Consider the following 57,671-nt stretch of genomic DNA (forward strand, 5'->3'; position numbering starts at 1 on the left):
GCTCTACTCTGCCATCTCCATCCAGACCTATGAACGGGCGCGGGAAGAGCAGCAGAAGCTGGCCACCATTGCCCAGCGCCTCGGCGACGTGGCGCTGATGGACGAGGCCACCCGCGAACAGTGGGTGAGCCAGCAGGTGAGCCTCTCTACCACCCTCAAACATGAACAGCAGCAACAGCAGCTGATGCAGGACTTGCGCGACCTCAACAGCCGCATTGCCGCCCAGATGCAGGGCTGCGCCGAAGGGCAGGCGGCGCTCGAGGCCGCCCTGCAGGCCCACGGCGCCGCCGCCCCCGAGCGCGAGGAGTTTGCCCGCGCCGAACAGGCCCAAGTGGCCCGCGCCGATCACGACGAACTGGCCCGACTCACCATCGAGGTGCAGCAGCAGGAGAAGGTGATCGCCGAGCTGGGACCGGAGCTGGCCAAGCTCGAGGAGCAGACCCAGCAGAGCGCGCTGACCGAACAGCAACTGCTGGCGGAGAAGATCGCCGCCGAGCGGGAATGGGGTGCCCTGCAGCCCGAACTCAAGCGGGCACAGGAGCTCGATACCCGCATCAGGGAAAAAGTGCAGCAGTTGCAGAAGATCCAGCAGGAGGGGGCGCAGGAGCGGGAAGTCCAGCTCACTCTCGAGCAGGGCTGGCGCGCGCAGAGCAAACAGGTAGAGCAGCTCAAGCAACAGCATCAGCAGTGGGGGCTCTGGCTCGAAGAGCACAAGGGGCTGGCCCCGGTGGCCCGCCAGTGGCAACCCCTGCTCACCGCCATGCAGGATTGGGCCGACGATGCCGACAAGCTGCAACAACTGCTCACCCTGCGGGATCACAAGCAGCGGGCCCTGCAGCAGTTGCAACGCCAGCTGGAGCAAGGTCAGCAGGAGCGCGACTACTGGCAACAGGAGCAGGCGCGGCTACAACAGCAACAGCACGAGCTGCAGGAGCAGCAGTGGGAGAGCCGCCTCGCCAAGGCGCAGGAGCAGTGGCAACAGCAGACCGAACAGCTGGGCCAACTACGCCAGCTGCTGGAGCTGGCCGATTATGGCCGCAACCATGGCGAGCAGCATGGCCGCCTGCAGCAGGAGATTGCCCAGCTGGAGCAGGCACTCGGCAAGCTCGCTATCCTCGGCGAAGAGCTGGCACCAGCCCGCGAGCGGCTCGCCCTGCAGCGAGATGAGGCGCGCCACGCGCTGGAGCAGTCCCGCGCCATCGCCAGCTTCGAGCAGTATCGCCATATTCTGAGCAATGGCTCCCCCTGCCCGCTGTGCGGTGCCGAGGAGCATCCCTACAGCCAGAGCCAGCCGCAGGTGGCGGGGATTCTGGGTCAGCTGGCGGAACGGGCCAGAAGCCTCGAACTCGAATGGGAGCGGCTCAACCATCAATACATTCAGTGCGAGAGCGAGCGTCAGGAGCTGGCCCGCCAGCTGGCGGTGCGCCAGCAGCACCTGCCGGAGCTGGAGGCACGCGCCGAGCAACTGACCCAGCGCTGGCAACAGCTGGGGGGCGATACCCTGCTCGGTCATCCGCTACCGCTGCGCCAAAGTCCAATCGAGTGGAACGAGCTGATGAGCACCCTGCTCGGCCATGGCCAGGCGCTGGAGCTGGGGTTGGCCCAGAGCCAGCAGCAGCTGCGTCAGGCCCAGCTCGGTCAGCAACAGTTGCAAGGGGTGCGTCAGCAGCTGAGCCAGCTGGCGGCCCAACACCAGCAGTTTGACCAGCAGTGGCAGGAGGCCGACCGCCAGCGCATCGCGCTGGAAGGGGAAGTGAAGGGGATGAGCGAGCAGGAGGCGACCCTGCGCCAGCGCCTCGAACAGGGTGCCCACCGCCTCGACGAACAGATGGGCGGCCAACCGTGGCGCCAGTGGCTCGGCAGCCAGCAGTGGCACGAGTGGCAGCGGGCCTGCGAAGCCTGGCTGCACGGCCAGAGCGAGTGGGAGCGGCTGGCCAGCGAGATCGCCAGTCTAACCCCGGCCCTGAGCGCACAGGAGGCGCGCCTGCAGACCCAGCGCGAGCTGCTGCACAAGCTGGAGCGCGACTACAAGGAGCACGAACAGCAGCGGCAGGGGCTGCTCACCAGCCGCAGCGCTTGTCTCGGCGGTGAGGAGATCCCGCTGGTCGAGAGCCGCTGGCAGCAGCGGCTGCAACATCTCGCTAGCGAACTGGAGCTGATGCAGAGTGGCGCCCGCGCTCTGCGCGAGCGGCAGACCGAACTCAAAACCCGTCTAACCCATGTGGAGCAAGAAAAACAGATCAGCAGCCGCCGCAAACGGGAGGTGTTGGGGCGCTGGGCTGCCCATGCCAGCACCCTTGGCATTGCCGAGTATGACCTGCGCCGCCTGCTGGCCATCAGCCCCGATGAGCTCAAGGCTCGGCGCACTGCCCTGCAAGGGCTGGAAGATGCCCTTGGCGAGGTGCGTACCCGTCTTGCCGAGCGGCAACGGGCGCTGGCACTGGAAGAGAGCAAGCGGGATCGCTATCGGGAGCACCACCCCGAGCTGGCCGCCCTGCCGGATGCAGAGCTGAGCGAGCAGCTGGCGGCGCGGGGTGCCCGTTGTCGCGCCCTTGAAGAGCAGCTGTTCGAGTGCAAGAGCACGCTGGCGCAGGCCGAAGCCGCCGCCCTCAAGGCGGGCAGCCTGCAACAGGAGCTGGCCGCCCAACAGGCGGTGGCCGACCATTGGCAACAACTGTGCGATCTGATCGGGCAGGCCAACGGCGCCAAGTTCCGCACCTTCGCCCAGAGCCTCACCCTCGAGCGCCTGCTGCTGGAGGCCAACGCCCAGCTTGCCGAGCTATCGCCACGCTACCGACTGGAGCGGGTGCCCGGCACCGATCTGGCGCTGCAGGTGGTGGATCTCGATATGGGGGATGAGGTGCGTTCGGTGGACTCCCTCTCCGGTGGCGAGAGTTTTCTGGTGTCGCTGGCGCTGGCGCTGGCCCTCTCCAGCCTCTCGTCGCGCCAGACCCAGGTCGAGTCGCTGTTTATCGACGAAGGGTTCGGCACGCTCGATCCGGACAGTCTGGATCTGGCGCTCGCCAGCCTCGACTCCCTGCAGGCGGCGGGCCGCCAGATCGGGGTTATCTCCCACGTCCAGACCCTGGTGGAGCGGATTGGCGTGCAGATCAGGGTCGAAGCCCTCGGCGGTGGCGAGAGCCGGGTGGTGGTTCCCTGAGAGCCTTCGGCTCAATCACCAGTACCATCGGCCCCCCCACGCCGTAAATAACAAGAGCCCGCCAATTGGCGGGCTCTTGCTTGCACGGTGCTCGTTAATCGAAGCGGTAAGCCCCCATGTAGAGGCTGCCGCCATCCCAGCTCTCGTGCAGTCGGGTCGGAGCCACACCATCGGCCGCACCCAGCGCCACAAAGAGCGGGCGCAGATGGTCGTCGTGGGGATGAGACTCCACCGCACCGGGGGCCTGCTGGCGATAGTCGAGCAACGCCAGCCGATCCTCTGCGGCCATCTTCTGCTCCAGCCAATCGACAAACTGGCTGGCCCAACGTGGCACCGGCGAGCCTTCCGGCCCCAGCGCCCGCAAATTGTGGGTGATGGCGCCAGAGGCGAGGATGCCAATCCCCTGACTGCGCAGCGCCCCCAGCACCTCCCCCAGTTGCCACAGCTGAGTCGGGGTGCAACTCGCAGGGATCGAGATCTGCACCAGCGGGATCTCGCTGTCGGGGTCGATCAGGGAGAGCGGTGACCAGACCCCGTGGTCCAGCTCGCGCCGCACTGGTGTTGCAGCCAGCCCCGCCAATGCCAGCTGCTCACCCACAGCCTGTTGCAGCCACTCAGGGCTGCTGGCAGGCCAGCGCATCCGGTAAAGCGGCTCGGGAAAGCCGTAGAAGTCATACATCAGCGCCGGCTTGGACTCGACGTTGATCTGCAACTCGCGACTGAACCAGTGGGCGGAGACAACCACCAACCCTTTGAGCTCCCCCAGACGCAGGGTGCTCAGAAAACGGGTGGCAGGCTGATCACGCAGCACCAGATCCGGTGCGCCGTGGGAGATAAACCAGACGGGGGCGAGGGACATAACAATGACTCCAACAAAATATCAGGATGGCGATACCGACCGGAATATCGCTGTTGGCATTGATTATCGACCCACCTTTCAAGGTTAACAATCTGACTAAATGAATAAGAACTATCAACCAAGGGTGAATAATTTCACTGTTCAGAGGAACAAACTATCCGCCTTGGTTAACGGTGTGGAGCGGGTAGCCGAACGTCACCTTCCAAGAACAACAAGCTGCGTTGCGGCGCGATGAGCCTGCCATTCGTGCCACATCAGCCACTCGACGTCCACGCCGGTCACCATGGGGTAGGAGGGTAAGGATGAGGCTGCAAGCCTGCGCGGATTTTCCGGCCAGCAGTCGCCAGGCAACATCTGCAGCAACAGCAGAGTCGTGCCCAACAGGAACAGTATCCATCCGGTTACAAGGTGGTTTTTCATCCAGAACGCACTTCACAAGCTGGCTAATGAGCTAACATTTTTGCGCAAGCTGGTGACAAGACGATGACAGGTCGCGGGTGGTCATTTTACAACATCTGCACCTGATTCAGGCCAAACTGGCACAGATGGCAACATTTGTATCCCATCAACCCGACCCTTTGGAGGAATAGCCCAAAATGCGACTCACAGGAAAACGTTATCCCTGAAAAGAAAACGTTATCTGGTCAAAACGTTGTTTCTGGATCATAAAAAGTTTCCAAAAACTGGTGTATATTGCTCGGCGGAAATTCCTTAACCATGAAGATTGACATGAAAAAGACCAAAATTGTCTGCACCATCGGTCCGAAGACCGAATCCAAAGAAATGCTGGCCAAAATGCTGGACGCCGGCATGAACGTCATGCGCCTGAACTTCTCCCACGGTGACTATGCCGAGCACGGCAGCCGTATCAGCAACCTGCGCGCTGTCATGGCCGAAACCGGCAAGCACGCAGCCATCCTGCTGGACACCAAGGGTCCGGAAATTCGCACCATGAAGCTGGAAGGCGGCAACGACGTCGCGCTGGTCGCTGGCCAGACTTTCACCTTCACTACCGACCAGACCGTGGTTGGCAACAAAGACAAAGTGGCTGTGACCTATGCCGGTTTCGCCAACGACCTGCGCGTCGGCAACCGCATCCTGGTTGACGACGGCCTGATCGGTCTGGACGTTATCGAAATCACCGAGCGCGAAGTTGTTTGTAAAGTACTGAACAACGGCGATCTGGGCGAGAACAAAGGCGTTAACCTGCCGGGCGTTTCCATCAAGCTGCCGGCCCTGGCCGAGAAAGACAAACGCGACCTGATCTTCGGTTGCGAGCAAGGCGTTGATTTCGTTGCTGCTTCTTTCATCCGTAAGAAAGAAGACGTACTGGAAATCCGTGAGCACCTGAAAGCCCACGGTGGCGAGAACATCCAGATCATCTCCAAGATCGAAAACCAGGAAGGCCTGGACAACTTCGACGAGATCCTGGCTGTTTCCGACGGCATCATGGTTGCTCGTGGCGACATGGGTGTAGAAATTCCGGTTGAAGAAGTTATCTTCGCCCAGAAGATGATCATCACCAAGTGCAACAAAGCGCGCAAAGTGGTTATCACTGCTACCCAGATGCTGGATTCCATGATCAAGAACCCGCGTCCGACCCGCGCCGAAGCTGGCGACGTGGCCAACGCCATCCTGGACGGTACCGACGCAGTCATGCTGTCTGGTGAATCCGCCAAGGGTAAGTACCCGCTGGAAGCCGTGACCATCATGGCCACCATCTGCGAGCGTACCGATGCCGTTATGCCGTCCAACCTGTCTGCTGCCAACGACAGCAACAAGCTGCGCATCACCGAAGCGGTATGTAAAGGCGCGGTTGAGACCTCCGAGAAGCTGGATGCCCCGCTGATCGTGGTTGCTACCGAAGGCGGCAAGTCTGCCAAGGCCATTCGCAAGTACTTCCCGAAAGCTTGGATCCTGGCCATCACCACCAACAAGAAAACTGCAGCCCAACTGGTTCTGACCAAGGGTGTAGTTGCTCACGTGGTTGACAGCATCGCCTCTACCGACGATTTCTATCGCATCGGTAAAGAAGCCGCGCTGGAAATCGGCATGGGCCTGAAAGGTGACGTCGTTGTCATGGTCTCCGGTGCTCTGGTACCGAGCGGTACCACCAACACTGCTTCTGTCCACGTATTGTAATCAGTCCTGGAACAGTGAAAACGGCGCCTGCGGGCGCCGTTTTTTTTATCCCTCCCCCCTGCTTACCAACCGGGCCGGTGTTAGAATCCCCGCGGATTTAATCCAGGTGGGAAATCTCCCAATCACCGCGTAATAACCCGGAAGTTATATGCAATCAACACCCTTCAAGAGAGCCTCGGCCATCCTGTTGCCGCTGCTCTGTTTAATCGCCAGCCTCTGTGCCCCACCGGCCATGGCACAGGATGTCCCCTCCCGCGCTGCGGTTCAGCGCGCACTGGACAATCTGGGCAAGTCTGAGGCCCTGACCGTTAGCCAGCAGGCTGACCAGAAGTTGCTGACCGAAACCCTCTCCCTGCTCGACAACATCGACAAGGAAGAGGCAAAAGCCAAAGCCCAGGCCCTGCGGATCCGCAATCTGCCAAGCGAGCTGCGGGATATCAGTGCCAAGCTCGATGCCTTGACCCAGAGCAAGAGCCCGGAGCAGATCAAGAGCGAATACGCCAGCATGAGTCTGGCCGAGCTCGATAGCCGTCAGCCTGAAGTGCTGGCCAATATGCAGGCGGCCCAAGAGGCCCTCGGCACCATCGGCAGTCAGCTCACCAACCTGCAAACCCTGCCGGAGCGGGCCCAGACCAGCATGAGCCGCGCCTACCAGCGTAGCCAGGAGATCCGCAGTCGCCTCAACTCTGGCGAAGGGGTCAGCAGTGCCGAGAAGATGAAGCTCAACACCGAGCTGGCGTTGCTGGAACTGCAACTGGCACACCTGCAAAAGGAGCTGGATAACCGTACCAGCATGCAGGATCTGGCGGTCAAGCAGCGTGACTATCAGAGCGCCCGCCTCACCAGTGAAGAGCAGAAGCTGCAGTTGCTGCAAGCGCAAAGCAGCGCCAAGCGCCTCGGTGATACCGAGAAAACCGCCGAGCAGACCGGTGAACTGGTGGCGACCGAAGATAGCCCGCTGGTGCAGAAAGAGCAGGAGCTCAACCACCAGCTCAGCCAGCAGCTCATCAGCGCGACCACCAGCCTCAACTCGCTGGTACAGAAAAACCTGCAAGCCAAGAGCTGGCTGGAGCGCGGTACCCAGACCGAGCGCAACCTCAACGAACAGGTGCAGATGCTCAAGGGCAACCTGCTGTTGTCGCGCATTCTCTATCAGCTCTACCAACAGCTGGAAGCGGCACCGACCATCGCCGTCAAGAATCTGGAAGAGCAGATCGCCGATCTCCATCTGGCCCAGTTTGAACTGAGCCAGCAACGTGACCTGCTGTTCCAGAAGAACCTCTATCTGGACAACCTGATTGCCGGCAGCAAGGATCCGGTCAGCGAAGAGGACAAGGCCAACCTTGCCAAACTGCTCGACACCCGCATCAATCTGCTCGATCAGCTCAACCGTCAGCTCGACAGCCAGCTGACCAATGCCATCAGTCTGCAGCTGACCCAGCAGCAGCTGGCGCGGATCTACGCCTCCATCGAGTTCACCCTGCAACAACACATCTTCTGGGTCAGCAGCAACAAGCCGATCGACATGAAGTGGTTTATCAGCTGGCCAGCCCAGGCTTACAAGCAAGCCTCCGACTGGGTGCTGAAGCCGGACTGGAAACGCTGGCGTGAAGAGTTGCTGGGGATCTCCCTGCTCGCCTTCCCGCTGCTGCTGATCGGCGGCCTGCTGGTATGGAAACGCCCGACTCTGGTCGAGCGCGAGAAGAAGATCGCCAAGGACTTGGGGCGCTTTCGCCAGGACAGCCAGTGGCACACCCCGCGCGCCCTGCTCTATACCGTGCTGCAGCGCCTGCCGGGCAGTATGTTTATTCTGGCTGGCGGCCTGCTGCTCACCTACTGCGGTCTGCTCAGCCCCAAGCTGACCTTCCAGATCACCCTCAACCTTGCCCTCGGCTATCTGGTGTTCAGCGTCTACCTGAGCGTGATGCGCCCGGGCGGCATTGCCGAATCCCACTTCCGCATCCCGCGTGCCGAGCTGCAGGCCAAACGCAACAGCATGCGCTACCTGTGGCTGCCGTTGCTGCCGCTGATCATGCTCGCGACCAAGGCGGTGGTAGAGCCCTCCACCCTCGGCAACGACGTGATCGGGCAAGCCCTCACCCTGAGCATGCTGGGGCTGGCCGCTTATCTGGTGTTCCCCATCTCCCGCGCCCGCATCAAGGGCGAGGCGAGCATGCAGAAGTCGCTGATCGCCATCGCCCTGGCGCTGGCACCAATCGCACTGATCGTGCTGGCGGTGCTCGGCTACTACTACACCGCGCTCAAGCTGACCGGTCGCCTGATCGAATCCTTCTACCTCATCATCATCTGGAGCCTGGTCTATCGCACCGCCCTGCGTGGTCTGGAGCTGGCCGCCCGTCGTCTGGCTTACCGCCGCGCCGTCGCCAAGCGTGAACACAAGTCTCAAGAAGATGCGGAAGGGGGTGAATCCATCGAAGAGCAGCCCATGGATCTGGAAGATGTCAGCCAGCAATCCCTGCGTCTGACCCGCACCGTGCTGCTGCTGATCTTCGGTGTCGCCTTCTACTGGCTCTGGTCAGATCTGGTGGCGGTATTCTCCTACCTCGACAGCATGGTGCTGTGGCACCGCAGTGAAGGCACCGGCGCCAACGCCGTGCTGTTCCCGATCAGCCTGAGCGACGTGCTGATCGGCTTCCTGCTGCTCGGTGGCGCCTGGTCGCTGGCGCGCAACCTGCCGGGCTTGCTGGAGGTGCTGGTGCTCTCCAAGCTGAATCTGGCTCAGGGCACCGCCTACGCCATCACCACCATGCTCAACTACGTGCTGATCGGCGTGGGAACCCTGACCGCCCTCTCCATGATGGGCGTACAGTGGGACAAACTGCAGTGGGTTGCGGGTGGTCTGTCAGTCGGTATCGGTTTCGGTATGAAGGAGATCCTCTCCAACTTCGTCTCCGGTATCATCATCCTGTTCGAGCGTCCGGTGCGGATCGGTGACACCGTCACCATCGGCTCCTTCTCCGGTACCGTCTCGCGGATCCGCATTCGCGCCACCACCCTGACCGACTTCGATCGCAAAGAGGTGATCATCCCCAACCAGCAGTTGATGACCGAACGACTGATCAACTGGTCGCTCAGTGACACCGTGACCCGGGTGATCGTGCGGGTGGGGGTTGCTTACGGCTCCGATCTGGAGCTGACCCGCACCCTGCTCAAACAGGCTGCCGACGAAAACAGCCGGGTGCTGAAAGACCCGTCGCCCATCGTCTACTTCCTCACCTTTGGTGCCAGCACTCTGGATCACGAACTGCGCTTCTTCGTGAGCGAACTGGGGGATCGCAACCCGGCGGTGGACGAGTTGAACCGCAAGATCGATCAGCTGTTCCGCGAGAACGGTATCGAGATCGCCTTCAACCAGATGGATGTCTACATCAAAAACATGCAGGGCGAAGAGCAGAAGGTGGAGTCCAACTCCGCCTCGCTGCCGCCGCCCGCGGAAGATGGCAAGCAGTCGGTCTGATTGCCAACTGCAAATAGCCAGATGACAAAAGCCGCTCACCCAGGTGAGCGGCTTTTTTATATGCGTTTATGGCAACAGGTGCGGAGTTAAATAATCAGATTAACGATTCGAGGTCGTTGTTTCGGTATATTTACCCCATGACAACATCAAAGAGGTGACTCTTTCATATTTGATGTTCACCGGCTGACCGCGATTTCAGCTGCACTCAGTACCACCAGCAAGCAAGCGTGACGCCATCCAGGGAAAATATGCTGATTGGCTTGTTATTTTATAAACCAAACACTTTACATATTGAGTGGCATTCAAGCCGGATATTTACTATTCATTACGGCTGACAGGTTATTTTGCACCCTATCAGGCCTCTTCCGCCCAGAGAAGAGAGAGCCGCTGATGGGTCACTCTGTCAACCTGGCCACCACCATGGTTGGCCGCAGTGCTGCGTCTCCTCCTGAACGCCGATAAAATATAAATACAAATAAAAGTTTAAAAACAATAAGTTGAACACAAAAACCCGCCATCAGCCGGGTTAACCGTGGGCAGCGTTCATATCCTCCCCCTTACAACCCCACGACCGGCATGGCTCGTGGGCTTTTATAACTTTTTTTAATTTTATTTGAGTTCTCTCTTTCTCCAGACCATTGCAAAGTGGCGCCCTTCCGTCGTCTGACCCGTTATTCAGGCTGCCACATTTATGTTTGTACATTGTATAACTGCAAGGATCCGAGAAATGAAATATCCCTTGATGGTAATGGGATTGGCCAGCTGTCTGGCATTGACTGGCTGCCAGAATATGGACACCAAGAAGGTATTGATAGGTGCTGCCGCACTGGGGGCCATCGGTGCCACCGGATATTACGCAGGCAAAAAGCACAGCGATAATAAACATGAGCATGCGGGTGACGATAACAGTAACAACGCATCACATATTACCACCAGCAAAATGCCCCGTTACTGTACGGGTGAAGCGGCCAGGAAATTCCATGTCTCACCGCGCGATATCACCACCGAATCAACGGAAGAGAGCGGCAACAAGTACAAGGTTTATGGCCAGTACGAAACCGACGATGATGACTTCGCCTTTACCTGCACCTTCAACCACGATGGCCACTTCCTCTCGGTCGCTCGCATCTGATTAACCTGCTGGCCCTCACCCCAGATACAGGATCCACATGATGAAATCACAACGCTGCATCGTCGCTAGCCTCATCGCCTTGACACTCTCTGGCCTCGCCAGCGAGGCCGAAGCAACCGTCCGTCCGCACTCCGGAGTGGATCTGGCCAGCATGGATACCCGGGTCAATGTGGCAGATGATCTGTTTCGCCATGTTAACGGCACCTGGCTCGCCAAGACACCGATCCCGGGCGACATGCCCGAGCAAACCATCAGTAATCTGCTGGCAGAGAAGTCGCTGGCGGATCGTAAAACCTTGCTGGAGGTTCTGCTCAAGAGCCCGCAGCAAACCGGCACACCCGAGCAGCAGATCGCCGATCTCTATGCCAGTTTCCTTGACCAGGCAGGACGAGATGCCAAAGGGCTCACCCCCATCCAGCCGCTACGCGACGAGATCATGGCTATCCATGACCCTCGCTCACTGGCCAGCTACTTTGCCCGTGTCAGCCAGCTGGGCGGGGGCGCCCCTTTTGTCATCGAGATTGGGTCCGACAAAAAATTCCCCGATAGCTACGCCATCTATCTGCAACAGTCCGGTCTCGGTCTGCCGGATCGGGACTACTACCTGAAAAGCGATGCCGCCAGCCTGGCGCTGCGGGCCAAATACGAGCAGTTTATTGCCGCCCTGCTGAGCCATGCAGGCGTGCAGGGGGCGGCGGAACAGGCTCATCGCATTCTGGTGCTGGAGACCCGGCTTGCCAATGCCCAGTGGGACCGAGTCAAACTGCGGGATGACAACCTTACCTACAACAAGCTGCCGTTCGCTCGCCTAACCCGGTTGCTGCCGGCTCTGGATTGGCAAAGCTATCTGGCAGAGGCCGGTATCGCCGGCGAGACGAATATCATCGTCAACGAGCCGGACTATCTGGAAAAACTGGGCGCAATCATGCAGGAGACCAGCCTGGCCGATTGGCAATCCTACTGCCTGTTCCACCTGCTACAAGCCTATGCCCCCTATCTGGATAGCCAGAGCAGCGATCTGCACTTCGCCTTCTACGGCACCACACTCAGTGGCGTTCCCCAACAACGGGCAAGCTGGAAGCGCGCATTGGAGGTACTGGATAGCTATCTGGGGCAGGCGGTAGGCAAACTCTACGTGGAGCACTACTTCCCGGCAGCAGCCAAAACCCGTATGGCGAGCATGGTAAGCAATCTGATCGCGGCCTATCGCCTGGAGATCGGCGAACTCGACTGGATGTCATCACCCACCAAACAGCAGGCGCTGGAGAAACTGGCCAAAGTACGGGTCAAGATCGGCTATCCGGACAAGTGGCAGGATTACAGCGATATCGACATCCATCCCGATGATCTGGTCGGCAATGCCCAGCGGGCCGCCACCGTACGCTACAACGAGCACCTTGCCCGACTCCATCAACCGGTCGATCGGGAGGAGTGGTTCGACAATCCGCAGACGGTGAACGCCTACTACAACCCGAACAACAACGAGATCGTCTTCCCGGCGGCCATCCTGCAACCACCCTACTTCGATCTGCAGGCGGATGATGCGGTCAACTATGGTGCCATCGGTGCCGTCATCGGCCATGAGTTGAGCCATGGATTTGATGATCAAGGGGCCAAATTCGATGGCAACGGCGCCCTGCACAACTGGTGGGCTCCGGCAGATCTCAAGGAGTTCACCGCCAGAGCACAAAAACTGGTGCAGCAGTACAACCGTTTCGAGCCGCTCAAGGGGCAGCATGTCAATGGTCAACTGACCCTTGGCGAAAACATTGGCGACCTCGGCGGGCTGACCATTGCTCACAAGGCCTATCAGCTCGCCCTGGGCAACCGGCGGACATCGGTCCTGGACGGTTTTACCGCAGAGCAGCGCTTCTTTATCGGCTGGGCGCAGGTGTGGAAAGGGAAATACCGTCCCGAGCTGACCGCTATCCTGCTCAAGACCGATCCTCACTCACCACTGGAGTACCGGGTCAACGGTGTGGTTGCCAACATGCCAGCGTTCTATCAAGCCTTTGCCATCAAGCCAGGAGACAAACTCTACCTACCACCTTCCGAGCGTGTGAAGATTTGGTGAGCACCAGCAGGGGCCCTAGCCTGAAAAGCTCCAGCAGATGGATCTCCTCCACCTGAGCTGAAGATGACCGACACAGGGAGTGTCAGTTTTTTGCCCTGTCTGGATTTTCCCGACCCACATGTGCCTGACCATGTGGGTTTTTTTGATCCTTTTGCGCCGCCCGCTCCCCTACCCCGTGCTTTCATCCGCCACGATAGCAGCCCTCGGCACCGCTATTTCCCGCCCTGACCACTACCTGAAAAAGCGGCGTCTGAAGCGCTAACCCCGGCTTACCACCACACAGGTCTGCCCTATGATAAAACGTGCAAAAGAGGCAAGATTGAACCGATTTCCCCATAAACGTCCGAGAGCTGCAGCAGATCCGGTTTCGCTCCTTTGCCGCTCAACCGACGCAGAGCCCGGCAACAGTTGCAGGCTCTGTTGTTTCGGTGATGCAAGGGAATGTCGACCATTTCAAACAGGTTCACGACCGCTGCGGCCAACCTGCGGGGAATGTCCGTCGCCCACACCATGGCGGGGGATGAGAATCTGGATATGGCCATGCAGGCCCTCTATCAAGCCTGGGTGCTGGGGCGTCATCGGGTTGTCATCTCGTCAAAATAGCGTGATGAGCAGAAGGATAAGCCGACTCGCGACCATAAAAAAACCGAAGCGCAAGGCTTCGGTTTTTTACTGCAGCAGCTGGCGTGAGCCAGCCGGGCATTACTTCTTGATGCGGATAACCGGGGTCTCGCCCACAGTCACGGCACCAGTCATTTTGATCAACTCTTTGATCTCGTCCATGTTGGAGATGACAACCGGAGTCAGGGTAGACTTGGCTTTCGCTTCCAGAACGGCCAGATCGAACTCGATGATGGTGTCGCCGCGCTTGACCTGTTGACCTTCCTGAGCGATACGGGTGAAGCCTTCGCCTTTCAGTTCAACGGTGTCGATACCGAAGTGAACGAACAGCTCGATACCAGAGTCAGATTCCAGAGAGAACGCGTGGTTGGTCTCGAAAATCTTGCCGATGGTACCATCGCACGGAGCAACCATCTTGTTGCCAGCCGGCTTGATGGCAATACCGTCACCTACGATCTTCTCGGCGAAGACAACGTCAGGCACATCTTCGATCGGCACGATTTCGCCAGACAGCGGAGCAAAGATTTCGATGCCGCCGGTGTCAGAGCTATCGTCGGAAACCAGTTTCTTCAGTTTGTCGAACAGACCCATATAAAGCTCCTAGAGATGATTTGTCGCTGTTTGCAGCCGATCTTAGCAGACTGCTTTCTGCTTAATAAAGTTATCTACGCACGCTTCGATTTCAGCTGCAGTGGCAAAGCTCAGCGCTTGATCTGCCATTGCCTTCACATCTTCGAAGTTGGTGTTGCGGATAAGCTTCTTGATACGCGGTACAGAGATGGCGCTCATGGAGAACTCATCCAGACCCATACCCAGCAGCAGCAGGGTGGCACGCTCGTCACCAGCCAGTTCACCACACATACCGGTCCACTTGCCTTCGGCATGGGATGCATCGATAACCATCTTGATCAAGGTCAGGACGGAGGGTGACAGCGGGTTGTACATGGCGGAGATCATCTCGTTACCGCGATCGACTGCCAGGGTGTACTGGGTCAGGTCGTTGGTACCGATACTGAAGAAATCCACTTCCTTGGCCAGATGATGAGCCATCACGGCAGCGGCCGGGGTCTCGATCATGATACCCACTTCGATGGATTCATCAAAGGCTTTGCCTTCGGCACGCAGTTCGGCCTTCAGCGTCTCTACGGTAGCCTTCAGGCTACGGAACTCTTCGACGGAGATGATCATCGGGAACATGATGCGCAGTTTGCCAAAGGCAGAAGCGCGCAGAATGGCCCGCAGCTGAGCGTGCATGATGTCTTCGCGGTCGAAGAAAATACGCACGGCACGCCAGCCCAGGAAAGGGTTCATCTCTTTCGGGAAATTCATGTACGGCAGCTCTTTGTCGCCGCCAATGTCCATGGTCCGCACGATGATCGGCTGATCCGGCATCGCTTCGGCCACTTCTTTGTAGGCTTTGAACTGCTCGTCTTCGGTCGGCAGCGCGTCACGGTCCATAAACAGGAACTCGGTACGGTACAGACCCACGCCTTCGGCGCCATTGCGGATGGCACCTTCGGTATCCTTGACGGTACCGATGTTGGCGCACACTTCGACCTGATGACCATCCAGAGTGATGGCAGGCAGATCTTTCAGTTTGGCCAGCTCATCTTTCTCGGCCTGGAACTGAGCCTGGAACTTCTTGGCTTCGTTCAGCTGTTCGGCAGTCGGATTGATGATGATCTGGTTGTTGATCGCATCCAGAACCAGCACGTCACCGTTCTTGACGCGCTCGGTGATGTCATTGGTGCCCACGATGGCTGGCAGCTCCAAGGAGCGGGCCATGATGGAGGTGTGAGAGGTACGGCCACCGATATCGGTAACAAAACCCAGCACATATTTCAGGTTAATCTGGGCAGTTTCAGACGGAGTCAGGTCTTTGGCAACCAGAATAACTTCTTCGTCGATGGTGCTCAGGTTAACAACGGCAATGCCCAGCACGTTCTTCACCAGACGGGTTCCGATGTCACGGAAGTCGGTGGCGCGCTCACGCAGATACGGGTCATCCAGCTCGGCCATCATCTTGGCGTACTGTTCGATCACCTCATAAATGGCTTTGTCGGCGGAAGCCTTGTTATCTTTGATGAAGGATCTGATATCCCCTTCCAGCTCCTCATCTTCGAGCAGCATGATGTGGCCTTCGAAGATGGCCTCTTTTTCCTCACCGAAGGTGCGACCGGCCATCTCTTTGATGGCTTCCAGCTGAGCAGCTGACTTGGTGCGAGCTTCGAGGAAACGGTTGATCTCGGCATCAATCTGGTCAGCAGAGATTTTGCCCTGATTGATAACGATTTCATCTTCTTTAAGAAGAAGCGCCTTACCGAATGCGATACCGGGGGACGCAAGAATGCCAGATATCATAATCCTTCCTATTAAAACGACTGTGGGTGAGGAGTAAAGCTGGATTACTCCAGCTCGTCCATCAGGGCAACCAGCTTCTCAACAGCTTGCTGAGCATCCGGACCATCAGCTTGGATAGTCACATTGGTACCCTTGGTCAGACCCAGAGTTTGCAGCTTGAACAGGCTCTTGGCGCTGGCAGACTTGCCACCGGAGACCACAGTGATCTCGCTTTGGAATTCTTTGGCTTCTTTTACGAACTGAGCTGCCGGACGGGTGTGCAGGCCGTTTTCAGCAGTAATAACAACAGACTTCTCGTACATGGTTTCACCCCATATTATTGATATTTTTTGGTGGATTGGTCGGTTTTGAAGCGCCCTGACCCACCGTGTCAGTATGGATATGTTGTAAAGTAACGAAAGCAGACCCGCAATGGTTTAATCCAGGTCAAGTTTCTGTGCAGTAATCGGCGTGTTGGTTGGCAATTTTCAGTTATTGGGCTACAAGCCGCATCAGGACTGGCCTGAAATTATTTTATAACGAAAAATAACACTTTGTTACTTTATGATACCTAGCCAGCAAACACCGCGTGACGCCGCACAGGATATGAGATTTACAGCGGAATGTCTGCTTTTTTTCTCACTCCGGAACTTGTTATTTTACCCCAAAAAATAAGGAACAAGTGACTCTGGCAGGGGTTGAGTCTAGCCCATAAAGAAGCGGCGCTCCTGAGAGCGCCGCTGTTTTGACAGGATCCGATCACCTACTGCTGCAATTCCTGCTCGCTGAACACCCCGGCAAACAGAGCGCTGGAGAGGTAGCGCTCCGCCGCACTCGGCAGGATGACGACAATCGTTTTTCCTTCGAATTCGGGCAGTTCTGCCAGACGGCTGGCAGCCACCACGGCAGCACCGGAGCTGATACCGGCCAGGATCCCCTCCTCCTCCATCAGGCGGCGGGCCATCTCAATGGCTTCGTCACTGGTCACCTGCTCCACCCGATCGATCAGGGAGAGATCCAGGTTGCCCGGAATAAAGCCGGCACCGATGCCCTGGATCTTGTGGGGGCCCGGTTTGATCTCTTCACCAGCCAGCTTCTGGCTGATGACCGGCGACTCGGCAGGCTCGACCGCGACAGAGACCACCGCCTTGCCTTGAGTCTGCTTCAGATAACGGGAGACACCGGTAATGGTACCGCCGGTACCGACCCCGGCCACGAACACATCCACCTCACCGTCAGTGGCATCCCAGATCTCGGGGCCAGTGGTCTTTTCGTGGATCTCCGGGTTGGCCGGGTTTTCAAACTGTTGCAGCAACACATACTTGCCCGGCTCGGACTCGAGGATCTCGTTGGCCTTGGCAATCGCCCCCTTCATACCGAGCGGTCCTTCAGTCAACACCAGATTGGCGCCGAGCGCCTTGAGCAGCTTGCGGCGCTCCAGGCTCATGGTGGCGGGCATAGTGAGGGTAATGGGATAGCCGCGAGCAGCTGCGACAAACGCCAGAGCAATACCCGTGTTGCCGCTGGTGGGCTCAATGATCTCCTTGCCTTTGCCAAGAATGCCGCGCTTCTCGGCATCCCAGATCAGGTTGGCGCCGATCCGGCACTTGACGCTGAAGCTGGGGTTACGGCTCTCGATCTTGGCCAGCACACGGCCTTTGGTAACACGGTTGAGACGAACCAGCGGGGTGTGACCTATGGTCTGGCTGTTGTCCTCAAAAATTTTGCTCATGGTGCTATCCCTGTGTTTGTTACGACGATGAAACAAGATTACCCTGTGGTTTCTGAATGAGAAGTGACGATTCGTTATAACCATATGGTATTACAACATATAGAACTTATTCTTTCCGGCCCCAGATAGCGGGCGCCTCTCGTCAAAGGAACCGACGTTATGGGATTTTCAGGAAGTAGCCACTACCTCGCCTCCGATGCATTGAGGATGGCGGTCAATGCCGCCATCACCCTCGAAAAACCGCTGCTCATAAAAGGTGAACCCGGCACCGGCAAGACGGTGCTGGCGGAAGCGGTGGCCGAGCATCTCGGCACCGATCTCATCGCCTGGCATATTAAATCCACCACCAAAGCCCAGCAGGGACTCTACGAATATGATGCGGTAGCCCGGCTGCGCGACTCCCAGCTTGGCGACCCCAGAGTGGCCGATATCAACCACTACATTCGCCAGGGCAAGCTGTGGCAGGCTTTCAGCGCCGAACAGCGGCCGGTGCTGCTGATCGACGAGATCGACAAGGCCGACATCGAATTCCCCAACGATCTGCTGCTGGAGCTGGATCGGATGGAGTTCGACGTCTACGAGACCGGCGAGCGAGTCAAGGCGCGCCAACGGCCGGTGGTCATCATCACCTCCAACAACGAGAAAGAGCTGCCGGACGCCTTCCTGCGCCGCTGCTTCTTTCACTACATCCGCTTCCCCGATAAGGCCGAGATGCAGGCCATCGTCAAACTCCACTACCCCGACCTCAAGGAGAGCCTCCTTGGCGAGGCGATGGATCTCTTCTTCGAGCTGCGCGAAGTAGAAGGGCTGCGCAAGAAGCCCTCCACCTCGGAGCTGCTGGACTGGATCCGCCTGCTACTGGCCGACGATATCGCCCCCGAGGCGATGCGTGCCCGCGAGCCGGGCAAGCTGGTGCCCGCGTTATATGGCGCCCTGCTCAAGACCGAGCAGGATCTGCATCTCTTTGAGAAGCTCGCCTTTTTGGCCCGGCGCGGCAACTAACCCATGCTGATCGACTTTTTTACCCACCTGCGCCGCCACAAACTCCCGTGCAGCCTGCGCGAGCTGCTGGACTTGCATGCCGCGCTGGCCGCCCGGCTGGTCACTGTCGATATGGACGAGTTCTACCAGCTCTCCCGCTGCCTGCTGGTAAAAGACGAGGCCCACTACGATCGCTTCGATCGCGCCTTCGCCGAGTACTACGAGGGGCTGGAAGCTATACCCCTGCTGCCGGAAAGCCTGCCCGAGGAGTGGCTACGCAAAGAGTTCGAACGGCTGTTGAGCGCCGAGGAGAAGGCGTTGCTCAAATCCCTCGGCGGACTCGACAAGCTGCTGGAGACCCTCAACCAGCGGCTGAATGAGCAGAAAGAGCGCCACGCTGGCGGCAACAAGTGGGTGGGAACCGGTGGCAGCAGCCCGTTTGGCCACGGTGGTTTTCACCCCGATGGCGTCCGCATGGGTGGAGAGGGGCAGCACGGCAAGGCGGCCAAGGTGTGGGAGGCCAGACATTATCGCAACTTCAGCGACGACTCGCCGCTCGGCCAGCGCGCTATCCAGCTGGCACTGCGCAAGCTCAGACGCTGGGTGCGCAAAGGCAATCCCGACGAACTGGATCTCGACGACACCATAAAAAGCTCTGCCCGGCAGGGGTGGCTCGATGTGAAGCTGCGGCCCGAGCGCCACAACGGGGTGAAGCTATTGGTCTTTTTCGATGTGGGGGGCTCCATGGATGCCCACGTGGCCGAGGTGCAGCGTCTCTTCTCCGCTCTGCGCCATGAGTTCAAGCATCTGGAGTACTTCTATTTTCACAACTGCCTCTACGACTTCGTCTGGAAGGACAACAACCGCCGTGCCGAAGAGCGGTTCGATACTCTGCGCCTGCTGCGCACCTACGGCAGCGATTACCGGGTGATCCTGGTGGGGGATGCCACCATGGGGCCCTATGAGATCACCTGGCCGGGCGGCAGCGTCGAATATTGGAACGAGGAGTCTGGTCAGGTGTGGCTGACCCGCCTGCAGCAGCACTTTCCCAAACTGGTGTGGATCAACCCCACCCCGCGCAGGGAGTGGCTCTGGCACCCCTCCATCAAGCTGATGAATGACGTGGTTGGCGGGCGGATGCATCCGCTGACTCTGGCGGGTCTCGCTGCGGCGATCGACCAGCTGTAACCCTCTCTCCCCTATAAACCGACAAGCCGGGAACGCACCCGGCGAGGAGCAAAGATGACCTCTATCGTGATCAGTGGCTCAGGCCTCTATACCCCACCCTTTGCCGTCAGCAATGAAGCGCTGGTGGCCGCCTTCAACCAGTATGTGGATCTCTACAACGAGGAGAACGCCTCCGCCATCGACGCCGGTCAGCTCCCCGCCAAACAGCATTCGAGTTGCGACTTCATCAAGAAGGCCTCCGGCATCAAGAGCCGCTATCTGGTGAGCAAGGAGGGGGTACTCAACCCCGATATCATGCAGCCGCTGCTGGCAGAGCGACCCGATGACAAGCCCTCCATCATGGTGGAGATGGCGGTAGCTGCCGCCGAACAGGCGCTGATCGCCGCTGGCCGCGAGCCGGGGGAGATCGATTTGGTGATCGTCGCCGCGTCCAACATGCCGCGCCCCTACCCGGCGCTCGCCATCGAGCTGCAGCACTATCTGGGGGCGAGCGGCATGGCCTTTGACATGAACGTGGCCTGTTCCTCCGCCACCTTCGGCATCAAGACGGCAGCAGACATGCTGGCAGCAGGCACCGCCAGAGTGGCGCTGGTGGTCAACCCGGAGATCTGCTCGGGCCACCTCAATTTCCGCGATCGGGATAGCCACTTTATCTTCGGCGATGCCTGCACCGCGGTGCTGCTGGAGCGGGAGGCCGATTGCAAGGTGGCCAATCCGTGGCAACTGGTGGCCAGCAAGCTGGTGACCCAGTACTCCAACAATATCCGCAACAACTTCGGCTTTTTGAACAGGCTGAGCCCGCGTACCCGCTATAGCGACGACAAGCTGTTTCGCCAGCAAGGGCGCAAGGTGTTCAAGGAGGTGCTGCCGCTGGTGTGCGACCAGATCGCCAACCAGCTTGATGAACAGGGCTGGGCCGCCGAGAGTCTAAGCCGACTCTGGCTCCACCAGGCCAACCTCACCATGAACCAGTTCATCGGCCGCAAGCTGCTGGGCCACGATGCCAGCCAGCAGGAGGCGCCAGTCATTCTCGACAGCTATGGCAATACCAGCTCGGCGGGATCCATTATTGCGTTCCACCTCTACAATCGCGACCTTCCGGCAGGGGCCCGCGGCGTGCTCTGCTCGTTTGGTGCAGGCTACTCTATCGGTTCGCTACTGCTGCTTCGCCGATAGAAATGAGGGGGGGATTAACGCGTCATGACCACTGGGCTATCGTCGCTTGTGTCAGCATCTTGACAATCCTCCCTTTACTGCACATCACTCGCTGCACATCCGTGGAACGCCATGTTGCAACCCGGAAAAAGGGGCTCGTAAAGAACCGACAAAAAATCTGCGGATAGAGACAACGCTTGGTTTGCCCCCCTAAACAAGTCATTGATAAAAAACTTATTTTTTATCAATTGCAGTTTTTTTGACAAAAATACACTGCAAACAGAACCCAGATCACATCACGACCCTAAATTCGCGCCGTATTGCAGCCAAAACCAATGATAACTTCCAATGAAAGCGAGGTTTGCTATCATCCGGAGACATTTTTCATCTGTTGCCGGCTACAAAAGAATACCCTCATGTACACACAGTTCTTCGGCCTCTCGGAACACCCGTTTTCCATCTCGCCCAATCCCAAATATCTCTATATGAGCGAGCGCCACGGCGAAGCCCTTGCTCACCTCAACTACGGATTACAGGATGGCGGTGGCTTTGTCTTGCTGACCGGCGAAGTGGGCACCGGTAAAACCACCGTCTCCCGTTGCCTGCTGCAACAACTGCCAGCCGAGACCGAGATAGCCTATATCCTTAATCCTTCTTTGACCGAGCGTGATCTGCTGGCAGCCATTTGCGACGAGTTTCAACTCCCCTACCCCGATGATGCAGGGCTCAAGCAGCTGTTCGACCTGATCCGCGATCACCTGCTGGCCAATCTGGCGGCAGGAAAACGCAGCGTGGTGCTGGTGGATGAGGCGCAGCACCTGCTGCCCGGGGTACTGGAGCAGCTGCGTCTGCTCACCAACCTGGAAACGGATGAAAGAAAATTGCTGCAAGTGGTGCTGATCGGCCAGCCCGAGCTGCAGCAGATGCTGCGCCAGCCCCTGCTGCGCCAACTGGCCCAACGCATTACCGCCCGCTACCACCTGCTGCCACTCTCCCACAGCGACGTGGATGCTTACGTCCGCTTCCGCCTGCAGGTCGCCGGATGCGTACAACCCATCTTCACCCCGAGCGCCATCAAGACGCTGCATCGCCTGAGCGGCGGCATCCCTCGCCTTATCAACCTCATCTGCGATCGCGCCCTGATCGCCGCCTTTGCCCGTGGCAGCTACAAGGTGGTCCACGGTGACATCAGCCAATCAGCGTTGGAAATCACTGGCGTGCGTGACGAGGGAAGCTGGCTCTCTGGCCTGACGGTCGCGCTGGCCGGCACATTGCTGGTCGCGGCGGGCTGGTGGGGCTGGCAACTCTTTGGGGTCTTCCCCACCCGCCCGGTGGTCAAAGTCGAGGTGCCAGTCACCGTCGATGAAACCACCGAGCAGCAGGAGCAGCTCACCGAAGCGATCAATCAGGCACTCGACCCCGATGGTGCGATGCAGAATCTCTACCGGGTCTGGGGCTACGAACCCGAGTTGTTCGATGCCACCTGCGACAATGCTCCCCGTGCCGGTCTGCGCTGTCAGGAGGGGGAAGCGAGCCTCGACGAGCTGCGCAATCTGCAGCACCCGGCCATGATCACCCTGAATGACGAGACCGGCGGCCTCTATTACGCCACGCTGGTCACCCTCGGCCCCAAGCAGGCGCGCCTGATGATTGGCAACCAGAGCTGGCAAGTGGATCGCCAGTGGCTCAGCGACAACTGGGGAGGGAGCTACACCCTGCTCTGGCGCATGCCCAAGGGAGGAGTCACTCTCATTGGCAGCAATGCGGGGCAGACCCAGGTGCAATGGCTTGATAACGCCCTGAGCCGGGCGCTGCAACAGCCGGAGCGCAAGGTGCGTCGCTTCGATGCCGAACTCAAAAACAAGCTGCAGCAGTTCCAGCGGGATCAGGGGCTCACCCCGGATGGCATCGCAGGCAGCAATACCCTGCTGCGTCTCAATGCCCTCTCCGGTGAACCCATGCCCAAACTGGAGGAGGCCTCCTGATGTCTACCCTGCTCAAGGCGCTGCGCCGCGCGCAGCAACCGCAACTCAGCGCACATATTCCCGCCATGGGGCTGCCCATCCCACGGGAGGAGGAGCGCAGCTCTCGCCGCATCGGCTGGCTGCTGGCCCCCCTTGCCCTGCTGCTGGGAGCTGGCGCCAACTATGGCTGGCATCTCATCCACTTGCGTCCCCTTGAAGAGAAGGTGGAAGTAAAGGAGGTGATCACTCCTCCTTTCGTACGAGTAGAGCCCAAAGCAATGGTGACTCGCCCGCTACCACCGCCGCTACCTGAGCCGGTGGTGCAACCCAAAGCGGTGGCCAGAAACGATGCGGCCAACCAGGGAAATACCTCGTCTCTGAGCCTGGCCGAACAGCTGATGAAAGCGCTCAATGAAACCCCGTTGCAGGAGACGCCAAATGCAACCAGCCAGAGCGTGCAACCGGCCCAGTTGATGGCACTGGAGGCGGCCCCGCAGTCAGTGCGTCAGCAAGTGCCGCAGCTCAGCTATGGCTCCCACGTATTCTCCTCCAATCCGGCCAAGCGGGCAGTGGTGCTCAATGGTCGCGAATACCGGGAGGGCAACGAAATTGCGCCGGGGGTACGCCTCGCCACCATTGATCAGCAGTACATAGTGCTGCAGGTCGGAGGCCAAAGCGTCACCCTCAAGGCGCTGCAAGATTGGCGTGGTTAAACATGGTATCTACCCGCAAACCGGCAGCCCCCCTTACCGGAGTGCCACTTTTATGAGCATTCAATGGCTTGCGGTGTGATGAAATATCCATTTTTGAGGATTGGCGGGCCCGGACCCGTTGTGTCACGGCAAACAGCCGTACACAATACGCAGCCGCCCCAGAGCCTGGAATTTGTTGATTAATATGACACTACGATTCAGGGATGACATTTTGACCATGCTGCTGGCCCAGTGCCGGCGGCTTCCCATGACCAGAGTCGCTCAGGTGGTCTTTCTGGTGCTGTTGCTGATGCTGGCACAGCAAAGTGCCTCTCTCACCTGGCGTCTGCTCACCCTGGCCACGCCGCAAACCAGTCAGCCGTGGCAACCCTCGGTGGTTGCGGGCATGGGCCAGAGTACCCCGCGTCTCGAACTGGGTGAGGTCAGTCGGCTGGCCCTGTTTGGCAAAGCGATCCCCAAGGCACAAGCCAAAGCCGCAGCTATCGCCGCCAATGCCCCACGCACCCAGCTCAATGCCCAGCTCAATGGGGTATTGGCCAGCTCAGATCCGGCCAAATCCATCGCCATCATCGCCATGTCGGGGATCCAGAACTCTTATGGCGTAGGGGATCTGATCGACGGTACTCAGGCGCGGATCCGTCAGGTCTATCCCGACCGGGTGATCATTGAGCGCGATGGTCGTGACGAAACCCTGATGCTGGACGGCGAGGAGTATGGCAAGCCGCTGCCACCAACTGGCAGCAGCGCCCCTCTCGGCGTCGGTGCACTGCGCACCGAGTTGATGAGCGATCCCGGCAAGATCACCGATTACCTCAATATTTCACCAGTTCAGGTTGATGGTCGCATAGCCGGTTATCGCCTCAATCCGGGCAGCAATCCGGCGTTTTTCAACCAGAGCGGGCTGCAGGCCAATGACCTGGCCCTCAGCATCAACGGGCTGGATTTACGAGATAGCGTGCAAGCCATGCAGGCGATGCAGCAGCTGGCGGGCGCAACGGAAATGACCGTGACCGTCGAGCGACAGGGCGAACAGTTCGACGTCTATGTGCGCTTGTCAGAATAATGATTTGGAGTCGTACCAATAATGACCACTAAAGGGAAAGGCTGGCGTCTGGCCACCATCGCTGCCGCACTGATGATGGCGGGTTCTGCCTGGGCCACCGAGTATTCGGCCAGTTTCAAGAACGCCGACATTGAAGAGTTCATCAACACGGTAGGCAAAAACCTCAATAAAACCATCATCATCGAGCCATCGGTGCGCGGCAAGATCAACGTCCGCAGTTACGATCTGCTCAACGAGGAGCAGTACTACCAGTTCTTCCTGAGTGTGCTCGACGTTTACGGCTTTGCCGTGGTGCCGATGGATAACGGGGTGCTCAAGGTGTTGCGCTCGCGGGATGCCAAAACCTCTGCCATTCCGGTGGTGGATGGCAGCAATCCGGGTTCAGGTGACGAGATGGTGACCCGGGTCGTACCGGTGCGCAACGTCTCGGTCCGCGAACTGGCGCCCCTGCTGCGTCAGCTCAACGACAACGCTGGCGGTGGCAACGTGGTCCACTACGAGCCTTCCAACGTGCTGCTGATCACCGGTCGTGCCGCCGTGGTCAATCGGCTTGTGGAAGTGGTCAATCGGGTCGACCGCGCTGGCGATCAGGATGTGGACATCATCAAACTCAAGTTTGCCTCCGCGGGTGAAATCGTGCGGCTGGTCACCAACCTCAACAAGGATGGCAACCAGCAGGGGGGCACCACCAGCCTGCTGTTGGCGCCCAAGGTCGTGGCCGACGAACGCACCAACTCGGTGGTGGTGAGTGGCGAGCCCAAAGCGCGCGCCCGCATTATCCAGATGGTACGCCAGCTCGATCGCGACCTGCAGAGCCAGGGCAACACCCGGGTCTTCTATCTGAAATATGGCAAAGCCAAGGACATGGTGGAGGTGCTCAAGGGGGTCAGCTCCAGCATCGAAGCCGACAAGAAGGGGGGCAGTAACGCCGCGGCCATGGGGGGTGGCGCCAGCATCGGCGGTGGCAAACTGGCCATCTCCGCCGACGAGACCACCAATGCCCTGGTTATCACCGCCCAGCCGGACGTGATGTCCGAACTGGAGCAGGTGATCGCCAAGCTCGATATTCGCCGCGCCCAGGTACTGGTAGAAGCGATCATCGTCGAAATGATGGACGGTGACGGCCTCGCCCTCGGCGTCCAGTGGGGCAATGCCAACGGCGGCGGCACCCAGTTCACCAACTCGGGCCTGCCACTCGGCGGTGCCATTGCCGCAGGCAAGGATTACCAGGATGGCAATTCCGATGGCGCCAAAGAGTTGCTCAAGGGCTTCAACGGCATGGCCGCCGGTTTCTATCACGGTAACTGGGCCATGCTGGCTACGGCACTCGCCTCCAACACCAAAAACGACATTCTCTCCACCCCGAGTATCGTCACCATGGATAACAAGGAGGCCTCCTTCAACGTCGGTCAGGAGGTGCCGGTTCAGAGCGGGTCACAGAGCTCCACCACCAGCGATCAGGTGTTCAACACCATCGAACGCAAGACGGTCGGTACCAAGCTGACCGTCACCCCCCAGATCAACGAAGGGGATTCGGTACTGCTTACGATCGAGCAGGAGGTCTCCAGCGTGGCGCAGACCCAGGCGACTGGCACCGCCAACCTTGGCCCCACTTTCGATACCCGCACCGTGAAAAACGCGGTGCTGGTCAAGAGCGGCGAGACCGTGGTGCTGGGCGGTTTGATGGATGATCAGACCAAGGAGCAGGTCTCCAAGGTACCGCTGCTCGGCGATATTCCGGTGCTGGGCTATCTGTTCCGCTCCACCTCCAACACCACCTCCAAGCGCAATCTGATGGTCTTTATCCGGCCCACCATTTTGCGTGATGCCGATGTTTATAGCGGCGTATCCAGCAACAAGTACTCCCTGTTCCGGGCAGAACAACTCAATGCCGCAGCGCAGGAGGGGTATGCCACCTCGCCCGCCCGTCAGGTATTACCCGCCTACGGTCAGGATGTAATGATGTCACCTGAGGTGCAACAGCAGATCCGCAAGATGCAGACCCAGCAGCAGAACGCCGTCAGTAGCACCACGCCGTTTGTGCAGAGTAAACCCTGATGAGTGCCTACCATCTCGATGGAAGCACCGGGCCAACCCCCCTGCCCGAGCTCCCCTTTGTCTTTGCTCGCAACTTCGGGGTGATCCTCACCGCGTGCGAGGGGGGGCCGGTGTTGCAGTGCCGCCCGGGTGTGACGCCACAAGCCTTGCTGGAAGTGCGGCGAGTAGCAGGTTGCAGCTTTACCGTCGAGCAGCTCGACAACGATGCCTTTGAAGAGCTGCTGATGGCCCACTACCAGCGCGACTCCTCCGAGGCGCGCCAGCTGATGGAAGATCTCGGCAACGAGATGGACTTCTTTGCGCTGGCCGAAGAGCTGCCGCAGAGCGAAGACCTGCTGGATGCCGATGACGATGCCCCCATCATCCGCCTTATCAACGCCATGCTGAGCGAGGCGATCAAGGAGGAGGCCTCCGATATCCATATCGAGACCTTCGAACGGGCGCTGGTGATCCGGTTTCGCATCGATGGGGTGCTGCGGGAGATCCTGCGTCCCCATCGCAAGCTTGCCTCGCTCTTGGTCTCGCGGATCAAGGTCATGTCGCGGATGGACATCGCCGAGAAGCGGGTGCCGCAAGATGGCCGTATCTCCCTACGTATCGGTGGCCGCGCCGTCGACGTGCGGGTCTCCACCATGCCGTCAAGCTACGGCGAACGGGTAGTATTGCGTCTGCTTGACAAGAACAACGTCCGTCTCGAGCTCAAGCAGCTCGGCATGACCAAAGCCAACCGCACCATCATCAGCGAGCTCATTCGCAAACCCCACGGCATTATTCTGGTCACCGGCCCGACCGGTTCCGGTAAATCCACCACCCTCTATGCGGCGCTCTCCGAGATCAACTCGCGGGATCGCAACATCCTGACGGTGGAAGATCCCATCGAATATGACCTCGAAGGGGTGGGTCAAACCCAGGTCAACAGCAAGGTGGACATGACCTTCGCCCGCGGCCTGCGTGCCATCCTGCGCCAAGACCCGGACGTGGTGATGGTGGGGGAAATTCGAGACCTGGAGACCGCCCAGATCGCGGTGCAAGCCTCGCTCACCGGTCACCTGGTGATGTCGACCCTGCACACCAACACCGCCATCGGCGCCATCACCCGGATGCGGGACATGGGGATCGAACCCTTCCTGCTCTCCTCCTCCCTGTTGGCGGTGCTGGCCCAGCGGCTGGTGCGCACCCTCTGCCCCGATTGCCGCGCGCCGCGCCCCATCACCGCACAAGAGCGGTTGGCAATGGGCATCGAACTGGCCCCCGACCAGCAGGTGTGGCGGCCGGTTGGTTGCGAACAGTGCAACCACACCGGCTACCGCGGTCGAACCGGTATTCACGAGCTGGTGGTGATCGACGAGGCTGTGCGTGAAGCCATTCACAGTGCCAGCGGTGAGCTCGCCATCGAGCGGCTGATCCGCAGCCATACCCCCAGCATCCGCCGTGACGGCATCGACAAGGTACTCAAGGGGCAGACCAGCCTCGAAGAGGTGCTACGCGTGACCCGGGAAGATTGAGATGGCGGCATTCGAATACAAGGCTCTCGACAGCAAGGGGCGCAACAAGAGCGGCGTGATGGAGGGCGACTCGGCCCGCCAGGTACGCCAGCTGCTGCGTGAACAGGGGCTCACCCCCCTCGAGGTGAACGAGACCACCGAGAAGGCGAAACGGGAAGCAACCCGCTTTGCCCTGTTTCGTCGCGGCGCCAGCACAGCCGAACTCGCCCTCATCACCCGCCAGCTGGCAACGTTGGTGGGCGCAGGTCTCACCATCGAAGAGGCGCTCAAGGCAGTAGCCGAGCAGTGCGAAAAAGCTCATCTGCGCAGTCTGGTGGCGACCGTGCGCAGCAAAGTGGTCGAGGGTTATTCACTGGCCGATTCGCTGGGGGCCTTTCCCCACGTGTTCGACCAGCTGTTTCGCTCCATGGTGGCGGCCGGTGAGAAATCGGGTCATCTGGAGAAGGTGCTCAACCGGCTCGCCGACTACACCGAACAGCGCCAGCATATGCGCACCAAGCTGCTGCAGGCGATGATCTACCCCATCGTGCTCACCTGTGTCGCTATCGGTGTCATCTCGATCCTGCTCACCGCCGTGGTGCCCAAGGTAGTGGCCCAGTTCGAACATATGGGCCAGCAACTGCCGGGCACCACCCGTTTTCTCATCGGTACCAGCGAGCTGATGCAGCACTACGGCCTCTGGTTCCTGCTGCTGATCTTTATCGGCAGCTTTGTCTGGCGCTGGTGGCTCACCGACGAAAAACGCCGCCGCCACTGGCATCAGGTGGTACTGGGACTGCCAGTGATTGGCCGGGTCAGCCGCGGCCTCAACACCGCCCGTTTTGCCCGTACCTTGAGCATTCTCAACGCCAGTGCGGTACCGCTGCTGGAGGGGATGAAGATCTCGGGCGAAGTGCTCTCCAACGACTTTGCCCGTACCCGGATCGGTGAAGCGACCGAACGGGTACGCGAGGGGACCAGCCTGCGCAAAGCGCTGGCCGAGACCAAAATCTTCCCGCCCATGATGCTGCACATGATCGCCTCTGGCGAGCAGAGCGGCGAGCTCGACAGCATGCTGGAGCGAGCGGCAGACAACCAGGATCGGGAATTTGAATCCCAGGTCAACATTGCTCTCGGGGTGTTCGAACCCATGCTGGTGGTCTCCATGGCCGGGGTGGTGCTGTTTATCGTGATGTCGATCCTGCAGCCGATCCTTGAACTGAACAATATGGTGAATCTGTAAGTTTCCGGTGTTCGGTGGCGCCGCTGGAGGCCCGTCGAACCCACCCAGTGATCACTCTCTGATGGGGCATCCCATCTCTTTCGTTACGGAGCAACTCATGAACAAACGTCGTCAATCCGGTTTTACCCTGCTGGAAGTCATGGTGGTCATCGTGATCCTCGGCATTCTGGCCAGTCTGGTGGTGCCCAACCTGATGGGCAACAAGGAGAAAGCTGACCAGCAGAAAGCGGTCTCCGATATCGTGGCGCTGGAAAATGCCCTCGACATGTACAAGCTGGACAACAACCGCTACCCGACCACCGAACAGGGTCTGGATGCGCTGGTGACCAAGCCGACCATCGATCCGGCACCACGCAACTATCGCGATGGCGGCTATATCAAGCGCCTGCCGCAAGACCCCTGGGGTAACCCGTATCAAATGCTGAGCCCGGGCCAGTTCGGCAAGATCGACATCTTCTCCATGGGGCTGGATGGTGAAGCAGGTACCGAGGATGACATCGGCAACTGGAACCTGAAGGATTTCCAATAAGCGATGCATTATCCTCGCACACTCCTTGAGCTGACTGCATGAAGCAGGCGTACTCCTCTCGTCGTCAATCCGGCTTTACCCTGCTGGAAGTATTGCTGGTCGCCATGCTGATGGGGCTGGTGGCCACCGCCGTCACCCTCAGCATGGGGGGCGCCAGGGGGGATCGGGAGCTGGACAAACAGGCGCGCCACCTGATGGCGACCCTGCAGCTGGCGCAGGAGTATGCGGTGATGGATGGTCGGCTGGTGGCCATTCGCATCGAGGATAACGGCTGGCAATTTATGCTGCGCCAGGCCAAGGATCGCAAATGGCAGGCGCTGGCCGGTGACAAGCAACTCGGTCCGGTGCAACTGCCCGACAATATGAAGCTTGCCCTTGAGCTGGAAGGCTTTGGCTGGCAGCCCGATCCTGATGAGAAAACCGAGCAAAATCGCGACGAGAAAGAGCGCACGCCGCAACTGCTCATCTTCCCCGGCGGCGAGCTGAGCCCGTTCGTGCTCACCTTTACCCAACAGGATGACGATGCCCGCTACACCCGCATCGTCAAGGGGGACGAGTTTGGCCGCCTGACCCTGCTCACCGGCGATGAAGATGAAGAGGTGTCCGAGTGAACGCCCGCGGTATGACCTTACTCGAAGTCATGGTGGCGCTGGCGGTCTTTGCCATTGCAGGCCTGGCGGTGATGAAAACCGCCAGCGAGCACCTCTCGGCTCTCAACTATCTGGAGCAAAAAACCCTGGCCACCTGGGTGGTGGAGAACCAGCTGGTGCAACAGAAGCTTGAACACAAGTGGCCCGGCGACAGCTGGGTGGAAGGGGACGAGCAGATGGCCGGGCAGACCTGGTACTGGCGCTATCGCGGTGTCGCCACCGCTGACAACAACTTCCGGGCGCTCGATATGGAAGTGCGCACCGAGGCCAAGGCCGAAAACTCGGTCGCCATGATGCGGACCTATATCAGCCGATGATCCCGAGCAACACCCGCGCCTCTCGTCACCGTGGCTTTACCCTGCTCGAAATGCTGGTCGCCATCGCCATCTTTGCCAGCCTCAGCATGGGCGCCTATCAGGTGTTGCAGGGGGTGCTCACCAGCGATGAGGTGGCCAAACGCAAAGAGGCGCGCCTCAACGAGTTGCAGCTCGCCTTCACCCTGCTGGAGCGGGATGTCACCCAGATGGTGCCGCGCAGTGGCCGCATCGAGGGGGAAAACAACAAGGTATTGTTGGCCGCCTCCCGCTTTGGCCAGCAGAGCGATGACTGGGGCATGGCTTTTATGCGCAGCGGCTGGCTCAACCCCGATGGCATGCTGCCTCGCTCCCATCTACAGCGGGTCGGCTGGCGGCTCAAGGATCAGAAGCTGGAGCGCTTGAGCTACCTCTATCCGGACCCGGTGATCGGTACCGAGCCGCGCATCCAGCCAGTGCTGGCTGGCGTCACGGCGTTTCGCCTCTACTTCTTCGACAAGGGCAGCTGGAAAGAGGAGTGGACCCAGCGCAGCGTACTGCCCTATGGGTTGGCGGTGGAGCTGGATCTGGAGGATTACGGCACTATTCGCCGTCAATTCCTGATCGGTGCCGGTGGCCAGAGGGCTGAAAATGGCAACTAGACACGGTCCCTCTCCCCATCGCCAGGGTGGCATGGCACTGCTGGTGGTACTGCTGATCCTGTCAGTGATGGTGATCATTGCCAGCAACATGAGCGGTCGTCTGCAGCTTGAGCTGCGCCGCACCGCCAACATTACCACGGGTAAACAGGCGTGGTGGTATGCCCTGTCGGCAGAGGCTCTGGTGAACAAGGTACTGGCGCAGGATTTCAAAGATGACCCCGAGGTGGTCAACCTCAGCCAGAACTGGGCCCGCAAAAATACGGTTTTTCCAGTGGACGATGGCTTGCTGCGAGGCGAGGTGATCGACCTGCAATCCTGCTTCAACCTCAACAGCTTGAGCGTCCCCTCCAAAGAGGGAAGCAACGGCGATGATCTGACGCAACAGCCTTATCCGGTACAGGTGTTTCGCGAACTGCTCAAACAGCTGGCGATGGATGATTACGAAGCGGCCCAGCTCACCGATGCCATCCGTGACTGGACCGACAAGGATACCGTGCTGGTCTCCAGCCTCGGCGCAGAGGACTCCTATTACGAAGGACTCAAGCCCCCCTATCTGACCGCCAATCAGTGGATGCTGGGCAAAGATGAGCTGCGCGCGGTGCGCGGGGTGACCGCCAGGGTCTATGCCAAACTGGCCCCCTACGTCTGCGCCCTGCCCAACGACAAGCTGAAGATCAATATCAACACGCTGATGCCCGAGCGCCCCGAACTGCTGGTCGCCCTCTATCTGGGCAAGATAGGGCTGGATGATGCCAAGCGGGTATTGAACGAGCGACCACAAAAGGGGTGGAAAGAGAGCAAGCTGATGACGGATCAGCTCGCCCCGCCCGATACGGTGAAAGGATTGAAAGAGGCGCTGGTGGTCAAAAGCGACTTCTTTGAAGCGCATATGGTGGCCGAAGTGGGCGATAACCGCGCCTGGCTCGAGACCCTGTTCCAGCGGGGCAAGGACAATAAACTGGTCATGCTGCGTCGCCTCAGTAGCGGCGCGGAATAAACAAGCGTTGGCGGGAGCACTTCCCGACAGGGCAAACTTTGGATGCAGCCTGCGGGCTGCGCACCGGTTGCAAGGGCACAAAGCTGACCTGCGCGAACCGGTATCGCAGGAGAGAGATGCGTGAGCGAAAGTCTGGTCATCCGACTGGGAACCAATCAACAACAACCGGTGGCCTGGCTGGTCTGGTCGAGTCAGGAGCAGGAGATCATCGCCTCCGGCACCCTGCCCTCGGCCACTGCGCTGACCGAGCTGCAGGAGCGGGCCGGTGGTCGCCCCGTGGTGACGCTGGTGCCGGGCAGCGATCTGATCTTCCGGCGCGTCACCCTGCCGGGGCGCTATAACCGCCAGTCGGCAGCCGCCCTCCCCTACCTGCTGGAGGAGCAGATCGCCTCCGACGTGGATGAACTCCACGTGGTGGTGTTGGCCCACGAAGGCCAGCAGGTGGATCTGATGGCGGTGGATCGGCAGAAGATGGGCGAGTGGCTCGGCTGGCTCGATGCCGCGGGCCTCAAAAGCCTGCAACTGCTGCCCGATGTGCTGGCGCTGCCTCAGGCAAGCGAAGGGTGGTCGGCCCTGCAGCTCGGCGAAGAGTGGCTGGTGCGCCAAAGCCCCTGTCAGGGGATCGTCGCCGATGAACCGCTGCTGGCCATGTTGCTGGCCACCGAAGCCGAACCGGTCACTATCCACAGCCATACCCCGCTGCCCGCCATCGCAACCGCCAACTGGCAGGCGGCAGACCCCGAATTGCCCATGCTGTTGCTGGCCAAGGGGGCGCTCAGCTGTCGCGCCAACCTGCTGACCGGCCCCTACCGGCCGCAGACCGAGTATGCCCGCTACTGGCTGCAGTGGCGCAAAGTGGTCATCACCGCAGGGCTGTTGCTGCTGGTGGCGCTTACCCAGCGCGGGGTGCAGCTCTATCAACTCACCGAGCAAGACAAGGTGCTCAAGGCGGAGATCCGTCAGGTCTACAGCCGCATCTTCCCGGGCGAGAGTCGCATCGTGAACGTGCGCAGCCAGATGACCCAGCACCTGCAACAGATGGGACAAGCCCCACAAAACGGTGTGCTGCTGATGCTGACCGAGCTGGCTCCGACCTTTGCCGAAGTACCCGGCCTCAAGCCGCAGGTGATGCGCTTTGACGCCAGCCGCCGCGAGCTGCGCTTGCAGGTCACCGCTCCCGGCTTTGCCGAGATCGAGCGGTTCCGCGAATTGGCAGGCAAGCGCTTTGAAGTGCAGCAGGGGGAGGTGCGCAGCACCGGGGGCAAGGTAGAAGGAGCACTGGTGCTCAAGGGTAAATCATCATGATGGAAAAATTGCAGAGCTGGTGGCATGGCATCACCGCACGGGAACAACGGTTGGTGGTGGCAGGGGGTGCCCTGCTGCTGATCGGCCTCTTCTACTGGAGTGTCTGGCAACCCATGACCAACCGTATCGCAGAGCGTGAGCGGCAGGTGCAGAACCAGCAACAGACCCTTGCCTGGCTCAAGGAAAAAGGTGAAGTGGTGTTGGCCATGCAAGGGGGGACGGGTCGTCAAATCGATACCAGCGGTACCCTTGAGGGGGTGGTCAACCGCACCGCCTTCAACCACAAGATCAAGATTGCCCGGCTGCAACCCCAGGCGCAGGAGCTGCAAGTGTGGATCGACACGGTCCAGTTTGATGATCTGCTGCTCTGGCTCTCCACCCTGGTGGAGCAGCACGGCATTCAAGTACAAATCGTCGAGATCGCCCGCGAGGATCTGGCCCCGGGTCTGGTCAAGGTCAGACGTTTGCAGCTGAGTCGCCCCCAATGAAACACCGCGTTGTAACTAGCCACTGGTTGCCGCGCTCTCATTTCCATGGAGCAGGGGTGCAGATCCGGGTCTGCCCTTTGCCGCTGAGTCGTTTCCTATGAAAAAAAATATCCTGATTGGCAGCCTGTTTCTGGCAGCCTATTTGATCTTTCTGCTGGCGACCCTGCCTGCGGCACTGGTAGCGCGCTATCTGCCACTGCCTGCCAACATCGCCAACCTGCTGAAACTGGAGGGTGTCAGTGGCACCCTCTGGAGTGGCCAGGTAGCCCGGCTGCAATATGCCAGCGAATCGGTGAGTCAGCTGCGCTGGGAGCTCAACGGCTGGTCGCTGCTGCGCCTCGCCCCCGAAGTGACCATTCGCTTTGGTGATCGCAACGGCCTCAACGGTCAGGGCACTGTCGGCTGGAATGGCACCGCCTTCGGCCGCGACCTGACTCTCAATGCTCCGGCACCCTGGTTGATGACGCGCATTCCGATGCCGCTCCCCTTCCCGGTCACCCTTACCGGTCAACTACAACTGAAAGTGGATCAGTTTGCCCAGGGCAACCCCTGGTGTGACAACCTCTACGGCAACCTCGACTGGTACAACGCCAGTGCCGATAGCCCAGCAGGCAAGCTGGATCTGGCCGACCCCGAGGTGAAACTCACCTGCCTCGACTCCAAACTGGTGGCCGAACTCAAGCAGAGCTCGGATGCCGTCCAGACCAGCGGTCGCCTCGAACTGCAACCCAATGGCCAGTACCTGTTCCAGGGTAATCTGAAGCCGGGGGCGGCACTGCCGGAACAGATGCAGCAAGGGCTCCCCTTCCTCGGTCAACCAGACAGTCAGGGGCGTTTCCCGCTGCGCTATCAAGGCCGGATCTAATTCACCATCCCACCGACCCCGGCGCTGCTCCGGGGTCGGCGCTTTCTTTCCTATCCCCTATCCATTGCAATCCTGTCCATTTCTCCCCTATTCGTTGCTATCTTGTCCGTGCCCTGTCCCGATATTGCTCGCCATGGCCCGCGTCGCTTGGCCATGGCACCACTTCCCTTATCACCATGACGATGCAATTCCCCCTCTTGTTCAACAGCCATTCAGGTCAATGAGATCTCACAGACTAAAAAACAAGCGCCATCATTTGGACGACTAAAACATCAATCAGGTTCTATTCAGTTTCAAATGCCTGGTGATGCCTGTTATTGATTCTCTATCTCACAGGAAAATAAAAACACATTACAAAAACCATAATCACCTGAAAAATAACAATAAAATTATGGAATAGATCTTGTAAAACCCCATTTATCACTCATTCCCCCGAAATCAACCATCAAGAAATGTGAACCACAACAAAACAGATGGTCAACCAAAGACGATCAATGTAACTCTCGAAATACCAGATGAAACCTATGAGTAGTTACAATGAGGTCAATTTCAGATGATTGATTTGTCTCGGCAGTGCGACAGACAACCATCTCGAACAATCCGTCTATCTGGTTTTCAAGCGTTGAGGGAATGGTTATGGAAAAGAAGCGTATCTACCTGTTTTGCTCTGCGGGCATGTCCACATCACTGCTGGTCTCAAAGATGAAGGCCCAAGCGGAAAAATATGATGTACCGGTGCTGATCGATGCCTACCCGGAGACCCTGGCCGGCGAGAAAGGGCAGGATGCCGACCTGGTGCTGCTGGGCCCGCAAATCGCCTACATGTTGCCGGAGATCCAGCAGCAGCTGCCGGGCAAGCCGGTCGAGGTGATTGACACCCTGCTCTACGGCAAGGTCGACGGGCTGGGCGTGCTGAAAGCAGCCGTCGCCTCCATCAAGAAGAGCCTCGCATAGGTAAGGAGATCCCTGTGAGCAACATCATCGCATCGTTGGAGAAGGTCATACTGCCCATTGCCGTCAAGCTGGGCAAACAGCCTCATGTCAACGCCATCAAGAACGGCTTTATCAAGATGATGCCCCTGACACTGGTCGGGGCCATGTTCGTACTGATCAACAACGTGTTCCTGAGCTTTGGCGAAGGATCCTTCTTCTACTCCATCGGTGTGCGGCTCGATCCTGCCACCATCGCCACTCTGGACGGCCTCAAGAGCATAGGCGGCAACGTCTATAACGGCACTCTGGGGATCATGTCCCTGATGTCCCCCTTCTTTATCGGTCTGGCGCTGGCCGAAGAGCGCAAGACCGATCCCCTGGCCTCCGGCCTGCTGGCGGTAGCTGCCTTTATGACGGTCACCCCATTCAGCGTGGGTGAATCCTATGCAATTGGCGCCAACTGGCTGGGCGGAGCCAACATCATCTCCGGTATGCTGATCGGTATCGTCGTGGCCGAGATGTTCGCCTTTATCGTCCGTCGCAACTGGGTGATCACCCTGCCTGACAGCGTTCCGGCCTCGGTCTCCCGCTCCTTCTCCGCGCTCATTCCGGGCTTCATCATCCTCTCCATCATGGGGGTCATCTCCTATCTGCTGAGCGATGCGGGCACCAACTTCCACCAGCTGATCATGGACAGCATCGCCAAGCCGCTGTCCAATATGAGCGGTCTGGTCGGCTGGGTCTACGTGGTCTTCTCCTCCTTCCTCTGGTTCTTCGGGGTACACGGCATGCTGGCGCTTACCGCGCTGGAATCCGGTATTCTGTTCCCGTTTGCCCTGGAAAACGTCGCCCTCTACAACCAGTACGGCTCGGTTGAAGCGGCCATCGCGGCAGGCAAAGAATTCCACTTCTGGGCCAAGCCGATCACCGACTCCTTCGTCTTCCTCGGCGGTACCGGTGCCACCCTTGGCCTTATCCTGGCCATCTTTATGGTCTCCCGTCGCGATGACTACCGTCAGGTGGCCAAACTGGGTCTGCCCTCCGGCCTGTTCCAGATCAACGAGCCCATCCTGTTCGGCTTGCCGGTCATCATGAACCCCATCTTGGTAGTGCCCTTCATTCTGGTGCACCCGGTACTGATGGGGATCACCATGGCGGCCTACTACGCCGGGATCATCCCGCCCATCACCAACATTGCGCCATGGACCATGCCAACCGGCCTGGGCGCCTTCTTCAACACCAACGGCAGCGTGGCAGCCTTCTGTCTGGCGATATTCAACCTGGGGGTAGCCACCATGATGTATATCCCCTTCGTGTTGATTGCCAACAAGGCGCAGAACGTCATCGATGAAGAAGAGGAGAGCGAAGAGGATATCGCTCTGGCCCTGAAGTTCTGATGACCCGTGTTCTGATAACCAACGTTTCGATGACAACAGGGGAGGAGCCAGACTCCTCCCCCACCAGCCTGGAGAAGTAACCCATGCAGTATCGTTTTCCGGATAACTTCTGGTGGGGCAGCGCCAGCTCGGCCCCGCAGATGGAAGGCGCCGCCAACCGCGGCGGAAAATCCGCCAACATCTTTGACTACTGGTTCGCCATCGAGCCCGAGCGTTTCCACAACGGGGTTGGCCCGACCAATGCTTCCACCTTCTATGACCACTTCGAGAGCGACATCAAGCTGCTCAAGCAGCTGGGGCACAACAGTTTTCGTACCTCCATCTCCTGGTCACGGCTGATCCCGGACGGCACTGGCGAGATCAATCAGGAGGCGGTCAGCTTCTACAATGCCGTCTTTGATCGGCTGCTGGCCGAGGGGATCACCCCGCTCGTCAACCTCTACCACTTCGACATGCCGATGTGCATGCAGGAGCGTGGCGGCTGGGAGAGCCGGGAAGTGGTGGCCGCCTATGTGCGCTACGCCACCCGCTGCTTCGACCTGTTTGGCGGCCGAGTCAAACACTGGTTCACCTTCAACGAGCCGATCGTGCCGGTCGAGTGTGGCTATCTTGGCCACTATCACTACCCCTGCGTGGTCGATTTCGGCCGGGCAGCGACGGTTGCCTACCACACCGCACTGGCCCATGCCGGTGCCGTGCAGGCTTATCGCGCCTGTCAGCATGATGGCGAGATCGGCATCATCCTCAACCTGAGCCCGACCTATCCCCGCTCACAGGATCCGGCAGACATCGCCGCCTCCCGCATCGCGGATCTGCTGCTCAACAAGAGCTTCCTCGATCCGGCCATGAAGGGAAGCTATGACCCGGAGCTGGTCGCCCTGCTGGCGCAGTATGACTTGCTGCCGCAGATCGAAGAGGGTGACAAGGCACTGCTCGCCGCCGGTAAAGTGGATATCCTCGGCATCAACTACTACCAGCCCCGTCGGGTCAAAGCCAAAGAGGTGGCGTGGCAGGGTGTGCCGCGCACGCCGGAAGATCTGTTCGACTACTACGAAATGCCGGGCCGCAAGATGAACCCTCACCGCGGCTGGGAGATCTACGAAAAAGGGATCTACGACATTCTCACCGACCTGCGGGTCAACTACGACAACCTGCCCTGCTATATCTCCGAAAACGGCATGGGGGTCGAGGGGGAAGAGCGCTTTATCGGTGCCGAGGGGCGGGTAGAGGATGACTACCGCATCCAGTTCATTCGCGAGCACCTCGAGTGGCTGCATCGCGCGCTGGAAGAGGGTAGCGCCTGCCGCGGCTATCACCTGTGGACCTTTATCGACAACTGGTCGTGGCTCAATGCCTACAAGAACCGTTACGGCCTGGTCCGCCTCGATCTGGAGAGCCAGCAGCGCACCATCAAGAAGAGTGGCTACTGGTTTGCCGAGGTCGCGCGCAACCATGGTTTCAATTAACGGCTTTCACTAACGGTTTCAATCAACGCATTCACGTAAGGAACGACACATGTTCGATCTGGACAACATCACTGAAGAGGCCGCCACCTGCAACGATCTGGAAGAGGTGGTAATGGGGCTCATCATCAACTCCGGGCAGGCCCGCAGTCTGGCCTACACCGCCCTGAAAAAAGCCAAGGAGGGGGATCTGGCCGCCGCTCATCAGCTGATGGCCCAATCCCGCGAGGCGCTCAATGCCGCCCATCTGGTGCAGACCCAGCTGATCGAGGACGATCAGGGCGAGGGCAAGATCCCGGTCACCCTGGTGCTGGTGCATGCCCAGGATCACCTGATGACCTCCATGCTGGCCCGTGAGCTGATCAGCGAACTGATCGAGCTGCACGAAAAGCTGCAGAGCAAGTAACCTCGGGACGGGGCGTCTGGCCCCGTCAGCGGCCAGCAGATCAGGAAGCGACTCATGAATGTCAAAACAATCCGGGAAGCCGAACTGTTTAACAACAAACCGTTCCACATATTCATCTACAACAAGCAGGTGAGTGGAACCGGTTTGCACCAGCACGACTACTACGAGTTCACCCTGGTACTGACCGGCCGTTACTATCAGGAGGTTAACGGCAAGCGGGTGCTGCTGGAGCGGGGCGATGTGGTGTTTATCCCGCTCGGCTCCCGCCATCAGAGCTTCTACGAGTTCGGCACCACCCGCATCTTCAACGTCGGGATTACCCGTACCTATTTCGACGAACACTTCAAATACCTGCTGCCGGAACACTTCGTCGCCTCGCAAGCCTATGCGCTCAAGAGCGAGTTCCTCAGCTACATCGAGTCGGTGCTGGTCTCCCCCGGTTTCCGGGAAGAGGCGCTGACCGAATTTCTCGAAGTGATGACCTATGCAGTGATGAACCGGTTGCGCCACTACAAAGAGAGCTCTGCCTGCGATGATCTCCCGCACTGGCTCCATGAAACCGTGGAGCGAATGCACGATCGCCCCCTCTTTGCCGAGGATGCGCTGGCCAACATGGTCTCGCTCTGTGGCAAGAGCCAGGAGTACCTGACCCGGGCCACCCGGCGCTACTACAACAAGACGCCGATGCAGATCATCAACGAGATCCGGATCAACTACGCCAAGATGCAGCTGGAAGTCACCAACAACTCGGTGGCCGATATCGCCTTCGAGACCGGCTACAACGACGTCAGCCTCTTTATCAAAAACTTCAAGAAGCTGACCTCGTTTACCCCGGGCAGTTACCGCAAATATCTCTACCCGAAATTTGAAAGCCCGGCCTGATGCCGGACCCGAATTCCATGTAAATAGAACCGATTGCACTACAGAGCACCGTACCTGATCAGCCCCTGCCACAGAGGGCTGCGGCCCCTCTCACCCTGATGACAGAGCGGCCACCGTTAAACCGATAAAGATCGATGAAGAGGGATTTATGAGCGAGAAGATCAAGGTAGTCACCATAGGCGGCGGCAGCAGCTACACCCCCGAGCTGGTCGATGGTTTCATCAAGCGCTACGCCGAGCTGCCCATCAGCGAACTGTGGCTGGTGGATATCCCCGCTGGCGAAGAGAAACTGAACATCATTTTCGATCTCTGCCAGCGGATGATCCGCCAGGCGGGCATCCCCATGACCCTGCACAAAACCCTGGATCGCCGCGAAGCGCTGCCTGGCGCCCACTTCGTTACCACCCAGTTGCGGGTCGGCCAGTTGCAGGCGCGGGAGAAGGATGAGCGCATCCCCTTGAGCCACGGCATGCTGGGGCAGGAGACCAATGGCGCGGGCGGCCTGTTCAAAGGGCTGCGCACCATTCCGGTCATCTTCGACATCATCCGCGATGTGGAAGCGCTCTGCCCGGATGCCTGGCTTATCAACTTCACCAATCCGGCTGGCATGGTGACCGAAGCGGTGCGCCGTCATACCAACTTCCGCCGCTTTATCGGGGTGTGTAACATTCCGGTCGGCATGCAGATGTTTGTGCGTGATGCCCTCAAACTGACCGAGCAGGATCACCTCTCGATGGACTTGTTTGGCCTCAACCATCTGGTCTTTATCGGTGACGTGCTGGTCAACGGCGAATCCCGCTTTGATGAGCTGCTGGAAGGGGTCGCCGATGGCAGTCTCACCCGCGCCAGCTCGGTCAAGAACATCTTCGATCTGCCGTTCGACCCCGGTTTTATCCGCGGCCTGCGCCTGCTCCCCTGCTCCTACCTGCGTTACTACTTCAAGGAGAAAGAGATGCTGGGGATCGAGATGGGCGAGTTCTACAAGGGCGGCGCCCGGGCTCAAGTCGTGCAGCAGGTCGAGAAGAAGCTGTTCGAGCTCTACCAGAACCCCGAGCTGTGCGAGAAGCCCAAGGAGCTGGAGCTGCGTGGCGGCGCCTACTACTCCGATGCCGCCTGCGAGGTGATCAGCGCCATCTACAACGACAAGCAGAGCGAGCACTACGTCATCGTGCCCCATCAGGGCCATGTCACCAATATCCCGGCCGACTGGACGGTGGAGATGAGCTGCCTGATCGGGCGTGACGGCGCCATCCCCCATCCGCGCCTCACCCGCTTTGACGACAAGGTGAACGGGCTGGTGCACCTCATCAAGAGCTTCGAGATCGCCGCCGCCAAGGCCGCCATCAGTGGCAACTTCGACGACCTGCTGCTGGCGATGAACCTCAACCCGCTGATCCACTCCGACAACGATGCCCGCATCGTCGCCCGCGAGCTGCTGCTGGCCCACCGCGAACACCTGCCCAACTTCGCCGCCGCCATCGACGCCCTCGCCTGAGGCCAGCACGCCCCGCCTGACCACAGGCGGGGCGCTTAACCGCAAGGGAATCCTCATGAGCAAGAGATTGATCATCAACGCCGACGACTTCGGCCTCTGCCGTGCCCAGAACTACGGCATCGTAGAGGCGTTCGAGCACGGAGTCGTCAGCTCCACCAGCGCCATCGTCACCTCCCCCGCCATCGAACACGCCGCCTGGCTGGCCGGGCGCTTTCCCGAACTGCCCGTCGGGTTGCACTTTATGCTCAGCTGGGGGAAGCCGCTCACACCGCTCACCTCGCTGGTCAACGAGCAGGGTGATCTCAACAAGGGGATCTGGCACAAGAGCGAGGCGGGAGAACTGGATCTGGCGGAGATATCCGGCGAGCTGGCGAGTCAGTATCAGCGCTTTATCGCGATCTTCGGCCAGCAGCCGACCCATATCGACAGCCACCACCATGTTCATATGCTGCCGACTATCTACCCGCTGGTGGAGACCTTCGCCAAGGCGCATGACCTGCCCCTTCGCATCGACCGGGGCGAAATAGCCCGCCACGGTCTGACCGTCACCCACTCGCAAAGCTGCGAACGGTTTGACGACCGCTTCTACGGCGCGCAGCTGACCCAAGCCAACCTGCTGCAACTGCTCGATGAGGCCAGTGAACAGGGGGCCCATTCGCTCGAGATCATGTGCCACCCCTCCTTTATCGATCTGGAGATGCAGGTCAGCTCCTACTGCCAGCCCCGCCTCAACGAACTGGCGATCCTGACCGATCCGGCCCTGCCCGCCCTTATCACCGAGCGCGGCTACCGCCTTACCAGCTATCGGGAGTGGCAATAACCCGAACGGTGCAAGTGAACAGACCCGCGCTGATATTTGCCAAAAACGCAGAAACGAAAAAGCCCAAGCGGGTAACCGCTTGGGCTTTCTCTTTGAATATGGCGAAGGGGAAGGAACAACAAGCATGATGACGGTACCCAGACCATCATGATGCTCAACCCGCATTAAGGGCAGAGCCAACAACTGCGACTACACAACCCTCAGCCCTCACTGAGATGGCGTGAGCTCGGCATAGGAGTCGGTATTGATCCACTGATGGTCAGCTTCCCAGCTAAACAGCCATTTGCGTACTGGCCCAGCCATCACATTCAGATAGTAGTTATCATAACCGGCCAAGGTAGCGACCGGGTGATACCCTCTGGGTGCCATGACCACATCCTTGTCGTAAACAGCCATCGATTCGTCAAGGGTCCGATCATCGGTGTAAACCCGCTGGAAGCAGAATCCCTGCGGGGGATTGATCCTGTGGTAATAGGTCTCTTCCAGATAAGTCTCGTTAGGGACATTGTCAGTATCGTGCTTATGGCTCGGGTAAGAGCTGGTACAACCCTCTTCGGTAAACACCTCAACCACTAGCAAGCTATCGGCAGACGCGGTATCAGGCAGAATGTTGTGCACAAACCGGCGATTGTTGCCACGACCACGCGCCTCTGCACCAATATCTTGTGGCCGTATCAGCCGGGACGGATGGGTACCTTTACCCGGAGCACGGCACACGGCAAGCTCCAGTGCCGTTTCCGCCACCACAGAACAACTATCGCCACGAGTGATATAGACAGCCCACGGTTTTTTGCGCTCAAACGGATTCATTCGCTCACCGATGCGCGAATAGCGGGCATGCGGCGTCGATACGGTCGCCAGACCAGCCACCAACACGAGGCAGAGTTCATCCTCACCAGCCGCAAACTCGATACGCTGGCTCGCCGCCAACTCATACACCTCAAAACCCACATGGTGCCAACCTGCAGAGATCGGGGTGATACAGTGAGTACGTCCCTGGCCATCAGGAGAATGATGGCGGGACAAGAGTTTAGACATGCAGCTCTCCTTATGAAGAAGCGGCGAAGCACACTCTTCGCCGCTCCGAATGGTTAGATAAGCCCGGCTTCCTGCGCAAAACGGTGCAGATTCTGATAGCCCATGGTGGCGTAGGTAAGCGGATGAGCAATCGCCGGATCCTGCTCTGCTTCAACGACCAGCCAGCCTTGATAACCATTCGCCTTCAAAATGGGGAACAGAGCACCATAGTCAACACAACCGTCTCCCGGGACCGTATAAACACCGGCAAGTACCGAGTCCAGGAAGCTCAGCTTGCGATTTTTCACATCAGCCAACACCTTGGCTCGTATATCCTTGCAGTGGACATGATTGATACGAGGTGCCCAGCGCTTGGCTACCGCCACAGGATCCGCGCCTGCAAATGTCAGATGACCGGTATCGAGTAACAGTCCGACCTCATCGCCGGTATGGCGCATCAAATTATCAATATCCTGCTCTGTTTCAATGACGGTTCCCATGTGGTGGTGGTAGGCGATTTTTACACCCTGGCTCAGGGTATAGCGGGCAAACTCGGTCAACTTGCGCCCATATTCCTCCCAGCGGTCGGCCGGGAAAAGAGGACGCAAGTGGACTGGCATCTGCTGGTTGCCATGGATGCAACCCGTCACCTCGGCAAACACCATCACGTTAGACCCAAGCTCGCGCAGCAGGGTCAGGTGATCCTGTACCGCAGCAATCTCTTCCTCGACACTGCGACTCAGTAACTCGCCGGAATACCAGCCAGAAACCAGTTTGAGTTGATGACGGGCTAGAATCGGCCCGAGCACACTCGCCTGGCGAGGAAATTTGTTACCCAGTTCAAAGCCGGCAAAACCAGCCTGCTTGCCTTCACTGAGGCAAGTATCAAGAGGGGTGTCAGCGCCGAGCGAGGGAAGGTCGTCGTTAGTCCAGGTCAGCGGGTTGATGCCAAGTTGTACAGTCATGCTTAATACTCCTTTAAAATGTCACATTCCGATCATTGCACTGTGCGCTGACGCCATAAGGCGATAAGACGCAGATAGTTGTCCCGGATCTGGCCAATGAGTTGTTCATCACTGATATCACCTGCAAGCCAGGCTCGAGAAGGGGCGCCAAACAAAGTACGCCCGACGGCAAATCCCTTGACCAGAGGAGAGCTTGCCGCTGCGGCAAAACCTGCTGCCAGCTCAGACTCTGGTGCATCCAAACCGAGCAACACCACCCCGCGGCAGTAGGGATCACGCTCGGTCACCAGCTGTTCAAGCGCTTGCCACCCCTCACGCTGCATAGGAGGAAGCTTCCACCAATCCGGTTTAATCCCAAGGTTGTAAAAACGCTGAACAGCTCGGAGATACAATTGATCGCTGCGAGCCATGCCTACCGGCAGGATCACCTCAAGCAACAATTCATGGCCACTCTCGCAGCAGGCACGATAAACCTCTTGCACCATGCACTCTTGCTCCAGACGCAACTCGGTCTCGTCTTCCGGATGGCAGAACACCAGACACTTGACCACATGCTCAAGCGGCCAGTTGACCAGTTGAGTGCCGATATTGCCATGCTCCAGAGCCAGCGGGCGGGACCCTGGCAACTCGATAGGCCGCCCAATCCACCAACCACGGCCAGTCACATCATTGAGCACCCCTTGGCCAAACGAGCTGTCACAAAGCAAGCCAGCCTTTCCTTGCAATCCCGCAATATCGACAGTCTCGCAACTGGCGCGATAAATCAGCTGTTTGAGCACTGCAATCCGATCGAGCGATGCGCCAGCGGCTCGAGCCATCTCGACAAACTGGCTGCGATGATCAAACGCCATGACACACAACTCGTCCCACTTTCTGGTCCGGGTCGTCACCCGATGCAGATGATTGAGATGGGGATCCAGGTCCGGGCGTAACACCTCGGCAGCGCGGCTCAGATAATCATCAAGCTCGATGGCAGTTGGCATGGCCGGAGCACAACCATGGCGCGAGACAACCAAAGCGCCGCACGCATTCGCATAAGCACAAGCTCGCTCCCATCCCTCCCCATTGAGATAGCCACGTAGCAGGCCCGACATGAAGGCATCCCCTGCCCCCAATACGTTGAGCACGTCGACTCTCACCCCTTTGACGGTGATCCCCTCATCAAGCGTGCGAGGAATTTCACCAGAGAATACCGAGCTACCCAGCGGCCCTCGCTTGCAAACCAGCTCAGCCCCTGTCAGCTCACGAACCCGGCGCAGGGCGCTGATGGTATCTGTCGAGCCACCGGCGATATGAAACTCTTCTTCTGTTCCCACAATAAGATCGAACAGCCCCAGCACCTCCTGTAACCGAGAGGTGACCTGTTCATTCGCGATGAAGCGGGTCTCACCATCGCCTAACGAGGTAAGCCCCCAAAGAACTGGGCGATAATCGATATCAATCGCCGTCTTGACCCCATGCCGCCGCGCATATTCCAGTGCCGTAAGTACCGCATCTCTGGTTTTTGGGTTCGATAAGTGAGTACCGGTAATGGCAAGACAGCGGGCGGATGCAATAAATTCTTCATCAATATCAGCACTGGTCAGCGCCATGTCGGCACAGTTATCACGGTAGAAAATCAGGGGAAAGGTTTCTTGATCTTTGATGCCCAAGATCACCAAGGCAGTAAGGTGATCCCGATCCGTGATGAGATGACTGGTATCACATCCCACGCTATTGAGCTCTTCGCGCAGGAAACGGCCCATATGCTCATCTCCCACGCGGGCCAACATCGCGGATTTGAGCCCTAAACGTGCGGTACCAAACGCCACATTACCTGACGACCCACCCAGATATTTGGCAAATGACCCCATATCTTCAAGTCGAGCACCAATCTGCTGTCCATACAGATCGACGGCAACCCTGCCAAGGCAAATCAGATCGAGTTTCTTTTTATTGATCATACATAGCTCCAAGCTGGCTCCGTGAGGAGCAGTGATCCGCCACTGCGGTCACGGGAAAATGGGGACTGCACCGCCTAGCATTCGCTGACATCAACCCAGCGAGCATGGGCATGGGATAAAGCAATGGCGTCCAGCACCCTTGAAACCTTCCATCCCTCCTCGAAATCTGGCCAAAGGGAATCATTGGTAGCAATTGCATCTACCAAATCACGAACCTCTACCGTCTTTTGATCATTGAACCCAATGCCATGCCCGGCGCCACCGCAGAAGGGGGCATAATCGGTGTGGGCAGGTCCAACCAGGATGGTCTTGAAGCCTTGCCGAGCAACAGGCTCATCGTGACGATAGAGCTTGAGCTCAGCCATCCGCTCCTGAGTGAAAGAGAGGGTCCCTTTCGTTCCGGTCACCACGTAACTGAGCCCCATCTTGCGACCACATGCGATACGTGATGTTTCGATAAGGCCACGAGCACCTGTGGCAAAGCGCACCATGGCATGGGCCTGATCCTCATTCTCAACAGGCACCAGACTACTGGCCCCCGCCCGCTCTGGCCTATGGGTGATAACCGTCTGCAGATCTCCGCACACCTGTTCGATATCACCGACCAGATAGTGGGCCATATTGACGATATGGGCAGCGAGATCACCAAGGGCACCCAAACCGGCCGTCTCCTTGAAACAGTGCCAATGGATGGGGGCGAGCGGATCGGCCATATAGTCTTCGTTGTGGGTACCGTAGAAATGCACAACGTCACCAATCTCACCACTGGCAATGATCTCGCGGGCCAGAGTTGCAGTGGGATTTTTCATGTAGTTGAAACCGACCAGCGTCTTTACCCCAGCCAATTTCGCAGCCACGACCATCTCGCGCGCATCGGCGGCACACAGCGCCAGGGGTTTTTCCGAATAGACATGCTTGCCGTGGCGGATCGCCGCCAGAGCCATCTCTTTATGCAGGTGATTGGGTGAGCAGATATCAACCACATCAATGGCCGGGTCAGAGACCAAGGCACGCCAGTCTCCGGTTGAGCGGCGAAAACCAAACTCCTGAGCCCGCTGCTTGGCCAGCTCTGGGGTCACCTCGGCCACCATCTCACATATCAACTCGCCCTTGAGGGGGAACACTGTGGGAGCTTGGGCAAACGCAATGGCATGAGCCCTCCCGATATAGCCTGTTCCTATCAGACCGATGCGAACCTGCGTCATACACTCCTCTCCTGCTCTGGCCGGTACTGAACCGACTACCATTTCATGTTACGGCAACACGAAATATATATTTCAAAAAAGAGAGTAAATGAAATCAAAAGTTCGTTTTGTGATCTAAGCGAAATTTTTGTTTCTAGCAGCTCATATCCTCATGCCATTGATATGAACTCGCCGATAGAGCGGCCCCAATACCCGTGGCTGACCCGCCAAGATTTCCTTCATCTGGACCAAAAGCAGCTCGCCAGTGGCGACCGCATCGGCTAACGCGTTATGAGCAAGGTAAGGCGGCAAACCTCGACGATGGCGAATTTCACTGAGCCTGAAGTCGCCTTTTTGCACCAGTCGGTTACAAAGCAATGACTTCTCCAGCGCCAGCGTATCGAGCCAGGGTAGTGGCAATTCATGCTCAATACCGCAGTGACGGGCCAAGAGCGCACTGAAGAAACGGCGTTCAATAGCGGCACCATGGGCCACCAATAATCGCCCGGTCATCGCCTCTAGCAGCTTGGACAGGGCCTCCTTTTCATCAAGGCCACCGTAAAGTGCCTGAGGGGTAATATGATGGATCACCGAACTCTCGGCACTGACCGCCTCAGAAGCCAGATAGTGGTGGCAAGATTGGCCGAGACACAAGGTCCCATCAACAACCGGTATCCACCCCATTGAAAGAATACGATCCTGCGCAGGGTTCAATCCGCTGGTCTCCATGTCCAGAACCAGCATGGGTAACTGCCAAGGATCGGCGCTCGCGGTGGGGCAAGGGTGAGCAAGCAGGGAACGCACCAAAGGTTCATGGCCAAGCCTGGTCAGCGCTCTTGAGCGTCGTCGCTCCAGGGCCGCAAGAGGATCTAGCCAGCGCCGCAAAGAGCCTATCATCGCAATATTCCTGCCGCGTGAAAGCGTTGACCTGCTGCTTCCTGCGTACGGGCAATTATGCGAAACGCATCTTTGAGGTGGTTTCGCTCAAACTGACTCAGACTGGTTGGCGCTATACCGTGTCCGTATGTATCACCTTGGCGCAAAGCCTGGATCTGATGCCGGAAACGCACCTGATTCAGGAATTCGAAAGCCTCCAGTAACTCCTTGCGGCTGCCCTCGCTGATAATGTCACCCGCCACCGCATCAGCTAACCGAGCCGCCGTTTCAGTGGCACTACTACCTGCAGCCAAGGCATAGATTCTGGCTAATTCAACCACCAGATTGATCGCTTGTTTCTTGATATTGAGGGTACTGCGATTCTCACCATCTCTCGCCAGAACAAACTGACGAAACAGGCCCAAAGGCGGATTGACCCGTAGCGAATTTGCCACCAAGACGGTCAAAAATCGTGGATGACTGCCAATCAGCCGCCCTAAACCCGCTTGCAGGCGACTGACCAAAGAGGTATCACCATAGAGTGCTCGCAGGTCCAGAAAGACACTGGCATGAAGCAACGCTTCTGTCTCTGGCTTGGCAATCCAGATCCGATAGCGGGCCAACCAGGCATCCAGGCTAATACACCAGGCAGGATTGGATGCCATCATATGGCCAGGACAGAGCTGGTAGCCACATTCAGCCAAACCGTAACAAACCCACTCCCCCAGACGACGAAAATACTCCCTCCCCTCGCCATGGATCTCTCGGGACAATACCAGTGCATTGTCCTGATCCGAGAAAGGGTGCATCTCACCACGCGCTTGTGAACCCGCCACCATCCAGGCATAACTGCATGGCGGCTCCCCTAACTCCCGTTCAGCCAACTGAAGGAGACTACGGGTAATGGCATCGGCGATGAGGGTCATTATTTGAGCTATTCGCCCTGCCTGTACTCCCCCGTCAACAAGCGCCTCAAATAAAGCTTGGCGCTGGGTACAGAGAGTTTGTAACCCCGCCACTGACTCCTGACGGTAAATACGGCTGATCAAAAATACCGCCTGCGCCTGGTTGCGCTGAACCAGGCTGGTTGCCGTCAGCACCCCACATATCTTCCCCTGCTCAATGACGGGCAAGCTACGGACGTTATGATGCATCATCAACTCTACCGCCTGTATCAGGGGGGCATTACTGTCAATCGTGCATGGGTTGCAACTCATGACCAATCTGATCGGTTGATCAAATTGCAACCCTTGGGCGATCACTCGTTTGGTCATATCTCTGTCGGTAACAATCCCAAGCAATGTTCCTCGTTCCATGATCAAGGCACTGGATCGATGCTCACGAACCATGACCTCTGCCGTCTCTTGAATAGACGTTTCCGGCGATACCACAGCCATTTGACGATTGACCATTGCAGAGACCGGCTGAAGCGAGAACAGCATCTCTTCAGAGGGGCGCTCACGTTGTTGCCCGGAAGCCAATCGCCGATGTTCCGCTTCGGCAAAATGCTCTTTGAGTGAGTAGTTCTGCTCCATTACTTCATAAAGAACAGCCTTGGGGATACCGTAGATCAGAGAGGGTTCGAGCGCGATGACCTGATAATCAGCGTCCCCCTCCCGTTCAAGCTGGCTGAATCCGAATAGATCACCGCTCCCCAAACGAGCACGTAAACGCTGGTCTGGATAACGCTGTTCAAGCGCACCAGTGCGCACAACAAACAAGCCCCTCCCCACAATCCGCTCACTTGGCACTATCTCTCCTGCTGACCAGTAAGAGATCTCTATCTGTCCAGCTAGCAACTTCAACTCGGACTCTCGTAAAAGATCGAACGGGTCTGCGGAAGAGAGAAAGTGACAAATATTTGGCAACAGGGATTGATCCAACGACATGGGAATACGATCTCCAGGTGTTACAAATAGGGACGCCCCCTGATGGCGGGGGCGTCAAAACAACTTAACAACTCAATCCTCAGCTTCCACTATCAATGTGCGAGATGTGCCAAACAGCTCGCGACCTATAGCCCAGAAAATATAGCCAAGAGCTATAAGTGCTACTAGATAATAAAGCCCCATAAACCAGGTCGGTACATTTTGTGCCAGGAATACGTACATTGAAATAGAGCCCAAGGCGATAAGAACAGCAACCGGCTTGACCAGACTCCAAGGCTGAATATCAACTTGCTCAGTGTAGACTTCCTCATACGCTTTTTGGGGATAGAAATGACCAACCAGCAACATGAACACCACATTGAGCACAAACAGAATACCCAACAGATGGAAAAAGTGGATATCAACTTTGATCACAAAATTGAACAAAATATAAGCTGACATACCAAAAAGTAAACCTAGCTTAGCTGCGATGGCTGGCACTTTCTTGGTCAGCAATCCGACCAAAACAACACTCAGGATGGGAGCATTGAAAATCCCCTGCAACTGCTGGATAAGATAGAACAGTCCATCTGGTGCATTTGCAACCAGAGGTGCAACGATCATTGCTACCAATGCCAAACCAAGGCCAAGGTATTTCCCAACAGCGACAGTTTGCGCTTCGGTAGCATCGGGTTTAAGGCTCTTTTTATAGATATTGATGGTAAACAGAGTCACTGATGAATTCAGCCCACCACTAAAGGTAGAAAACACCGCGCCCACCACTACCGCAGCAAAGAAGCCAACCAGCATCTCGGGCAATACTAATTGCACCAAACGAGGATAGGCATGGTCTGGATTATCAATTTGCCCCTGAAATATATGAAAGGCAACAATACCCGGGAGAATAATGATTGAAGGGATCATCAACTTGAAGAACGCACACAGCAAGACGCCCTTCTGTCCCTCAGCCAGGTTCTTGGCACCCAGCGCCTTTTGTACAATTGACTGGTTGGTACACCAAAAAAACATATTAGATATGATGAGACCAGTAAATAACGTTGAGAAGGGAACAAGAGAATCTTCAGCACCGATGGAGTTGAATTTCCCGGGGTTGAACTCATAAACTTCTACCAGTCCACTCCAAACATTACCATTACCAACATAGGCCAAGGCAAACAGTGTCACCATTAAACCACCGGTAATCAGCCCAACACCATTTACCGTATCCGCGATGGCAATGGCCTTGATCCCGCCAAACACGGCATATATGGCACCGAGCCCCCCGACGCCCCAAACCATAATCCATAAGGCTGTCGTTTTATCAATCTGGAATACCTCAGACACCCGAAACAGGCTTTCCAGAGCAATCGCGCCGGTATATAGCACAATGGGCAACAGGGATATAACGTACATCCCTAAAAACAGGATTGAGGTAATAGTGAGGGTCTGTTTGTCAAAACGCCGCTCGAGAAATTCGGGAATTGTCGAGATACCCAGCTTCAGATATTTTGGCAAAAAGAATAATGCAAACAGTACTATCGTCATGGCAGCCATTACTTCCCAAGCCATCACGATAAAACCGGTACGAAATGACAATCCGTTCAATCCGACCAAATGTTCTGTAGAGAGGTTCATCAGCAGCATAGAGCCACCAATATACATACCGGTCATGGACCGGCCACCAAGGAAATATCCCTCAGCTGATTCGGTTAAATGTGCATTATGTGTTTTGTAGTAGGCGATAGCGGCCACCAGCAGGGTGAAACCGATAAAGGAGGTAAAGGCTAACATGTGTGCGTTCTCCGTGTCTTCATTGCCCAATGACACTGCCTCATGAAAGAGGCAGCGACATATGGTGCGAAGAGATGTGAGGATTGGCGCAAGGCCTTGTTATTATTTTCTCACGGTATCACAGCTTGACTTCACGACCGCTGTGGAGGGATTCCAGTGCTTTATCAGCCAGATAGAGTGCCTGAGCGCCATCATTGCCACTGCATTCCGGCACAGCCCGCCCAGCCAGTACATCAACAAAGTGGCTCCATTCCGCAATATAGGCAGCGGCATAACGTTGCAGGAAGAAATGTTCTGGCTTGGCAGCGACGCACCCTTCCTCACCCCAAAGCTCGACTGCATTTTCATGAATGTTTTTGGCTGTCAGCAACCCTTTGGCTCCGTGCAACTCCAGACGCTGATCGTAGCCATAACCTGAGCGGCGGCTGTTGACAATCGTAGCCATTGCCCCGGATGGGAACTTCATCACGACAAAGGCTGTATCGATATCACCAGCTTCACCAATAGCAGGATCAACCAGATTGCTTCCCTGCGCATAAATAGATACGGGATCCTCCCCAATGATGAAACGAGCCATATCAAAGTCGTGGATGGTCATATCCCGGAACATGCCACCAGATACTTTGACGTAGGTAGCTGGAGGAGGAGAAGGATCTCGTGAAGTAATTACCAAAGACTCTGCCTTGCCAATTGAACCGGCCGCCAGCAACTCTCTTACGCGACGGAACTGGGGGTCATAGCGACGGTTAAAGCCAACAAACAAGGGGACTTTGCAAGTAGCTACGGTTGCCAAGCAATCACGAACACGAGCCAGATCGAGGTGGACCGGTTTTTCGCAAAAAATGGTTTTTCCTGCACGTGCAGCCTGCTCAATCAGATCGGCGTGCGTATCGGTAGCCGAAGCAATCAATACCCCGTGAATCTCGGGGTCTGCCATTGCTTCCTCACAACTCTGTACCTTGGCACCATACTTGGCAGCCAAAGCAATGGCCCCTTCCTGATGAGGGTCGATGACCGAATAGAGGCGGGTTTCCTTGTGCTCAGCGATATTGACCGCATGAACCTGCCCAATGCGACCGGCACCAAATAACGCGATATTAAACATACCAACTCCTTGATACTGTTTATCTACACACTGCTGTGGGTTGTAGGCGTCTTGCCGAGATGCTGGCTGCGCCTGCGAGTCAGGCAGACCGATACCTAACTACCTTTACTGGGCTCTTCGGTCTGGATTAGACAAACATACCATTTGAAATTTTTATTTCAATTTTTAATCAATTGGATGTTTCGTTTTTGCGGAGGAGTTAACACTTTGCTATTTAGATGCCGCGACCTTTGCGTTTCAAAACTCAAAAAGCAACATTGAAAACAATAACTTAATTACAATCAACACTTCAGGCGACATGCTATTCACACATTTCATTTTTATCCCCTATGAAATAGAAAAAGGGAGGCGATCGCCTCCCTTCATGCAGAAATAATAAATTAACAGTTATCTCAGTATTGCCGCGCGCGCGTCGCCAAAATGTCACGAATTTCTGCAGCTGCAGCCTCAATTTCGGGCTTGTTTGCTATCTGTGCAGTACCTGTATGCCACCACGCCTCGTAACCATGAGTCATCGTTTTGGGCAGTACTTTGATGTCAATCAGCACCGGTCCCACATCACGTGCCGCAGCCGCCAATGCGGCCTCCAACTCCGCTTCGTCATGCACCCGATAACTAGTACAACCGTAACTCTCTGCATTCTTGGCAAAGTCCACTCGCACCAACGGACCATTCAACATCCCGCTATCAGGATTTCGATACCGATTTTCGGTGCCGAAACTCCCCATTCCCTGCCCCATTTGCAAATTATTAATACAACCAAACCCTGCATTATCGAACAGCAGGACGACAATCTTCAGTCCCTCTTGTACTGCCGTTTGCAGTTCTGTGTGCAGCATCAAATAAGAGCCATCACCGACAAACGCATAGACTGGCTGGGCTGGCGATGCTATCCGGGCTCCAATAGCGGCAGCAATCTCGTAGCCCATGCAGGAGTAGCCATATTCGAGATGGTAAGTATCCGGATGTCGTGGCCGCCACATACGCTGCAAGTCACCAGGCAGCGAGCCCGCCGCCCCGACAACAATGGCATCTGGTTCCAGCCACTTGTCCAGCAATCCCAATACCCGGGTTTGGGTCAATCGGGTAGCCAGCGTATCCATGTACTCGGGCAGTTGATGATCCAGTTGACCTGCGACTTCAGGCACAAAATCCCTGCCAATCTGGACATTGGCCAACCGCTGCCACTCCCTTTCCCACTCGGCCCGGGCGGACGTAATCTCATCGGTGTAACTGCTGCGATAATCACGCGCCGCAAGCCCGGTGTTCAACATCTCCAATGCAACTCGAGCATCTGCAACCACAGGTACAGCATCCAGCTTATGCGCATCAAAACTGGCAATATTGATAGTCAGGAATTGGACATCTGGATTACTAAACAATGACTTGGATGCAGTAGTAAAATCGGTGAAACGGGTACCAACCCCAATGATCAAATCAGCATCGGTTGCCAAACGGTTTGCCGCCAGACAACCGGTTGTGCCAAGCCCACCAACATTGAGGTGATGCTCAGCTTCTATAGCCCCTTTGCCCGCCTGTGTCTCGGCAAAAGGAATATTGAAGCGCTCGACAAAATCACGCAGTGCACCGTGCGCCTCGCTGTAACGCACACCCCCGCCACAGACCAACAAGGGTTTACGCTTGCGTGTAATAAGCGAGAGTGCGTCCGTCAGCATGGCCTCACTGGGAGGCCGACGTTCAATTCGGTGAACTCGCCTTGTAAAGAAGGAGGCCGGGTAATCATAGGCTTCACCTTGCACATCTTGCGGCAGACAGAGAGTAACAGCCCCCGTATCGGCAGGATCTGTGAGTACCCGCATGGCATTTATCAGGGCACTCATTAACTGCTCTGGCCGAGAAATCCGGTCCCAATAACGCGAGACAGGACGAAAACAATCATTCGTACTGATGCTGGCATCATGGTATTGCTCTACCTGCTGTAAAACGGGATCAGGTTGGCGGCAGGCAAACAAGTCACCCGGCAATAACAGTAAAGGCAAGCGATTGGCTGTAGCCGTGGCAGCAGCTGTCACCATATTGGCAGCTCCCGGACCGACAGAAGAGGTCACAGCACAGATCCGTTTGCGTTTATGCTGCTTGGTAAACCCCAGGGCGATATGAGCCATCCCCTGCTCATTACACCCCTGATAGACTTTCAATCCCCCTGCATCTTGCTCCAGCGCCTGGCCCAATCCCAGCACATTACCATGGCCAAAGATGGTAAAAATGCCATGGACAAACTTGTGTTGGGCACCATCAATTTCCACAAACTGCTGATCCAGAAACTTCACCAGTGCCTGGGCCATCGTCATTCTGATCCGCTGCATAGAGACTCCCTGCTATCGAGCTCCGTGCCCCCACCATGGGCTGAGGATCCTCTCCAGTGAAGGATCGACACGAACAATAGCACCACTCTATAGAACAAAATTTTCACTTAAAGACAAAAATGAAACGAATGTGATTTTTGTGATCCACTTTACGAAACGATGGAACCTTGCTTGGCCATCTCTTCACTCTTTTTAAAAGCCAGCCCTACCGCTAGCGATTGCAGTAGACATAAGGTCGCAGCTTGGGAACGAAACGCCCCCACTTGAGCCTCTTTCACTACAAAGCAGACATCACTCAATGATGCCAAAGGACTTATTTGACTATCTGTAATCACAATCTGGCTAGCTCCAACCTGAGCGGCTTTCTCACTGACCATCAGTGTTTCATCCGCATATGGGGTAAAACTGATAGAGATCACCACATCTCGGCTATTCATCAGGGCCGCCTCCTCGGCCAACATGCCACCCAAACCATCAAGCAACACGGTTCGTCGTTCCAGATGCCCAAGTGCGTAGCGAAGGTAAACTGCCGCACTGAAAGAACGACGTGAACCAATCACATAAATGGTGTCTGCCTCCTGCAAAAGGGAGATAGCCTGACACAGTTCAACTTCCGGTGTATGGAGTACCAACTGCTGCATTGACTGGGTATTTGCCCGCACAAACTCCTGCAGAATATGATGAGGTTGCTCCACCTCGGTTCCCCCCTCTATCTCACGAAACAGACGGGCCCGTTCTGTATAGCTCGCCGTTTCTTTGACCAGATCAAGGCGAAAAATCTGTTTCATTTCATTGAAACCATTGAAACCAAAGGTACTGGCAAACCGGATCAGTGTTGACGGGGGAACTCCGGCCTCCTTAGCAATAGCGGCTACGGTTTGCATCGCAACTATATTTTTATTATCTATCAAATACTTGGCTACTTGCTGTAAACGCTTGCTCAGCTCGCCATAGCGGGAGCGGATCTGCTCCTGTAGTTCTGCTAGGTTCTTCGCCACTGTCATTATGCTCTCCAATCCGTTGTAACCATGTTTACCTGGGCGCCAGCTGGCCTGTCAGAATGCCCAAGTCGATATTGAATAAATTGATAAAAATCAATCAGAAATCACAACGACGATGAAGGCCAGGGCTCATTCACTGCCTTAGGATCAAGCGTCCTGTCAGCAGCAATGGAACAACCATTCTTTCATATCATAAAAAACTGTAAACCATTTCGTTGCCATAGCCAGGGGTTCCACACGAGCGTGGCACCGACCTGCAGACATGCTGTCAACAATGTTGGATCGATCACAGAATGAAATTTTCATTTCCAATAATATTTTTATGAAACTTAAATTTCACAAAATCCGTGATCATCAGCCAAGAGAGAGAACGAATGGACATCGTACAGAACTACATCGGTGGCGCCATCACAGCCAGCCTCAGCGAGCGTATTGCCCCCATCTTCAATCCAGCGCAGGGCGAACAGATACGTCAGGTCTTATTGAGCTCAGCCGATGAAGTTCGTCAGGCAATTGCTGTTGCACACACGGCCTTCCCTGCATGGTCGCAAACACCGTCGCTGCGCCGAGCAAGAATTCTATTTAATTTCAAATCCTTGCTGGAAACCAAGCGAGATGAGTTAGCTCGGCTCATCAGCGAAGAGCACGGCAAGGTCTTATCTGATGCTCAAAGTGAACTGACTCGTGGCATGGAGGTTGTAGAGTTTGCTTGTGGCATTCCTCATCTACAAAAAGGAGAACACTCCGCCAACGTTGGTACCGGTGTTGACAGTCACTCGCTAATGCAACCACTCGGTGTCTGTGTGGGAATTACGCCTTTCAACTTTCCAGCCATGGTGCCCATGTGGATGTTCCCCATCGCCTTGGCAACAGGTAACACCTTCGTGCTTAAACCTTCAGAGAAAAATCCCTCACTGGCCTTACGCTTGGCGCAACTACTGAAGGAAGCGGGGCTACCTGATGGCGTGTTTAACGTCGTTAACGGAGACAAGGAAGCAGTCGATGTCCTGCTCACTGATGAA

General features: G+C 57.4%; 47 protein-coding genes and 1 pseudogene (2 of these 48 cut by a window edge). 32 read left to right on the forward strand and 16 right to left on the reverse strand.

What is annotated here, in order from left to right; translation table 11 throughout:
• Positions 1-3,160 carry the 3' portion of an AAA family ATPase gene (locus tag ACE1BR_RS07380; protein ID WP_374868969.1) on the forward strand. The gene continues 593 nt to the left of window position 1, outside the view, so only the last 3,160 of its 3,753 coding nucleotides appear in the window; its start codon lies beyond the left edge, outside the window; the stop codon is at positions 3,158-3,160.
• Between the two features lie 94 nt (positions 3,161-3,254).
• Here ACE1BR_RS07380 and ACE1BR_RS07385 read toward each other — a convergent pair whose 3' ends face one another.
• Positions 3,255-4,019: a DODA-type extradiol aromatic ring-opening family dioxygenase gene (locus ACE1BR_RS07385; protein ID WP_374868971.1), complete on the reverse strand. Its 765-nt coding sequence runs from the start codon at positions 4,017-4,019 to the stop codon at positions 3,255-3,257.
• Between the two features lie 195 nt (positions 4,020-4,214).
• Positions 4,215-4,439 (reverse strand): hypothetical protein, encoded by a 225-nt coding sequence (locus tag ACE1BR_RS07390; protein WP_374868973.1) that lies wholly within the window; start codon positions 4,437-4,439, stop codon positions 4,215-4,217.
• Between the two features lie 309 nt (positions 4,440-4,748).
• Here ACE1BR_RS07390 and pykF point away from each other — a divergent pair, with 309 nt between their 5' ends.
• From pykF to ACE1BR_RS07420, 6 genes and pseudogenes are all read left to right on the forward strand, one after another.
• Positions 4,749-6,161, forward strand: a complete 1,413-nt coding sequence (gene pykF, locus ACE1BR_RS07395) for a pyruvate kinase PykF (RefSeq protein ID WP_033135208.1) — start codon at positions 4,749-4,751, stop codon at positions 6,159-6,161.
• 148 nt (positions 6,162-6,309) lie between these two features.
• Positions 6,310-9,639: a mechanosensitive channel MscK gene (gene mscK, locus ACE1BR_RS07400; RefSeq protein ID WP_374868976.1), complete on the forward strand. Its 3,330-nt coding sequence runs from the start codon at positions 6,310-6,312 to the stop codon at positions 9,637-9,639.
• A gap of 727 nt (positions 9,640-10,366) precedes the next feature.
• A complete protein-coding gene (locus tag ACE1BR_RS07405; RefSeq protein WP_374868978.1) occupies positions 10,367-10,771 on the forward strand; it encodes a hypothetical protein in 405 nt (134 codons plus the stop codon).
• Between the two features lie 40 nt (positions 10,772-10,811).
• The gene (locus ACE1BR_RS07410) at positions 10,812-12,845 is read left to right on the forward strand and encodes a M13 family metallopeptidase (protein WP_374869079.1); all 2,034 of its coding nucleotides are present in this window, start codon (positions 10,812-10,814) and stop codon (positions 12,843-12,845) included.
• A gap of 384 nt (positions 12,846-13,229) precedes the next feature.
• A pseudogene (locus ACE1BR_RS07415) lies at positions 13,230-13,339 on the forward strand (GGDEF domain-containing protein); the annotation flags it as partial.
• Positions 13,287-13,448: a hypothetical protein gene (locus ACE1BR_RS07420; RefSeq protein ID WP_374869083.1), complete on the forward strand. Its 162-nt coding sequence runs from the start codon at positions 13,287-13,289 to the stop codon at positions 13,446-13,448. The pseudogene ACE1BR_RS07415 and the gene ACE1BR_RS07420, both read left to right, overlap by 53 nt.
• Before the next feature lie 99 nt (positions 13,449-13,547).
• Here the strand turns inward: ACE1BR_RS07420 and crr are convergent, their stop codons facing one another.
• The 4 genes from crr to cysK form a co-directional block, all read right to left on the reverse strand.
• Positions 13,548-14,057 carry a PTS glucose transporter subunit IIA gene (gene crr, locus ACE1BR_RS07425; RefSeq protein WP_042061931.1) on the reverse strand — a complete coding sequence of 170 codons (510 nt, stop codon included), beginning with the start codon at positions 14,055-14,057 and terminating at the stop codon, positions 13,548-13,550.
• Between the two features lie 42 nt (positions 14,058-14,099).
• Positions 14,100-15,827, reverse strand: coding sequence for a phosphoenolpyruvate-protein phosphotransferase PtsI (gene ptsI, locus ACE1BR_RS07430; RefSeq protein ID WP_374868980.1), 1,728 nt, complete (start codon positions 15,825-15,827; stop codon positions 14,100-14,102).
• Positions 15,828-15,871: 44 nt separating this feature from the next.
• Positions 15,872-16,129: an HPr family phosphocarrier protein gene (locus ACE1BR_RS07435; RefSeq protein WP_005338266.1), complete on the reverse strand. Its 258-nt coding sequence runs from the start codon at positions 16,127-16,129 to the stop codon at positions 15,872-15,874.
• A 440-nt stretch (positions 16,130-16,569) separates the two neighbouring features.
• Positions 16,570-17,538, reverse strand: coding sequence for a cysteine synthase A (cysK, locus tag ACE1BR_RS07440; RefSeq protein ID WP_374868982.1), 969 nt, complete (start codon positions 17,536-17,538; stop codon positions 16,570-16,572).
• A gap of 159 nt (positions 17,539-17,697) precedes the next feature.
• Between cysK and ACE1BR_RS07445 the strand changes: the two genes are divergently transcribed.
• From ACE1BR_RS07445 to chbG, 24 genes are all read left to right on the forward strand, one after another.
• On the forward strand, positions 17,698-18,540 hold the full coding sequence (locus tag ACE1BR_RS07445) for an AAA family ATPase (RefSeq protein ID WP_374868984.1): 843 nt from the start codon (positions 17,698-17,700) through the stop codon (positions 18,538-18,540).
• Between the two features lie 3 nt (positions 18,541-18,543).
• Entirely contained in the window at positions 18,544-19,707 is a 1,164-nt protein-coding gene (locus ACE1BR_RS07450) for a VWA domain-containing protein (protein WP_374868986.1), read from the forward strand.
• A gap of 54 nt (positions 19,708-19,761) precedes the next feature.
• Positions 19,762-20,883: a beta-ketoacyl-ACP synthase III gene (locus ACE1BR_RS07455; protein ID WP_374868988.1), complete on the forward strand. Its 1,122-nt coding sequence runs from the start codon at positions 19,762-19,764 to the stop codon at positions 20,881-20,883.
• A gap of 395 nt (positions 20,884-21,278) precedes the next feature.
• Positions 21,279-22,847, forward strand: a complete 1,569-nt coding sequence (locus ACE1BR_RS07460; protein WP_374868990.1) for an ExeA family protein — start codon at positions 21,279-21,281, stop codon at positions 22,845-22,847.
• Positions 22,847-23,539: a GspB family T2SS assembly factor variant ExeB gene (gene exeB, locus ACE1BR_RS07465; protein ID WP_374868992.1), complete on the forward strand. Its 693-nt coding sequence runs from the start codon at positions 22,847-22,849 to the stop codon at positions 23,537-23,539. The genes ACE1BR_RS07460 and exeB overlap by 1 nt, the downstream gene beginning before the upstream one ends.
• Before the next feature lie 217 nt (positions 23,540-23,756).
• Positions 23,757-24,602, forward strand: a complete 846-nt coding sequence (exeC, locus tag ACE1BR_RS07470; RefSeq protein WP_374869081.1) for a GspC family type II secretion system variant ExeC — start codon at positions 23,757-23,759, stop codon at positions 24,600-24,602.
• A 21-nt stretch (positions 24,603-24,623) separates the two neighbouring features.
• Positions 24,624-26,660: a GspD family T2SS secretin variant ExeD gene (gene exeD, locus ACE1BR_RS07475; RefSeq protein WP_374868994.1), complete on the forward strand. Its 2,037-nt coding sequence runs from the start codon at positions 24,624-24,626 to the stop codon at positions 26,658-26,660.
• A complete protein-coding gene (exeE, locus tag ACE1BR_RS07480; protein WP_374868996.1) occupies positions 26,660-28,165 on the forward strand; it encodes a GspE family T2SS ATPase variant ExeE in 1,506 nt (501 codons plus the stop codon). Before exeD ends, exeE begins: the two co-directional genes overlap by 1 nt.
• A 1-nt stretch (position 28,166) precedes the next feature.
• Positions 28,167-29,387 carry a GspF family T2SS innner membrane protein variant ExeF gene (exeF, locus tag ACE1BR_RS07485; RefSeq protein ID WP_374868998.1) on the forward strand — a complete coding sequence of 407 codons (1,221 nt, stop codon included), beginning with the start codon at positions 28,167-28,169 and terminating at the stop codon, positions 29,385-29,387.
• A gap of 97 nt (positions 29,388-29,484) precedes the next feature.
• Positions 29,485-29,916, forward strand: coding sequence for a GspG family T2SS major pseudopilin variant ExeG (gene exeG / locus ACE1BR_RS07490; protein ID WP_374869000.1), 432 nt, complete (start codon positions 29,485-29,487; stop codon positions 29,914-29,916).
• A 38-nt stretch (positions 29,917-29,954) separates the two neighbouring features.
• Positions 29,955-30,527, forward strand: a complete 573-nt coding sequence (gene exeH, locus ACE1BR_RS07495) for a GspH family T2SS minor pseudopilin variant ExeH (protein ID WP_374869002.1) — start codon at positions 29,955-29,957, stop codon at positions 30,525-30,527.
• On the forward strand, positions 30,524-30,883 hold the full coding sequence (gene exeI, locus ACE1BR_RS07500; protein WP_374869004.1) for a GspI family T2SS minor pseudopilin variant ExeI: 360 nt from the start codon (positions 30,524-30,526) through the stop codon (positions 30,881-30,883). The genes exeH and exeI overlap by 4 nt, the downstream gene beginning before the upstream one ends.
• Positions 30,880-31,521 (forward strand): GspJ family T2SS minor pseudopilin variant ExeJ, encoded by a 642-nt coding sequence (gene exeJ / locus ACE1BR_RS07505; protein ID WP_374869006.1) that lies wholly within the window; start codon positions 30,880-30,882, stop codon positions 31,519-31,521. The genes exeI and exeJ overlap by 4 nt, the downstream gene beginning before the upstream one ends.
• Positions 31,511-32,518, forward strand: coding sequence for a GspK family T2SS minor pseudopilin variant ExeK (gene exeK / locus ACE1BR_RS07510; protein WP_374869008.1), 1,008 nt, complete (start codon positions 31,511-31,513; stop codon positions 32,516-32,518). Before exeJ ends, exeK begins: the two co-directional genes overlap by 11 nt.
• Before the next feature lie 120 nt (positions 32,519-32,638).
• Positions 32,639-33,823: a GspL family type II secretion system protein ExeL gene (gene exeL, locus ACE1BR_RS07515; RefSeq protein WP_374869010.1), complete on the forward strand. Its 1,185-nt coding sequence runs from the start codon at positions 32,639-32,641 to the stop codon at positions 33,821-33,823.
• Positions 33,820-34,311: a GspM family type II secretion system protein ExeM gene (gene exeM / locus ACE1BR_RS07520; RefSeq protein ID WP_374869012.1), complete on the forward strand. Its 492-nt coding sequence runs from the start codon at positions 33,820-33,822 to the stop codon at positions 34,309-34,311. Before exeL ends, exeM begins: the two co-directional genes overlap by 4 nt.
• Positions 34,312-34,408: 97 nt before the next feature.
• Positions 34,409-35,176 carry a GspN family type II secretion system protein ExeN gene (exeN, locus tag ACE1BR_RS07525; protein WP_374869014.1) on the forward strand — a complete coding sequence of 256 codons (768 nt, stop codon included), beginning with the start codon at positions 34,409-34,411 and terminating at the stop codon, positions 35,174-35,176.
• Between the two features lie 636 nt (positions 35,177-35,812).
• Positions 35,813-36,130, forward strand: a complete 318-nt coding sequence (locus ACE1BR_RS07530) for a PTS sugar transporter subunit IIB (protein ID WP_033135185.1) — start codon at positions 35,813-35,815, stop codon at positions 36,128-36,130.
• Between the two features lie 14 nt (positions 36,131-36,144).
• Positions 36,145-37,506, forward strand: coding sequence for a PTS N,N'-diacetylchitobiose transporter subunit IIC (chbC, locus tag ACE1BR_RS07535; protein ID WP_374869016.1), 1,362 nt, complete (start codon positions 36,145-36,147; stop codon positions 37,504-37,506).
• 83 nt (positions 37,507-37,589) lie between these two features.
• On the forward strand, positions 37,590-38,972 hold the full coding sequence (locus ACE1BR_RS07540) for a glycoside hydrolase family 1 protein (RefSeq protein ID WP_374869018.1): 1,383 nt from the start codon (positions 37,590-37,592) through the stop codon (positions 38,970-38,972).
• A gap of 49 nt (positions 38,973-39,021) precedes the next feature.
• On the forward strand, positions 39,022-39,375 hold the full coding sequence (gene chbA / locus ACE1BR_RS07545; RefSeq protein ID WP_042061963.1) for a PTS N,N'-diacetylchitobiose transporter subunit IIA: 354 nt from the start codon (positions 39,022-39,024) through the stop codon (positions 39,373-39,375).
• Positions 39,376-39,429: 54 nt separating this feature from the next.
• The gene (gene chbR, locus ACE1BR_RS07550) at positions 39,430-40,257 is read left to right on the forward strand and encodes a transcriptional regulator ChbR (protein WP_374869021.1); all 828 of its coding nucleotides are present in this window, start codon (positions 39,430-39,432) and stop codon (positions 40,255-40,257) included.
• 148 nt (positions 40,258-40,405) lie between these two features.
• A complete protein-coding gene (locus tag ACE1BR_RS07555; RefSeq protein WP_042061965.1) occupies positions 40,406-41,752 on the forward strand; it encodes a 6-phospho-beta-glucosidase in 1,347 nt (448 codons plus the stop codon).
• 55 nt (positions 41,753-41,807) lie between these two features.
• Positions 41,808-42,572, forward strand: a complete 765-nt coding sequence (chbG, locus tag ACE1BR_RS07560) for a chitin disaccharide deacetylase (RefSeq protein ID WP_374869023.1) — start codon at positions 41,808-41,810, stop codon at positions 42,570-42,572.
• Between the two features lie 207 nt (positions 42,573-42,779).
• Here the strand turns inward: chbG and iolB are convergent, their stop codons facing one another.
• From iolB to ACE1BR_RS07610, 10 genes are all read right to left on the reverse strand, one after another.
• A complete protein-coding gene (gene iolB / locus ACE1BR_RS07565) occupies positions 42,780-43,610 on the reverse strand; it encodes a 5-deoxy-glucuronate isomerase (protein ID WP_374869025.1) in 831 nt (276 codons plus the stop codon).
• A gap of 53 nt (positions 43,611-43,663) precedes the next feature.
• Positions 43,664-44,554: a myo-inosose-2 dehydratase gene (iolE, locus tag ACE1BR_RS07570; RefSeq protein ID WP_374869027.1), complete on the reverse strand. Its 891-nt coding sequence runs from the start codon at positions 44,552-44,554 to the stop codon at positions 43,664-43,666.
• Between the two features lie 32 nt (positions 44,555-44,586).
• Positions 44,587-46,497, reverse strand: a complete 1,911-nt coding sequence (iolC, locus tag ACE1BR_RS07575) for a 5-dehydro-2-deoxygluconokinase (protein ID WP_374869029.1) — start codon at positions 46,495-46,497, stop codon at positions 44,587-44,589.
• A 74-nt stretch (positions 46,498-46,571) separates the two neighbouring features.
• A complete protein-coding gene (locus ACE1BR_RS07580; protein WP_374869031.1) occupies positions 46,572-47,702 on the reverse strand; it encodes a Gfo/Idh/MocA family protein in 1,131 nt (376 codons plus the stop codon).
• 141 nt (positions 47,703-47,843) lie between these two features.
• Positions 47,844-48,578 (reverse strand): exonuclease domain-containing protein, encoded by a 735-nt coding sequence (locus tag ACE1BR_RS07585; protein WP_374869033.1) that lies wholly within the window; start codon positions 48,576-48,578, stop codon positions 47,844-47,846.
• Positions 48,575-50,446 (reverse strand): DUF294 nucleotidyltransferase-like domain-containing protein, encoded by a 1,872-nt coding sequence (locus tag ACE1BR_RS07590; RefSeq protein WP_374869035.1) that lies wholly within the window; start codon positions 50,444-50,446, stop codon positions 48,575-48,577. Before ACE1BR_RS07590 ends, ACE1BR_RS07585 begins: the two co-directional genes overlap by 4 nt.
• Before the next feature lie 72 nt (positions 50,447-50,518).
• Positions 50,519-52,216 (reverse strand): solute:sodium symporter family transporter, encoded by a 1,698-nt coding sequence (locus ACE1BR_RS07595; RefSeq protein WP_374869037.1) that lies wholly within the window; start codon positions 52,214-52,216, stop codon positions 50,519-50,521.
• Positions 52,217-52,334: 118 nt separating this feature from the next.
• Positions 52,335-53,321, reverse strand: coding sequence for an inositol 2-dehydrogenase (gene iolG, locus ACE1BR_RS07600; protein WP_374869039.1), 987 nt, complete (start codon positions 53,319-53,321; stop codon positions 52,335-52,337).
• A gap of 392 nt (positions 53,322-53,713) precedes the next feature.
• On the reverse strand, positions 53,714-55,648 hold the full coding sequence (iolD, locus tag ACE1BR_RS07605) for a 3D-(3,5/4)-trihydroxycyclohexane-1,2-dione acylhydrolase (decyclizing) (RefSeq protein WP_374869041.1): 1,935 nt from the start codon (positions 55,646-55,648) through the stop codon (positions 53,714-53,716).
• 149 nt (positions 55,649-55,797) lie between these two features.
• On the reverse strand, positions 55,798-56,652 hold the full coding sequence (locus ACE1BR_RS07610; RefSeq protein WP_135320010.1) for a MurR/RpiR family transcriptional regulator: 855 nt from the start codon (positions 56,650-56,652) through the stop codon (positions 55,798-55,800).
• A 371-nt stretch (positions 56,653-57,023) separates the two neighbouring features.
• On the opposite strand from ACE1BR_RS07610, the gene ACE1BR_RS07615 reads away from it, so the two are divergent.
• A protein-coding gene (locus tag ACE1BR_RS07615; protein WP_374869043.1) for a CoA-acylating methylmalonate-semialdehyde dehydrogenase crosses the window boundary here: on the forward strand, positions 57,024-57,671 show its 5' end (the start). 864 nt of this gene lie beyond the right edge of the window; the window shows 648 of its 1,512 coding nt (coding positions 1-648); it begins with the start codon at positions 57,024-57,026; the stop codon falls past the right edge of the window.

Origin of the sequence: Aeromonas sp. MdU4, from assembly GCF_041929505.1 — a bacterium.
In the GTDB taxonomy this organism is placed as follows: domain Bacteria; phylum Pseudomonadota; class Gammaproteobacteria; order Enterobacterales; family Aeromonadaceae; genus Aeromonas.

Excerpts from the sequence above, each read along its gene's own strand:
- ACE1BR_RS07385 (WP_374868971.1), bottom strand. The coding sequence starts at position 4,019 with ATGTCCCTCGCCCCCGTCTGGTTTATCTCCCACGGCGCACCGGATCTG.
- ACE1BR_RS07390 (WP_374868973.1), bottom strand. The coding sequence starts at position 4,439 with ATGAAAAACCACCTTGTAACCGGATGGATACTGTTCCTGTTGGGCACG.
- pykF (WP_033135208.1), top strand. The coding sequence starts at position 4,749 with ATGAAAAAGACCAAAATTGTCTGCACCATCGGTCCGAAGACCGAATCC.
- mscK (WP_374868976.1), top strand. The coding sequence starts at position 6,310 with ATGCAATCAACACCCTTCAAGAGAGCCTCGGCCATCCTGTTGCCGCTG.
- ACE1BR_RS07405 (WP_374868978.1), top strand. The coding sequence starts at position 10,367 with ATGAAATATCCCTTGATGGTAATGGGATTGGCCAGCTGTCTGGCATTG.
- ACE1BR_RS07410 (WP_374869079.1), top strand. The coding sequence starts at position 10,812 with ATGAAATCACAACGCTGCATCGTCGCTAGCCTCATCGCCTTGACACTC.
- ACE1BR_RS07420 (WP_374869083.1), top strand. The coding sequence starts at position 13,287 with ATGTCGACCATTTCAAACAGGTTCACGACCGCTGCGGCCAACCTGCGG.
- crr (WP_042061931.1), bottom strand. The coding sequence starts at position 14,057 with ATGGGTCTGTTCGACAAACTGAAGAAACTGGTTTCCGACGATAGCTCT.
- ptsI (WP_374868980.1), bottom strand. The coding sequence starts at position 15,827 with ATGATATCTGGCATTCTTGCGTCCCCCGGTATCGCATTCGGTAAGGCG.
- ACE1BR_RS07435 (WP_005338266.1), bottom strand. The coding sequence starts at position 16,129 with ATGTACGAGAAGTCTGTTGTTATTACTGCTGAAAACGGCCTGCACACC.
- cysK (WP_374868982.1), bottom strand. The coding sequence starts at position 17,538 with ATGAGCAAAATTTTTGAGGACAACAGCCAGACCATAGGTCACACCCCG.
- ACE1BR_RS07445 (WP_374868984.1), top strand. The coding sequence starts at position 17,698 with ATGGGATTTTCAGGAAGTAGCCACTACCTCGCCTCCGATGCATTGAGG.
- ACE1BR_RS07450 (WP_374868986.1), top strand. The coding sequence starts at position 18,544 with ATGCTGATCGACTTTTTTACCCACCTGCGCCGCCACAAACTCCCGTGC.
- ACE1BR_RS07455 (WP_374868988.1), top strand. The coding sequence starts at position 19,762 with ATGACCTCTATCGTGATCAGTGGCTCAGGCCTCTATACCCCACCCTTT.
- ACE1BR_RS07460 (WP_374868990.1), top strand. The coding sequence starts at position 21,279 with ATGTACACACAGTTCTTCGGCCTCTCGGAACACCCGTTTTCCATCTCG.
- exeB (WP_374868992.1), top strand. The coding sequence starts at position 22,847 with ATGTCTACCCTGCTCAAGGCGCTGCGCCGCGCGCAGCAACCGCAACTC.
- exeC (WP_374869081.1), top strand. The coding sequence starts at position 23,757 with ATGCTGCTGGCCCAGTGCCGGCGGCTTCCCATGACCAGAGTCGCTCAG.
- exeD (WP_374868994.1), top strand. The coding sequence starts at position 24,624 with ATGACCACTAAAGGGAAAGGCTGGCGTCTGGCCACCATCGCTGCCGCA.
- exeE (WP_374868996.1), top strand. The coding sequence starts at position 26,660 with ATGAGTGCCTACCATCTCGATGGAAGCACCGGGCCAACCCCCCTGCCC.
- exeF (WP_374868998.1), top strand. The coding sequence starts at position 28,167 with ATGGCGGCATTCGAATACAAGGCTCTCGACAGCAAGGGGCGCAACAAG.
- exeG (WP_374869000.1), top strand. The coding sequence starts at position 29,485 with ATGAACAAACGTCGTCAATCCGGTTTTACCCTGCTGGAAGTCATGGTG.
- exeH (WP_374869002.1), top strand. The coding sequence starts at position 29,955 with ATGAAGCAGGCGTACTCCTCTCGTCGTCAATCCGGCTTTACCCTGCTG.
- exeJ (WP_374869006.1), top strand. The coding sequence starts at position 30,880 with ATGATCCCGAGCAACACCCGCGCCTCTCGTCACCGTGGCTTTACCCTG.
- exeK (WP_374869008.1), top strand. The coding sequence starts at position 31,511 with ATGGCAACTAGACACGGTCCCTCTCCCCATCGCCAGGGTGGCATGGCA.
- exeM (WP_374869012.1), top strand. The coding sequence starts at position 33,820 with ATGATGGAAAAATTGCAGAGCTGGTGGCATGGCATCACCGCACGGGAA.
- exeN (WP_374869014.1), top strand. The coding sequence starts at position 34,409 with ATGAAAAAAAATATCCTGATTGGCAGCCTGTTTCTGGCAGCCTATTTG.
- ACE1BR_RS07530 (WP_033135185.1), top strand. The coding sequence starts at position 35,813 with ATGGAAAAGAAGCGTATCTACCTGTTTTGCTCTGCGGGCATGTCCACA.
- ACE1BR_RS07540 (WP_374869018.1), top strand. The coding sequence starts at position 37,590 with ATGCAGTATCGTTTTCCGGATAACTTCTGGTGGGGCAGCGCCAGCTCG.
- chbA (WP_042061963.1), top strand. The coding sequence starts at position 39,022 with ATGTTCGATCTGGACAACATCACTGAAGAGGCCGCCACCTGCAACGAT.
- chbR (WP_374869021.1), top strand. The coding sequence starts at position 39,430 with ATGAATGTCAAAACAATCCGGGAAGCCGAACTGTTTAACAACAAACCG.
- ACE1BR_RS07555 (WP_042061965.1), top strand. The coding sequence starts at position 40,406 with ATGAGCGAGAAGATCAAGGTAGTCACCATAGGCGGCGGCAGCAGCTAC.
- chbG (WP_374869023.1), top strand. The coding sequence starts at position 41,808 with ATGAGCAAGAGATTGATCATCAACGCCGACGACTTCGGCCTCTGCCGT.
- iolB (WP_374869025.1), bottom strand. The coding sequence starts at position 43,610 with ATGTCTAAACTCTTGTCCCGCCATCATTCTCCTGATGGCCAGGGACGT.
- iolE (WP_374869027.1), bottom strand. The coding sequence starts at position 44,554 with ATGACTGTACAACTTGGCATCAACCCGCTGACCTGGACTAACGACGAC.
- iolC (WP_374869029.1), bottom strand. The coding sequence starts at position 46,497 with ATGATCAATAAAAAGAAACTCGATCTGATTTGCCTTGGCAGGGTTGCC.
- ACE1BR_RS07580 (WP_374869031.1), bottom strand. The coding sequence starts at position 47,702 with ATGACGCAGGTTCGCATCGGTCTGATAGGAACAGGCTATATCGGGAGG.
- ACE1BR_RS07585 (WP_374869033.1), bottom strand. The coding sequence starts at position 48,578 with ATGATAGGCTCTTTGCGGCGCTGGCTAGATCCTCTTGCGGCCCTGGAG.
- ACE1BR_RS07590 (WP_374869035.1), bottom strand. The coding sequence starts at position 50,446 with ATGTCGTTGGATCAATCCCTGTTGCCAAATATTTGTCACTTTCTCTCT.
- ACE1BR_RS07595 (WP_374869037.1), bottom strand. The coding sequence starts at position 52,216 with ATGTTAGCCTTTACCTCCTTTATCGGTTTCACCCTGCTGGTGGCCGCT.
- iolG (WP_374869039.1), bottom strand. The coding sequence starts at position 53,321 with ATGTTTAATATCGCGTTATTTGGTGCCGGTCGCATTGGGCAGGTTCAT.
- iolD (WP_374869041.1), bottom strand. The coding sequence starts at position 55,648 with ATGCAGCGGATCAGAATGACGATGGCCCAGGCACTGGTGAAGTTTCTG.
- ACE1BR_RS07610 (WP_135320010.1), bottom strand. The coding sequence starts at position 56,652 with ATGACAGTGGCGAAGAACCTAGCAGAACTACAGGAGCAGATCCGCTCC.